This is a genomic window from Reichenbachiella sp., from assembly GCF_965233835.1.
Lineage (GTDB): Bacteria > Bacteroidota > Bacteroidia > Cytophagales > Cyclobacteriaceae > Reichenbachiella.
Window position 1 is genome coordinate 1 of sequence record NZ_OZ247585.1, and the last position, 57,671, is coordinate 57,671.

Consider the following 57,671-nt stretch of genomic DNA (forward strand, 5'->3'; position numbering starts at 1 on the left):
GTTGTTGAAACTGAAGATAACAGGCTATACAAATAAACTGTTTTCAAAAAAATATACAGACGTAGGCTCTTACTCCGTAATGATGAACCCGGAAAGCATCAAGCTGACCAAAGGATCGGAGTACAGCACTAAAGCAGCCCCCAATGCCGGAGAAAATTCACCCAAGTTCAAAAACAGCAAGAAGGGACAATTGAGCTTCGATATTGTGATTGACTGTACTGGTGTGGTCAACCCTCAAAGGGTAGACATGGCTGAAGAAATATCCAAAATCGAAAAATTAACTCATAAGTACAATGGCAAGATACACCGTCCCAATTATGTAATCGTACGCTGGGGCAAAGACCTGACATTCAAAGGAGTTCTCAGCCAAATGGATATCTCTTACACCCTTTTCAAACCAAATGGAGCCCCCCTAAGGGCCAAGGTATCTCTAACCTTCGACGAATACATAGCACCCAAGCGAGCGAGCAAAATGAGAAAAAAATCTTCCCCAGACCTCACCCATCTGGTAGAGGTCAATGAAGGAGATACCTTACCACAGCTGTGTGATAAAGTCTGGGAAGACTACTCCTACTATATACAGGCTGCAAAATTTAACAAGCTCAACAAATTTAGAAACCTATCGGGAGGAACTCAGTTGGTCTTTCCGCCAATCACTCAACCTAGCTGATGGCTGCCTCTGCTGACATAGCGACCGGAGGAGTAGCTACCTATACCATCAAGGTAGCAGGAAACTCCATACCTGATGTTATCGCGATATATGCTATCGAGATCGAAATGGCAGTCAACAAGATATCAACTGCGCGAATTATAGTACTAGATGGGGATGCTGCAACCGGAAATTTTGAAGTGAGTTCCGGAGATACATTCGTTCCAGGCAAAGAAGTGATTATTGAAGCTGGCTATGACAACAAGAGTGATGTGATATTCAAAGGGGTAATAACCAGACAAAGTATTCAGGTAGATGATGAGTCAGGCCCTACCTTAGAAATTGAATGCCGTGACCAGGCCATCAAAATGGCAGTGGGCAGAAAATGCTTGACCTTTTCAAAAAAGAAAGACAGCGATATTATCACCACTATTTTGGGAAACTACTCCGATGTAGAGAACGACGTTGCTGCCACCACGTATGAATGGCCCGAGCAGGTGCAATACTATGTTTCGGATTGGGACTATGTTATTTCCCGGGCGGAAGCCAACGGCCTGATAGTGACTGATATCAATAACAAAGTGTCCGTCGTCAAGCCAGATTCGAGCACCACTTCCGTGTTGAAAATCGAATACGGTGATAACCTGATCGAATGCAAGGCGGACTTAAATTCTGTGAGTCAACTGGGCTCTGCCAAAGCCAGTGCATGGGATTTTAAAACCCAAGCCATCGTCTCTGAGCAATCCTCCAATGACCATCCAGGTGGTGGTAATATCACTTCCAAAAAATTATCCCAAGTAGTAGGGTTATCAGATTATGAAGTCCAATCCACCGCCCCCTTCGAATCAGCTTGCCTGACTGACTGGGCCAAAGCTCAATTGGTCAAAAGCGAGTACGCCAAAATACAGGGAGAACTCACCATAGCGGGAACCAAGCTTCCTCTTCCCGGAACCTACATTACGCTGGCAGGCATGGGGTCCCGACTCAATGGAGACCATATAGTGGCTGGTATCATTCATGACATTTCTGATGGTGACTGGACCTCCGAGGTATCCATTGGATTATCTGATGACTGGTTTACCGAAAACCCTGACGTGATGTCGCCCTCAGCTTCAGGCCTATTGCCGGGGGCTTCCGGTTTGTTCAACGGAACGGTGAAAAAAATGCATGAAGATCCTGACAGCCAGTATCGAATATTGGTGGATATTCCTATGTTCGACAAAAGTGGAGAAGGCATCTGGGCAAGGTTATCCAATTTCTATTCTACTAATGGTGCCGGTGTATTCTTTATGCCTGAGGTAGGAGATGAAGTAGTACTTGGTTTTTTGAACGAAGACCCACGGTTTCCGATTATCCTGGGAAGCCTTTACAGCAGCTCTAAGTTAAAACCGGCAGATGACTACTCGGCTGAAGAAAAAAACCCTAAGAAAGCCATTGTGTCGAAGTCCGGCATAACGGTAGAGTTTGATGATGAAAACAAGGTGTTTACCATCACAACTCCAGCCAAAAATACTGTAGTACTAAGCGACAAAGACAAACAAGTTTCCCTCAAGGATCAAAACGATAATAGCATTGTTATGTCCAATGATGGAATCACCATTAAAAGCTCCAAAGCGATCACCATTCAATCAGAAAAAAATGTAGCTATCAAAGGAGACCAGGGTATCAAAGTGGAATCTTCCAGTGGGGACGTCGAAACCACGGGAACCAATATAAAAGAAACTGCCAATTCACAATACACCGCCAAAGGAAGCGCGAGTGCAGAAGTACAAGGCGGTGGAGAACTGACTCTGAAAGGAGCTATGGTAAAAATTAACTAAACAAAGATATGCCACCAGCAGCCAGAATAACCGATATGCACACTTGTCCAATGGTAACCGTCATTGTTCCCCATGTAGGAGGGCCAATTATAGGCCCAGGGGAACCAACCGTACTCATTTGCAATATGCCCGCAGCCAAAGTCGGAGACTCTTGTGTATGTGTAGGACCACCAGATACGATTGCAAAAGGTTCGTCGACTGTCATGATCGGTGGAGCACCTGCTGCAAGGATGGGGGATTCTACCGCACACGGCGGAAGCATTGTACTAGGGGCACCAACAGTCATGATAGGAGGATAATATGAATGAACACAAAAATGATTACTTAGGTACAGGCTGGGCGTTTCCAATAACATTTTCAGAGCAAACCCTGGAACTGGAAATGACCCATCGTGAGCAAAATGTCAATGATTCGATAGACATTATCCTAAAGACCAATTACGGTGAGAGATGCCTCGAACCACAATTTGGATCGGGGTTGAGGCAATTTTTTTTCGCTCAAATGGACGATACCCTAAAAGGAGAAATCATCGATATGGTGGAAGTATCCTTACTCGAAAACGAACCCAGAATAGATGTCGAAGACATAAGGATAGATTTTTTGGATGATGATATCGGGGCTATCAACATTGAGATAGACTACACCTATACCAAAACAAATACCAGGCACAACCATGTATTCCCATTTTATTTAAACGAAGGCACCAACTTGAATTGAATAATTTATCCCGGTGATTGATCAGTCAACAACATATCGTTCTTTTGAGCAGGCGCTCGACCCTACAACTGCCGTCATTGACAGCCGATCTGAATTGGATCGTTTGAAGTTCTTATCTGATTTCTCTCATTTGATTCATTTCTATGATCAAGAAAACAAAATAAACGGAAGCTGGAACCCCTTGCTCATGAAAGACCCAGTCTTTTTATTGGCCGACATAGCCAAATTTGACCTGGCCAGGATAAAAAAGATCTTTCATAAAGCTTCACAAAACCTCGAAGACCTTTTGGCCTTTTCGCCGGATTCAAACTTGATAGGCACCTATTTCAACCAATTGTTCAAAACGCTGATTTCCCTGTTTCAAAAATTGGAAAGATGGGGACATTTTATGATCAAATACCACCATGAATACAATCTGAAGAAATATCTACTTGAAGGCTTAAAAAGCAGGTTCTCTAGCTACCTGTTTGCACTTATTGCCTTAATCAAAGAGATCGAACTAGACCAAATCATAAAAGGTGTAACATCTTTCGAAACTTCTTTATTTAAGGATTATGATGAAGAAATCTGGTCAAAAGGCAATCAACCTTTTTGGCAAGTATTGAACCTAAACACTCCACAATTTAGTGGTCAGCCATCTGATCAGTCTGAACATTTAGTACAAGAAATCTTTTCAGCGATACGATGGGTAGCCGATCAGCTATTTGTGTTCATTCATAATATAGTAGCCCACGCACGTACCGACTACCAGAGTGTATCAACTGCCAAAGGTCAGTATCCAGATACGGCCTTACTCAGGTCATTTGCAAAACTTCAGGATATATACAAAAACTCGCTAAATCAACTGTCGGAAAAGCATCTGGACTTCTACTACCAGCGAGTTCTGGGACAATCAAAACAATCTGCCTCTCCGGATCATGCCTTTATTGCCGCAAAGCTACCTCCCCATGTCACTACTTTTCAGCTCAATAAAGGAACTCGTTTCAAAGCTGGGGCTGATGCAAACAAAAAACCAATCTTATTTGAAACCATAGATAGCACCAATATTAATTCGGCCATACTCACAGATGGGTATTCAATATCCCAATTTCAAAATACCGAAAATGGTCTCTGGTCATTGTACAAAACCCCTCTTGCTCACCCCGAGGTTCTAAAAAAAGACAAAGCCGGCAACATTCTTTCATGGAAGCTATTTGGAGGTGATCCCATAGATACATCTATCCAGCAATCTATGAGTTTTGTGGCAGCTTGTCCACTTTTACTCCTAAATGAAGGGCAACGGGAAGTAAACATTCATTTCGCTTTCGAGTCCAACATCAATCCAGATCTCTTTTTGGCCTCCAACTATTATCTCAGCACCAATGCTTCCTGGTTGAAATTAGAAAAAGCATCAAACGAAAGTGATCCGATTTCTGCAAACCAGGCTTCTTATCAATGTCAGTTTTCGAAGGAAGATCCAAATCAACTAACCTTGCTTATAAAGCTGGGACAAAAAGCATCAAGTATCCAAAAGTTCGCCAAGGCACAGGATGGCCTGGATACAAACTGGCCAATGCTAAGAATAGAATTCGTTGAGTTCGATCAGTTTACTTCTCCCCCAGTGTTGATCTCGATGACAATTGATGTAAATGTTGCTGAGATAAAAACCTTTGAGTTATACAACGACTTTGGAACCCTCAACCCCAAGAAGCCTTATCCGTTGTTCGGCCCTACACCCATGCCCAATAGTAGTTTTGTCATAGGCAGCACTGAGTTATTTAGCAAGCCACTAACCCGTCTAAGCTTCTACCTGGAATGGGAAGGATTGCCTTCAGATTTTCAAAAATACTATCAGGAATATAACAATAACATGAAGCTGGCTGAGCAAACCGAAACTACCACTCCTACCAAAACAAAATCCAGCGGTATTGGATCATTGCTTAAAAAAGGATCGACTCCTCAAGCTGCGCCAGAAGCTTTAGACAAAAAAGAACCATTCAACAATGTCTGTTTCTCTGGTCAGTTTGAGATCATGCAAAATGGTGAATGGGAACCTTTGGATTCATCATTGGGAGACCAGAAGTTGTTCAATGTTTCTGACCTTAATCAACTTCAACCTCAAACCAGTTTTTCTTTCAACTGGTCTGATTCCTCTGTTCTGCATCCCACTACCAGCATACAGCAGTCAGTACTTCGCTATACAGACCAGAGCAGGGAAGGATTCGTGCGACTCAGACTCACAACACCTGAATATGGGTTTGGAAGCGAACTCTATAGCAAAGTAATATTCAATATTGCCTTAAAAAATGCCAAAGACCTGATGGACAAAAAGGCATCTACCCACGCTGCGGCCAGTGTACCTTTCGTGCCTAAGCTAAAAACACTTACCGCTAGCTATCAGGCATCACAATCTTATAATCTCCACCAGGCACAGACCAACAATCAGTTGGATTGCTTCACCATTTCAAACGGCACGACAAAACCGATATATCGCAGTAGTCCTGACAACCAAATCCCTTCACAAGAAAAAAACTATTCTATTGATGGCATAAAGCTAGCCGCTAATAAAGTAAGAATGCATCCGGCCATCAACCGCCGAGGCATATTGAATTTAAGCATCAAAAACCTATCCAGTCCGGGCGAATTGAATCTGTACTTTGACCTGGCTAGAAAAGTAGGCGAAATACCTCCTAAAGAACCTATTGCTTTTCACCTTTATAGCTCTGCTGGCTGGACTGAATTAGTACTACTTTCTGACGACACCAAAAATTTCACTTGTTCGGGCATCATAAAACTTAGTCTCCCAAAAATTGAAGCCAGTGATACAGTGCTTTGTATTGGAGTAAAAGGTGACCCCGAATTATTTGCTCATGCTACACTCCTACTATTGAATGGTATGAAGTTGTCGCGAACCGGTGATGACTTTCTGAGTGACCCATCAATGCCTAGAATCAAAGCCGGGAGCATCAAGGCTCCGGTAGAACCCATGGCCGAGCTAGCCAAGATTGTACAACCCTTTGCGTCTTTTGGCGGTAAGGGCGCCGAAAATCTGGACAAAATGAATCACCGAGTAGCCACCCGGATAAAAACCAAAAACAGAAGTATTGGCCAAGAGGATTATTATCAACTCATACAGCAACATTTTCCTGAAATATTCTATGCCAAAAGTCGTTACGACCGATCAACACAATCTACACAGGTATATGTGGTCAAAAGATTCAATCAAGCCACCGATTTCGGCGCATTTCTGCCCCTGATAGGAGTAAATTTCGAGGAAGACCTAGCTGATTTCTTGTCCAAAAGGGCTTCTGCATTCGCCAATATTAAAGTAACCAATTTCACTCCAGTGTTTGTAGGCGTTTCCTGCACTGTGACCTTAGAGCAGAATTACGGATTGGGACAATCAGAAGCAGCCATCAACGACCAGTTGAAAATATTCCTTTCACCCTGGATCACCTCAGATCAAAAGCAACTCAAAATAGATCAGGGAATATCAGAAACTGACGTATTAAATTTCATTAAAACCATCGAAGGAGTAATCAGTGTCTCCGATATTCAAATCGAGAAAAAACAGCCTCAATCTGATAGTATCGATCCTAGGGTGGAAGCCGTTGACCCTCCAGCCATTTTGCTGGTATCAGCCACCCAACACACCATAAACTGCCGACATCAGGTATGACCGAACCTACCCACATATTGAACCATCCGCTATCGGTTAGCCAGGACTTCAAGCAGTTGAAACATAAAGGAATTGAATACATCCAGTCCTACTGTGGATCGACCTGGACCAACTATAACCCAAGTGACCCTGGCATCACTATTCTCGAACAAGTGTGTTTTGCTCTGACAGAATTGGGCTACTGCAGCGATTTTCCAATAGAGGACATTCTAACCACTTCAAGTGAGCAAATAGAATACAAAGATCAATTCCATTTGCCAGATGAGATACTGACCACCTCTCCTGTTACCATTCCAGATTATAGAAAGCTGATTATTGATGATGTAGAGGAAGTCACAAACGCTTTTATAGAGCCCGTATGTAGCGCTATTTCTAAAGTAAGTCGTGCGTATCGGGTACACCTTCATCTCAATTCCGCCTTGGAGGAAAGCCATGACCGCAAATCATCTCAGGAACGTCAGGCTCAAGTAGTCAGGCAGACCTTCTATCTGCTAAACAAGCATCGCAACTGGGGCGAGCTGTTCCTGATGCCTCAGATATTTAGAAAAAAGGTTGTTGAAATCTCTGGAACCATTGTCATCGATCAGGAAACTGACTCACCTCAGGTCTTGCGATCTATTCAGGAGGCTTTTGAAGAATTTGCCTTTCCTGGGGCCACTCAGGTGGGCTTTGACTTTCTCGAAGAAAACGGTGTAGCGCCAAATGATGTTTTTCATGGTCCTAGACTAAAAAATGGATGGATAACCGATGACGCCCTGGGTGAAAAATGCCAGTCGATGAGCCAGGAGGAACTGATAGATTTATTATCAACCATAGCAGGTATCACGTATGTGAAAAACCTTAGCTTTTTTCATGAGGCAGGAGTGAAGCAAGTGAAGGTCAATAAAAATGAACTGCTCTTCGTCGATATGGTCCAGTCTATACAGTCCGGCCTTCTAGATATTCAGTGCAATGGAAAAAGTATCTATCAGAGCGGAGCAAGCACACCCATCTCTTTAGCACCAAGAAGTGCAAGTGTTACTGATGTAGGATCGAAAGTAAAGTTAAAGCCTGACTTACCGATAGGCACTTTTAGGGATGTAAACAGCTATTATTCTATTCAAAATACTTTTCCAGAGGCCTTTGGAGTAGGTGAAGCCGGGATAGATTCTAACGCGACAAACTATCAGATTGCACAATCTCGACAGTTGAAAGGATTTCTGACGCTATTTGACCAGCAGCTAGCCAATCAGTTTTCACAGTTAGACCATGTGAAACAGTTGTTCTCCTTTAAAAACACCAATACGAATGCGCCAACGGAAAGGAAAAGCTTCTACGCACGACAAAACAAATTAACTCCCGATCAACAGAAGTACCCCGCTCCCTTCGAGATGTTTTCTCCTACTTATTTCTGTCAGTCACTCTACGACATCCCCCATATACAACCCTTGCTCAAGGGAAACCACACTTTTGATTATAGCATGGATATGGTTGAAAACGATGTGCTCAAACGTGATAGCTGGAGGCAATTTAAAGACGACCCATACAACATCTATATGAGAGGCCTCATGCAAATAATGGGTGAATCCTCAACAGATTTGGATCGAAGAAATAATATCCTGGACCACCTTCTGGCCAGGCACGGGGAGTCTCCCGCTCTTGTCGATGCCATCATTGATAATAAAATCTATACCGGAGACGAGCAAAAGGGTCAGGTGATCTTTAAAAGCCTATTGTTACAAAACCTCTCCATCCTATCCTATCACAGGACTAAATCGATTGACTACATCGGAGCTGACCCTATATCGGATCAACTGGATGAACTACCAAATGAGAACGGTCCAAAGGGTCAAACAGACCGGAACATCAACTTCATATTCGATTCCGAAGCACTTGACCAAACTGAAAAAATCGAGATTAATGATCTGATCAACCACTCAGCATTGGAACTCAAACTCAGCTTATTGTTCGGTCTTCAATATCTGTACAACCAGTACATTTATGAATGTCGTTTGGGCCAATCCTCAACCTCAAACCAAACTGAAAGTGAGCAGGAGCGAACAGCACAAATATCCCAATGGTTGATAGAAGTAAGAAAGGGACAAATATGTATTGAACCCAACCTTTTGGTCAAATGCCTAACCTTCAAAATAGCGTACCTCAATGGTGGTAAACATCCGCAGTGTCATGTAGTAAAAGAGCGTATGAACTATCACCAGGCACTGGGTATCGAGCAGCTGTTCAAAGAAGACTTGCAACAGCCCGATGTAGAACTATCAGAATCCACCACTGTTGAGGTGTCAGGTGAGCCTTTTAGTGTAGTTGAAGTAGACTACTGTGATTGGGCCGACGGCCTATGGGTGAACATACCCGGCACGGCCAACAAAATTGCCATCCAGTCCAATTTTGACTCCGGAGCTCCGATTGACCTCAATCATGAAATTTTCACCTACTCTGCCTTATTACTATTCCCTGACTTCATACCCCAGATAAATAATTATGGATTTAAATCGAGGTTAGACTTGTTTTTGACTCACACGCTGCCTGTGCATATCGAATTTGATACTCACTTTGTGGGATTGGAGCAATTAGAAACACTAATACCTCTGTTTTGCAATTGGCGAAATGATTTAAGAGCAGTCAATGGATCAACGTCTACTCAAAAAACAGCTGAGGACCAACTTGAGAAAAGTGCACTGGCACTAATAACAGTTTTGACCCAAATCTACGAAGCACGACATGGCTAGCTTGCACAACCATATCGTCTCTAAGGTCTCATGGGAGACCTCCTTTTGTGATGCTCACGAAGCGGTGGCCCTTCAGAATCAAATCAGTAACTGGGCACGAACCAAATTGGGAAATGAAATGAAATCAGTTTTGGATGACATCTGCCCGGACGACCAGGTGTGGACGATTGATTCTTTGGAACTAGACCTTGGCACAATCGAGTATGCCCGATTGCCCGAAGAGCTGTCTCAGAAGTTTTCCAAAGCTCTATCCGATCAGCTTCAGGGCCTCATGCTATCTCATACCGGTGGGAAAAACCGCATCCATAGTTCCAGCCCCTCCCAAAGCTATTTTTCCATTATCGAGCATTTTTTGACTAAGGGCTACATGCCCTGGTGGCATAAGCAAGAAAGTGGCCATGCAGGTGACATCATGACTATGTTGCTAAAAGAGCATCAGCTGGCCATCGCAGATAAAATCAGGCAGGTAGGTCAGGCAGCACAGGTTAGGAGAAGACTCACCCAGCAGTTTGGAGATGATATCCTACGAAAAATCCTGAAGAGCTTAGAGCTTTATAATCACCAGCCCATCTTCGATGCTATAGAGTCTATTTGCACACTTCAGAAACGCAAAAAGTGGATGCTTAGCTCAGACATCAACTTTAGAAAAGAGGCTTGGTTCTGGGTATTCAATTATCTGTTGACTGAACGTAAGACACTGTTTAGTAAAACATCTTTAATGCAAAGCATGTTGACCCAAATGGCTTCAAAATTCAATCTGATTTATGCTGACCTCGTTCGTCAGATAAATACCAGTGTTGAAAGTGAAAATATGAATGGGCTCATCGCTCCCGAACTTACCCGTGTGATTTCAGTGCTGACCCAAGAGGTGAACCCAAACAAACAGCAGGTCGATAGAGTTGAAGTTTCCCACGAAAATCCATGGTCTGATTTGTCCTTCTTCTTTGACACAGATTCCTCCAACTCTAAAAATGCTTCTATTCCATATGTCAGGGAAATACTCACAGCCTTCTCTACCAAGGAAAAGGTCAAACTCCGTAAATGGCTTTTGAAGCTGAATAAGTCTACACCACGGTGGAACCTCCTCCTAAACCTTCTCGATGAGCCGACCTATGCCGCTGTTGTATATGCTCTTTGTTCTGTTCAATCTGGTTTGCTGGTTGCTCACTCCAATCTAATAGCCGACCTTTTGCAGAAGCACAAGGTAGTCACTGGCCAAAAACTAATTTGGGGGATCAGTCTGAAGTATGCTATTAAATCTACTGGGGACACCCCACCAAATAATACTACCGAATACATCCTGAAGGAAATTTCAAAAGTAAAAAAAACACCCTTGGATCAACTTCTGGGGCATGCGCAAAGAAGCCCCATATGGAGCCAGCCCAAATCCAAACAAAGTCTACTCCTGTTTCAGGAATTGAAGACCATACAAGGTCAGTTGAGCGAAACCCTGGACACACGGGTATTAGACACCAGGATACGTGGTCTATTGAATCAGGTAAGAAAGGTCAATTATCGATTGTCAGATGCTCCTTCAGCCTATGAGCAGCTGAACAACTGGATTGTTTCAAATACTGGGCAGGTATATTCTATTCTAAAAAATTACTTTGAAAAGGAAGAATTCCCAGAACTATTCCTACATCATTTGGATATCCATTCCACAGAGAGTCTCATCAAAGCTATTGGTGAAGGTTACTTTTCAATAATCCAGGAATTTGATCGGCAAATTAACAAATGGTGCTCCCAAAAAGAGAATCATAGCACTAGCTACTCCCCTACCAAACAGGCACTCAAAATACTACTTGATAGCCCAAAAGCATCAAAAAAAGAGGTTATGGTCACGTTGATTCAGGGCTTTTCGCAATCACTGACAGCCCATGACCTTGCCTCATTTAAAGCTTGTATTGAAGAAACATTGAGTACTTGCAAAGATACAAATTTGACTTTTTCAGCCGATGAGATGAGTCGCCTGGATAATATACTTGCTTCGCAAAAAGAAGAAGGCTTTCTGATCAAAACGCATGTCTTGATCGCCAGCCAGGGCAGTAACCAAATAAGTGTTGGAAACTTCTTACTAGCCAATTTCGACGATGATGAGTTTACAAGCGCCAGGATCAGTGAACCCGAAGATCTGGAGCTGATTCTAAACTTTTTTATCCCGAAGGGAATAAAAATGAAACGAAAAGTGGTCAGAAAGGTCATTGGCCAGCTTGACCTTCAAACCAATACATTGGCAAAAGAAGGAATAACCCAAACACTCAATGATTTGTTTTGGAAATCAGCACTCACCTATAAAGAACATTGGGGCAATCAGGAAGCCCTTCAAAAATCAGTCGAAAAAGCTGCCGCATTTTATTTCCATCAGGATCCAAACCCTATTCGAACAAATAGAGAAGACGCATCGGATTCGATCAAACTAAAAAATGGTAACACTATCAGCACAAGCCAGCTGAAGTCTGTGGTTTCGATGGGTATAAAACAATGCGCACTGAAGGTCGAATACGAAAAAGACGTTTTCTCTTTGGAGGAATGCCTCAATCAATTGATCGCTATTGATTTACAGGCACTAACGTCAATTTTGTCGCAAATCAATCCTAATGACAATAGCATCCAAACCTTAAAAAAGACCATAGACTTCGGGGATTTTGCACTTTACCTCCAGTCAGAGTCAAGATATTGTCAGAGCATGGAAGCTATCAGGTCATTGTTTTTAATCGTAAACCAGCAGGCGCCTGAAGAGGTAAAAGCAACATTTCTTGTACACTTCTGGAAGGAGGCCTGGGAGCTAATCTCAAACGGATCTCTGGACCGAAAACCATATTTTAAACTGGTGAGATCAGCCATATTAGAAATTCATGAGTCTGGCGACCGAGAGCCCTTGGCCATCATGAAAGACATCCAGTCCAGTAGCATACCTGTAAATTCCATTTTACGAGAGGCACTGATAGCAACAAGTGAAGTATTCGAATTACTGCCCGCCGATGAGACTTCAGAATCAAAATCGAAAAACCTTGTTAAATGTGAAGACAAGAACCTTATTGAAGCCCTGTGCGAATCTATCTTTAGACATCAAGAGGTACCGGCCTGGTACAGAAGTGAGAACCACATCACCTTGACTGATACCCTCATCGATCTATTCAGATATCATCCGGTTTCAGTCCTAAAGCAGTTGAAATCAACATCCTCAGTGGAACAAAAAGTAACGTGGTTGGCAAGCCTGCTCTCTATGCGTACCGTCGTCAACGCCCTATCCTCCACCGAGCCCAACCAGCATGGCAGACTTCAAACTGTCTCCAAAATGCATGATGTTTTTGGGTCAATACCATTAACAGGTAGTCCAAGCCAAGTCCAGGAAATACTAATCAAAAAAGTGCTTACTGTTTGGAGAAGCAACAACTGGGAGTTACTCTCATCAGATAACATCTGGAACGAATTGATCTGGGAAGTTTGTGTAAAAAATGGTCACGATCCCGAAAGATTCAAGACCACTATTGAAGACAGCCTTGCACGGTTTCCGTCAGAACTACAGCTTTCTTTTCGTCAGCTCAACAGAAGAAAGGGAGAAATGGACCCCCAAAAATCTGGAGACCAAAAACTAAATCAAACCAAGGATCAAAACCAATTGGAGAACATGCCACTAATCAAAGAGGAAATTATGGTTCAAAATGCAGGTCAGGTAATTCTATCTACTTATATAAAAATGTTGTTTGAGCGACTCGAGTTGACAGTAGGTGATCAGTTCAGAAATGAAACATGCCAACAGGAGGCTGCGCACTATCTACAATATGTGGTGACTGGCTGGAGCAAAACAGAAGAGTCACACCTGACCTTGAACAAGGTACTATGTGGGTTACATCCCCACGTACCCATCATAGATGGTATCCATATTTCTGATGAAAACAAGCAATTGATAGACGGACTGATTCAGGCTGCCATAGGCCACTGGCCGGAAATTGGCACCAGCTCGATCGAAGGGTTTCGTGGAAACTGGCTGGTACGTGATGGAATGCTATCAGAAGATGACGAAAGATGGAACCTGGTTGTCGAAAAAAGGGCTTACGACCTTCTGCTCAATCAATCACCATTTAGTTTTTCGATTATCAAATATCCGTGGATGGACAAACCACTCCACGTTAATTGGCCTTTTTAAAACGACATCAAATGAAGAGAAAACATAACATTATAGAATTACTAAGCCGGCAAGGGACATGGCTTGCCTCCCGACATAAAAAAAATTTAACGACTAAAATCAAATCTTATGAATACGTATAATGATAACCTACATACCAACGTAGTCAATTCTTTGCGTGATTTGGAATTGAAAGTGAAAAGTACTGCCTCTAGGGTAAATGCAGCTACCTTTTCGCTCTACTACGCCGAAGACGCCAAGGTGAATGCTATCGACAAGCATGAAAAAGCAAGAACGAAACTAGAGCACAAAGCTGCAGTGAAAAAACAGGCGGTGGAAAACAGCAACATTTCGGCTAACGTCCTAAAAGCAACAGAGAAAGAAAAAAACTATGTGGCTACGGCTGTGCTCAACGCGGCTACCTGCGCAGCCAATGTACAAGTGGCTTCCAGCGCCATTGTCAAACTGGCCAGTGATATTGGAAGTATGATCACTATCCTGGGAGCAGCCGACCTGAATACTGACATATACAATCAATGCCAGGATGCTTACAACAAAATCAACGATACCGCTAGATGTGCAGAAGTAGTGTCTCAACATGCCATGGAAGCATCGACGCTTGCCGCTGAAGTGACAGCAAATGTGGTTGCCGACAGGGCTACCTCCACTAATAAGTCTGTGCTGGAATTATTGGCCGTAGCCGAAAATGAATACGTAAAGACCTCAGCGGTAGTAGATGCGGACAACGCAGACATGTCCCTGGCCAGTAAGATCGCCAAGGAGCAAGAAGGCCTGCTTGAAAAGGCCAAAATATATAACCTCTCTGCCAAGTCCGTACTCAAAAAGAGCTCCCGATCCCTCAACATCAACCTCTATGTACCCAAGAAAGGTATGAGTAGCAGTGGTTTGACGGTAAGTTTTGACTTCATAGATCTACCCTTCGATCAGGAAGAAAATACCAAAAATCCATTGTATCCGATACAAGATTACTACGTGATTTTGGTAAAGGAGAAGAAGGTATCCATGTTTTCCATTTCAAATGCCGAAAGCGTACTCATGTCCAGTACTTCTTCCAAACCTCTGTACACCAAGTACAAAACACCAAAAGGAGATGACCTGCCTGCTTTTGCCCAGGTAGAACTGTCTGTGGGCAAGACCTTCGACAGCGACGGAGACCCTATTCAACTGGGGAAAAACTATGCCGCTTTTGTGCTGGCAGTCTATGAGATTGAGTACAAGAAAACACTCAACAATTTCGAGGACTTTCTTTCTGCTCCATCAGCTGCATTTATGCTGACACAAGTACTGAATAGTCCAACCTTCGATGTGGAAAAAGTGAGCAAGCACAACAACGTCAACAATATGTGTGTCATAGACAACAAACTGACCTTCGAGGTAGAAAGCCACAATGACAAAAACATTGAGTACCGCTGCATGTTTTTACCTCAAAGCAGGATTCAGGCTGAAACCGCACTGGCCAAAAAAGACGCCCAAGCCGAATTGCTCAAACTAGAACTGAAAGCCAGCGAGTACCAGGTAGAAATCCAGGAAATAGAAGAAAATCTAATGAAGTTCAAGACAGCCAATCAGGACGAATTGAAGGAACTGATGGACAAAGAAGAGGTGCATATCCGAATGGCCAAAAACGTGAGAAAAAGATATACCGATGAACATGTTGAGGAAGCGCAGCAGGCTATTACGCGACTAACCGAACTGAGGGAGGAGCTCGGTTATCTGGAAGACCAGTTAGAAAAAGTACAGGCCCTGCACGACCAGGTCACCACACAAATTTCTGAAAACCCAGCCTCTATGACACCAGAAGAAGCACAAAACAATCCTAAGGTGAGACTGGCAAGATTAAAATCAAACATTAAACCACTAGGGTTTTTCTTCAATAAGACTCTGGCAGAACATGTGCCCGTTGGTAGCTTTTCGCTGGCTACCACTACCCTGAAAAAAGGCAAAGGTAAGGCCTCGGATATAGTAGAAGGGTCTGTGACGATCGAGCCGGAAACAACTGACAATTTTGGCAACCTGCTCGAGGAAGGCAAATACTACGTACCGGTGGTACTACGGGTGATCAATGATCTGGAACCAAACCCTGAACAATACAGCAGTTCCATATCAGATTTTAATTCGACACCCATGTTCCAATACACACCACAGGGTTAAAATGAACACAAAATTTAAAAGCACAAAAGATGAGTACTAAACTAAAAAATACGCCATTCGCTTCGACAGAAGAAAAGTTTGGCATCACAGAGAAAAAGAAAGCTGAGTTGGACGAGTTGCAAATCAACCTGATCGAAACCCAGCATATTGTAGACCAGGAGTCCGCCATTGTGGCCTCGCTCAGTACCAAGCTGACGAAGCTCGAAGGGTTTCTAGCCGTGGCAGAATCCAACAAAGTGCAAGCACTGTCACACCGAAACCTAGTGGATGAGGTCATCACCAATGCGGAAAACCTCAAGAGCAATTCAAAGATCGCTTTTGATGAAATGGTCTCAACCAATGAAAAGATGGAAACGGTTTCTAGTGAAATGAAGGGGTTGATTGACAAGTTGATCTACTCGGCAGAGATTATCAACAAGCTGTCCAATCTGATCATTAGAAAAAAAGCGCAAAACCCGCTGATTTCAGATGAGTTGGTCGCCATGGTCGGCACGGCTGGTACAGATGCCAACAATGCTGTGGCTCTCACCCTTACCGCCCTCAAGTCAGCCTTTGCAGCCCTAAGTTCTAGTGTAGAATCTGAGGCCTCCACAGCCTTGCAGTACAACCAGGCCGTGGATTTGCACAAAGCACTGACAGGTGAAGAAGAGGCCTCTTCGGGCAAGGAGGATAACCAGCAAGACAAATGCATCCGGGACTTGCTATACGAAGCTTACAATCATGCACAAGATGAATATGATACTTTTCATCAGGCCTGTATGGATACCACCAAGCAACTGAACTCAGCCAAATCCAAACTGGACAAGGCACAGGTAAGATTGTCGTCCTATCAATCAGGCATGGCTGCAGCACAAGCCGCTGCTCTATCAGCTTAATTGATGTCAGGCACCGCTTAGTTTGGTTAAGAGTCAACCTTAAATTGTAAGGAAATGGAAACAAGAAACGCATTGCACACACTGCACCAGGAGGTCAACTGGCTTACCCACGTGATCAATCAGGTCATTATATCCTACCTGAAGCAGGAAGGCCATGAAAACAACTGGATGGACATACCCATGCCAGACCTGACGGACGACCCCTCTCCCTACGCCAGCAAGGTAAAAGAGTGGGAACTGGGTTTGTTTGAACGGCTGGCGTTGGCACTGACTATTGCCCCGCACCTTCGACCGGAATCCCTGGATATTTTCTTTGGTAAAAACCAAATGTACGACCGAGGGTTTACCGAATTCGGAGGTGTTGTGAATGACGCCCACAATGGGTTTCTGCCTACCGGCCAGACCTTCAATTTTTTGGCTAGTGCCAATGATGCCAACCTGAGAACAGAAGTAGCCCGAGTGCTTCATAAAGAGCATCCCCTCATGAAGGAGCAAGTGCTGCACCTCGGGTCTACCGAGGGCTTCATTCCCTCATTGAATGGCGTACTCAGCATGGATGAAAAATGGATACATTTCTTCCTGACCGGAGAGCAGTTGTCCCAGGAGCACAGTGCCTCGTTTCCAGCACAAAGAATAACCACCAAACTCGCCTGGGAAGACATCGTGCTGGATGAATCCGTCATGAACCAGGTCATGGAAATCAACGCCTGGTTGAAACACGGGGACACCCTGCTGAACGAATGGAATCTGGACCAAAAGATCAAGCCCGGCTATCGGGCATTGTTCTACGGGCCTCCCGGTACGGGCAAGACACTTACCGCCACCCTGCTGGGAAAAGCCTCCGGACGTGAGGTCTACAAAATTGATTTGTCGATGATCGTGTCCAAATACATCGGAGAAACAGAAAAAAACCTCTCCAAAATCTTCGACATCGCCGAGCATAAAAACTGGATTTTGTTCTTCGACGAAGCAGATGCCCTCTATGGCAAACGAACAGCAGCCAACAATTCCAACGATCGCCATGCCAACCAACAAACGGCTTATCTGCTCCAGCGCATAGAAGACTTTCCGGGAGTGGTCATATTGGCTTCTAACCTTAGAGGCAATATGGATGAGGCCTTTAGCAGACGATTTCAAAGTATGGTGCGCTTCAAGGTACCATCTGTGGAAGAACGTTTCCAATTGTGGCAAAACGCCTTCTCTGGTAAGTGCACTTTAGACCCGGACATCGATGTATGGAAAGTAGCCGAAGAATTTGAAATTACGGGCGGGGCCATTATCAACGTACTCAGATTTTGTGCCCTTGCTGCGATAGACCGTGGAGACACTGTCGTACAACATCACGAGTTGATGAGTGCTATTCGAAAAGAATTTGGCAAGGAAAACAAAACCTTGAGCATGACCCAAGGTGTGAAACAGCCATAATGGATAAGGCCCACGTCATACTGGCGAGAAAGATGGATAAGCGTTCTATCATACCGGAGAACCAAAAAATCCTGCTCACCATAGGTGACTGGAAGGGGATATTGAATGCCAGTGAAATGAAAATTTCGATCGCCATTGCACTCAATCACTGCTGCGGCCACCATCGTATGCAGTTGTTGGGTTATCTGATCACCGATCAGGAGGTGAGTCTGATTATTGAAGGCAAAAAGCTTCATGTAGACCATTTATTGGCTAAATTCTATGATGAATTCGTAAGTGTGGTAGCCGATCACCTGAGCCTGGCCGACAAGCAAGGCCATGTACTAAAAAACTGGGAGAAGCATAGAGAGGGTGCACTCAGCGACTTGTTTGACAGGAGCATAATGCACGACCCTCACCTGATTAGCTTGTTGCTGGGACAGGACATCGACCTACCCTATCACAGTGCGGAAGCCGAACAGCTCAAGCAGCAAATCAAGACCTACGACTTCTGTTCGGCCATAGATTACTCCGGTGCGGAAGGCCCGGTGAAAGTAAAGACGAAATGGAATAAGAAATGAATTTAAAAACAGCCCATACTACCATAGCTCACGGCTTCACTGCTGCCTCTCGTTCAGTAGGCAGACACGGCGCTGCTCTAGTAGACAATCGTCAGATGTTTCAACCTTTGCAGAAAAAGAACAACACTGGCCTGCCTGACAAACTAAAGTCAGGCATGGAAAATCTGTCCGGCATGAGTCTGGATCATGTGAAGGTACACTATAACTCTTCCAAACCAGCAGCTGTACAGGCACATGCCTACGCCCAGGGCAGCAATATTCACCTGGCTTCCGGGCAAGAAAAGCATTTGCCCCATGAGTTAGGACATGTAGTACAGCAAGCACAAGGAAGAGTCAAGCCCACCACAACCGTGAATGGTATGGCTGTGAATGATAACGCAGGACTGGAGAAAGAAGCCGATGTGATGGGGGCGAGGGCGATGAGTAAATAAAATTAGGTAACAATAAATTCAAGATATGTTTGAACTGAAGAAAGAACCAATAGGGCATCATAGTAGCTCAGTAGCTCAGAAAAGGGATAGCGGTAATTACGGTTTTGAACTCGTTGATAATCGATCACCAAGAACGCTACAGCGAGCTGCAGTCACGAAAAAAAAACCTGCCTTTAAAAAAGCAAAAAAAGTGGCTAAACCCGCCAAACCCGGTAAAAAGAAGACTGCAACCCCTAATCTAACTAGAGTCGGTGGCAAACCAGCAGTTGGCGCTATAATCCTGTATAAAGGGCAATCAGGTGCGTTCAAAAAACAAGGTGCTTCGGCATCAGGAAAGCCTTCTCATGCCCAAACAGACATTAACGGTTATACAGCGGCATATGGTGATATATCTTCAACTGGGGTATCAACTCAAGTCAATGCCATTACCATGAACCAGAATCAAACGCTGGTAGCTTATGAGCGAGGGCATATCTTACCAAAACAAGCTGGTGGAAGTGGGGGAGCGAATAATATTTTTTGGCAAAATGCAGGCGAAAATACAGCTTTCAATTGGCGGTATTTTGAAAACACAGCAACAAACCATCTGAAAACTGGAACAGGCGAAAAATACTACCAAGTTAGTTTTTTTTAGTGTTGAGTAGATAGATAACTTAGAACCTACACAACGCTAAAACTTAATACATATGTAATAATACCCGGCTGTTCGGGATGTGCAGGGAACAAATGCTTACTATACAATTATGACATTCACGGATAAGGCTTTAGCAACAGCACCAGAAGGAATTATATGAATTCATCCATTTCGATAGCAGAATCATATGCAGGAAGCCAGGGCTTTGTATACTATTTTGCGGAAGGTATTGAACGACGGTGCAACCCTCACCCGCAAAGCACCGAGGAATACATCTACCCTGGAGAAACAACTGTTTGGGATTGGCTTAAGGCCGGAAAATCCAGTGTGTAAGACAAAGAATAGACAATATGGTAGTTAACGGATCTCTCTAAAGAGAGCAGTTTGAAAGATTCATGAGCAACAAATAGGATAATCAGCTATTCCAAACCAGCCGATACACTATGCATAGGGTTTTAACACAATAAACAAAATGATTAATGGGACATAATACAGAGCATATAAGCAGTGGTAAAACTCGGCTAAATAGATCTGCTGCAAATCTAAAATCAAAAAACAAAACAAATAACGTTGCTGCCTTAATCGATAAGAGAAAAGAACTACCAAAATCTAACTTTCCCGAGGCTAATTATCAATTTAAAAAAGTAGACACAAATGGAATAAACAAGGTGATTCAAGCCGAAACTAAGATCAAACATACTACAGGTCATGTAAAGCTAGATTTGAAGGGGGATGGTAAGAAGACTAATCACAAAGTCGGAAAAAAAATGGAGGCAGAGCTAGATGTGAAAAAACCTGTAATAGGTAGTGCTACTGGTGTAAACTGGACGTGGATGCAACATTTAAGAAAAACATATATAGCTGCTAACGTTATCCGAGGACATTTACTAAATCATGATTTAGGCGGCTTTGGTGTCGAAGAAAATCTTTACCCTATATCAACAAAAGCAAATAGTGAGCACTCAATAGAGGTTGAGCAAAAAGTTAAAAAGCTTTTGAACGAGCAGGATAAAGGTTCAACAGGTAAAAAAGTATTCTACGATGTAGAAGTAGGTGAAACAAACTCAAACAACCCTAAAGAAGCTACTTTTAAGTGCAAATACTATGTTCAGGGTCAGACTCCTACATTTTATAACGTTAAGTCTAATCTAGGTACTGATAATCAGGGTTATTATAAACCAGGGAATGTCGAAAACCCACATCCTAAATGGGCACATGAATCTCGAAGTGGTGAAGAAGACTTTTATAACCTTGCTAACGACACTTCTGACAATCGAATCAAAACCAGTAATGAAGATTCTCAAGGAATAATATATGAGCAAAATATAAATGCTTACAAACCGAAGACAAAAAAGCAGAAAGCTGCTGCCAAGAAAGCCGCTGCTAAGAAGAAGGCTAAAAAAGCTATTAAGAAAAAAACTGGAGCAAAGAAGACAAAAAAACTTACTGTCAAGAAAGCAGGTTCCAAGAATAAGGCAAACAAAACTGCTAAAAAGACAAGTGGAGTAAAGAAGGCTATTTCTAATAAAAAAACAAAAAAAGTTAGTAAGAAGATAGTTGGAGTAAAGAAGACTGTCTCTAAGAAGAAAACAAAAAAAGCTACTAAGAAAACAGCTGGTGTAAAGAAGACTAAAAAATAGCTAAGAAATGAAATTAAGACTGTTACTCACTGCTCCAGACTTGCAATCTCGAACCATTATCAAAGGATTTGTAATCCAAAACACACCATGACACGAAAAACTAAGCCATCATTAAAGTAGTTTCATGACCTTCAAGGCACCAAAACATAGCGACCAAAATAGCAAGCAGCAAGCGGCAGCTATGTCTGAGACTATTGCACAGCAACATAGAGTAGCCTTGCAAGATCACAGGAATGAGGCTGGAAACCACCCTATCCAAAGAAAGCAATCCGACACACCTCTCCCACATGAATTTAACCTAATCGGTGAAACCCACAGTGACTATTACAATGTCGATAATCGCAGGTCTGAAATAGCAGTCACCAGGCATCTAGGTTTTCGTCGTTATTTTATGGAAGAAAGTTTGCAGGTAAATCTTACACCGGGAGCAGATCCGGAATACGATGGTCAATTTGGTGGTGCCAGAAATCCAACCGCCAAGCACGACTCTGCCGATCCTTCAAGCGAGCGCATCATGTGGTTATGGAAAGTAGACTTTGACAAAGACTACAAAAAGTACTACACAGCTGCTACCTTCGGTGAATTTCAGAACCGTACTTTTTCCATAAAACAAGAACTTGACAATTTGATTTCAAGTGGAAATATTCCTAATGGTATTTGGGATGAAAGTGCCTTTAGAACAAATCTTCCAATTGTTTTAGGCTATGTCAATGAATTCAATGGTCTGGCAAACTTTCACACAGCCATCACTGATCCGGACAAAAAGCTGTCGACCATTGAGAGCTTTCTGGAGTCCTGTCTCGAGTTCTGGAATCTATTTTTACTCGGAGGCGGACGAGCCAAGTCATCCATAAGACGTTCCAAAAGCATGAGCGAAAATGCTCAAAAATTTGGCACCACACTTAGAACCGGGATATGGAAAGTAGGAGACGATCATCTAAGAGAAGTTTACGAACATGTAGAAAATCAGCCAGGGGGCGATGGCAAAACAGATGATTACATAATGGTCAGAGAACACGACTTCAAAGTCTATATGAAAGCAAGATTAGAAAACAGCTTTGTTGCTGTTTCAGCCCATACAAACATAGCGATTGCCATGTGTACTATCTATAGGCAATTTACAAAACGGTCACTCTGTGCAAATTGGCTTGCTAGCCACAATGATTTGTTTAGCGACTGGGTTTTAAGAAACTACACTGCTTTGATACAAGCGCTACCTGATGATAGTGCACTGATCGATAGAATTGTTCAAAACAAGTTATGACCCACCAAACCGAATCATTTTAAAAGAAAACAATGATGCAAGAACCCGCCCACAAAAAGCCAAAATCAAACAATACCGCCGCAGCCAATTCTTCGACTCAAGCCAGGCAATTGTTCTCATTGACTGATATGCGGTCAAAACCATCAGAAAGCAAATCAGCTGTAGCTCAACTTGCTTCATTTGCGAACGAAAAGATCGTTTTTGATGAAGCAAGCTGGACACTGGACGGTCATTACCAGCGAAAGGCTAATGACTATGTTTATCTGTTTAGCCACAATAAGCATGGACATTCGCTTCAGCTGCACCTGCATACGAGTAGCCGCCATGGCCAGCTAGAACATATCAACCTTTACGATGCTTCCAACGGCGATGCGGACAAGATACACATAAAGTTCAGCGATGAAGACGAACGGGATATTGCTCATACCATGTATCATGGAGGTGTGCTGCATTCTCAAGGAAAATGGTTTACACCGTAAAGAAGGTTTGGAATATGAACAAAATGAGAACTCCATAATTCTTAAATTAGTTAGACCAAAAAGATGGCCATTTGGAAAACATATCAAAACAACTCCAAGGGACAGTCGATGACCCAAGCGCAGTCCATAGGTCAAAGCCGTTCAGGATCAAATGCTGTTGGCTTGATCGACAACCGACCGGCAGTAGCAAGTCCAATCCACTCGGTCATCCAAAGAGCCGAACCCACTATACCAAACCATCTCAGAAATGGAGCAGAAAAAGCCCTACTACATACTTCCAACGCTTTGAGTTGGATTGGAGATGCAATAGACGGCTACGGCATCGAGGTGTCTGATACAGAGCCCAAAGCTAGATTCTCAGATCACATGCTGTGGAGTGTAAGATTCAAAATGACAGGCAGAAATGCCCATTCCTTTTCGGGTAGCATCGTGCAACAAGTAAAGCTCCAGGTCAACTATGTAGATCCTCAGGGCAAATCACAATCCAAGGAGGGACAGTTTTATGAAGCCTGGCAAGTGCGTGGTGGTCGAGTATTCGATGCGATTGATAGCTGGACATTGAATAAAGATACGTTTCAAGGCCTTGATGGCAACATACAAAACGTGATCATCTGGGGCAACTTGCATCTCTCAAAAAAATCCCCCGCAAATCTGGGCATGGGCCAAGGAAGAATTCCGATCTCTGGCGATCACCAGTACAGTGCCCCAGCTGTCAATCATAAAGATTTGAGCGGTGTTGAGCATCGCAGATATGCCAGATGTTATTTTCATGGAAACGAGCTATCCGGCACAGTCGCCGGTTCGGACAATTATGATGAGAAAAAATTTAGAGCCAATCTTCAGGATTTGAGTCAGGAAATGCTGTAATACAACTAGCTATTCAAGATTTGCAATCTCGAATAGCTATCACAGAATCTGTGATACAAAACCTCGGATAACAACTTCCAGATCGTAAAGCTGACCGAGCCCATAGTCCGTACTTCTTCCAATTAATTTCCAAAATATGCGATTATTATCTAATTTCAACCTGTGAGTAAAATGTGTAAACCCTAACCTTGAACTATGAGCGATAATCAAAACACCTCATCAGTAAAAAAAGCCAGCACAGAAATGTTCACCCTGGTAGGTGTGGCCATCGGGCTATCTGCTTATACCTGGGACCTCAGCTTCAATTTCGGGGCTTTTGGCGTGGTCTTCCTTGGGCATATTATTGCCATTTGGTTGTTTTCGCTAAGTATACTCATGGTCACTGTATTTGCTCATGGCTCCCTTCTTCCTGGCAACAAATGGATCGGCTACTCCATGTTGATTTTACCCACCATCTGGTTAGTGGCACGCATTATAGATGACTCGCTGAATACTGGCCAATTGACAGATCACGTACTTAAGGTCGCCAGTATCCTATCGATAGCCATAGCCTTACCCTATGTCGTGTATTTGTTTTTTTACTTTACAAGTCCGGACATATTGAACCTGAATAGAAAATGGATGACTGCCTTGGCAGGCATCGTCATTGTGATTGGCATTATTGGCTATGGCTTAGGTAGACACAACTATTTGATCATGTCCTGCGAAAATTTCGAAATCAGTGGTCAGGATACACCTGACAACTGTCGCTGTGCAAAGAAGGCAGACGATGATTCCCCTGCCGCGAAAGCGGCTTCTTCAGAATAATCTGATTTGAAAATCATTCCACTTCCATTCTGACATGTTTCATAGGTGAGACGAATAACTTCGTGTCGGCGGCGTTAGTTATTTTGATATCCAGAGATCAACACCATGAATATTCCTTAGCTTTGACGTCTTTAAAAGAAAAACATGCGGCTAAGCACACTCCACAAAAAATACATTTATTGGTTTGCCTCCTTTGTGGCATTGTTTGTCATTTTATTGACCTTCTATTTCAATCTGGGAGGATTTGAAGAAGTCCAAACAGCTGTATCCAAAAACAATAAGTACAGTTTGGCGGGCAAGGAAATTCATGGCAAACTCACTTCGAAGGAGGAGCACTTTCTTTTCGAAGAAATGAAGGCATACATGGCTGATGGCACACTAACTGGTACATTGTCCATCGTCAACTACAAAGACGACACACTCGGAGAATATGAAAGTCGAAGATTCGTGGGTGTTTTATTAGAAAATGACATGTCGATGATTCCATCAGGCCTACAAGTGCTTGAAATAGAAGGACAAACTACCTTTCAAGCCGCACTCACCATGCATCCTTTGGTTATGCCCAATACGGAAAAGGTGGAATCAAAACTAAAAGTACTGGCCGATGAAAGAGGATTGACGCTTCGCAACTATACGCTAGAAAAACTCTATGACGACAACTCTGTTATCGTAGAGATGTTCGCAAAAAATTAATTGACAGACTTATAGACTGCCCCTCCCTTCATTACAAATGGAATACTTTGTAAGAGCTTGACATCTTTTGTTGGGTCACCTTTTACAGCCACTAAATCAGCATAAACGCCTTTTTTTATACTTCCTATGTTTTCCGATTCTTTGAGGATTGAAGCATTTACGGAAGTTGCACATTGGATCGCTTGCATGGGCGACATGCCACCATCAACCATCAGTTCAAATTCCTTTCCATTGTCTCCATGCAGAAAAACACCTGCATCCGTACCGAATCCGATAGGCACACCAAACTGCACAGCCTTTTTATAGGTGTCAAAAATCTGAGGTCCTACTGCTGCGGCTTTCGGCACAATAATCTCAGGATAATAGCCTTCCTCTTTAGCCTTATCCGCTACAAAGTCACCAGCTAATAGTGTGGGAATAAAATACGTGTTTCGTTCTTTCATCATGCGCATGGTTTCTTCACTCATATAAGTGCCGTGCTCGATAGTGGTTACGCCTGCTCTTACTGCACGCTGCATGCCTTCATCTCCGTGAGCATGAGCGGCCACATGAAAGCCATAATCTTTTGCCGTTTCTACAACAGCTTTGATTTCATCTTCTTGAAAATGGGGACCGGTTCCATTCTTCGCCAAGCTCAAAACCCCTCCAGTAGCAGTTATTTTGATCAGATCTGCTCCGTTTTTGTATCGTTGACGCACAGCTTGTCTGGCATCCTCAGCACTATTCACCACACCTTCTTTGGGACCCGGGTTGCCCATGAGTTTTTGACTGTAACCATTGGTAGGATCAGCATGTCCACCAGTTACACCCAGGGCCTTCCCGGCGGTAAAAATTCTAGGCCCATCTACCAGACCTTTGTTTATAGCATTTCGCAAGGAAATATTAACTCCCGACCCACCTAAATCTCGAACAGTGGTAAATCCGGCAAGAAGTGTTCTTTCTGCATAAACCACAGATTCAAATGCCTTGTCCGCTGGATTTTGGGTGAATTTATTCATGTACTTGTTCTTCCCGGTCTCGTGCTCCAGATGCACATGCATGTCTATGAATCCAGGCAATACAGTATATCCCTTTAAGTCAATCAATCGGTCACTTTCGGATGGGGCAACAAAGCCATTCTTAACTTCAACAATTCGATCTCCATCAATCATGATCGTTTGCTCCTTTTTTGGTTTGTTCGAATAGCCGTCTATCAGAAGGCCACAATGAACAATTGTCTTTTGCGCTTGTGAATCAATACACGCCAAGACTGCCAGAATCAACAGATACTTTTTCATTTCTTATAATTGGATGATATGTAAGAATAAGTCATTGAATGCAGAATGAAAACCTCACGCACCCAAAAAGTCACTACCTACACCATTCTGCCAAACTTAAGTTTTCTGACACTTGAGTTTAATTTTCTGACAAAGCCATTTCTCCTGAGGTGTACAAGTGGTGAACAAACCCCTATTACGATAAAATAAGGCCATCCAGACTGATTTGCCTCCGTACATTAGCCGAAACAAACAATTGGTCTCACGGTCGGCAAAGTGTTGATCGGGAATAGAAAAACCAAACAATAAGAAAATGAAAACTGATAACACATCTAAACTATTGATCATCTTGACAGCGATATTTCTTGTTTCGCTTATGATGGGGTGCATTGAGGAACCTTTCGCAGAGGAACCTGAAATTGAAGACGAAATGATGGACAGCATCATTGAAACTGAATCTATAGAAAGCGACGACAACTGCCCTAATGGTGGCTTTTTGTTGAAGGCAGGAAACGACAGCAATGAGAATGGCTTGTTAGACGAACAGGAGGTTACAACAATTAACTTCTTGTGTCATGGGGAAAACGGCCAAGTGGCCGCAGACCTAATTTCAAAAACTGAGGAAATTCCTTCAGGGGAAAATTGTTCTGACGGAGGAGTAATTATATACTTTGGTTCGGACCTAAATGCTGACAGCGAGTTATCAGAAGATGAAGTGCAGTCTTCTTTCAGTTTATGCCATGGTGAAGAAGGAAGTTCAGGTAATGATGGGATGACTACCCTGACCAAAATTACCGATGAAGCCTCAGGCGACAACTGCCAAAACGGTGGAATAAAAATAGAGTCCGGAATGGACAAAGATGAAAATTTGATTCTAGGAAATGATGAAATTGAAACTACCCATTTTATCTGCAACGGGATAGATGGAATGGACGGATTCACTTCACTAACCAAAACTTTGGAAGAGAGTCCAGGTTCGAATTGTGACTACGGCGGCATTCAGGTCTTGACCGGATTGGATAGAAACGCTAATGGTCAACTAGATGACGATGAAGTGGAATCCACATCATATGTATGCGATGGCGCCACAGCTCAATCTCAATTCATTGAGTATTATTTTTCTAATGGACTAGACAATTATCAAGGAACATCAGATGTTTCGATTGCTAAACTAGGTAATGAAGGCTTGGACGAAGAGGAGCTATTTGTTGAAAGTGAAATAAATCCTGCCAATGGATTTATGTACGCAACAAATTCTCTCATTCATTTCGAAGGCGTTGAATCTGCTTTGACCGAATTGAACGAAGAAGAATACGAGGTAGTAGAAGCGATTTTATACGTTAGAGTGGAAACCCCAATTATAGACGGAGGGGAGCCTAATGCACTAGGTGTACAGGTGATTGTACCAAATGCTCCTCTTTTTAAAGAAAGCGAGGCAAACTGGAATATGGCCTACACCGACCAAGAATGGTTTGATCCAGGCGCAGCTGACGTAGAATCGAGTGCCTACGACTACTCGGACATGGTGCTTCTCCCAGACCCCACACAAATGAAATTTAAGGGCACTGTACCGTTTTTACTGAATAGATCTCAAATCAAAGAATGGATTGAAAGCAAAGACAACAACAAAGGTCTGGTCCTTACTCTGATAGACCAATCAAAGGAGTATAACTTATCTATTGCTAGCACAGAAAGCGATGAGATTTCATACCGACCTATGCTATATGTGAAGGTGAAAAAAATAACCAATGAATTGAGATATCACCTACCATCTGATAATGAGTACAAACAAAGCTGGTTGCAAAAATCAAGCAGCGAAAAACTAGAAGCATACCACAATATCTTTTAACCCGCTTGTATGAGGGAGGAATTGGCTATTTCATGGCCATTTCCTCTCCTTGTATTTGCTTTTGATAGAGTGAATGATACGTGCCTTCCATGGCTATCAGGGTATCATGAGAACCTTGCTCCACAATTTTCCCATCATCCAACACGATAATTTTATCAGCCAGTTGAGCAGAAGATACACGGTGTGAAATAATTACTGTAGTCCGGTCAACCATGATCTTTTTCATACTGTTTAGTATGCTATTTTCCGTCTTGGTATCGACCGCAGACAGGCAGTCATCCATGATTAGAATTTTTGGTTCGCGCGCTATGGCTCGTGCAATGGACACGCGTTGTTTCTGGCCACCAGAAAGTGTGATTCCTCGCTCCCCGAGCATCGTCTGAAAACCCTTAGGAAACCGGTCAATATTCTCAGTAAGATCCGCATGATCAGCGGCCTGACGAATTTGAGCCTCACTTAATTTTTGATTACCAAAAGAAATATTATCTGCAATAGTTTCAGAAAACAAGAAGACGTCCTGAGGTACGTATCCGATATTACCTCGAATAGTAGACAAAGAATAATCCTTGATGGATAAATCATCCACCTTCACTTCCCCGGAAGTAACATCATACATTCTACACAACAAATTGGCTATTGTACTTTTACCGGACCCGGTAGTCCCAATAATGGCGATCGACTCTCCTGCCTCTACATCAAAGGAAACTCCTTTCAATGCTTCAATTCCAGAATCTGGATAGGTGAATTTTACATTATCAAATACCAGATCACCTGAAATTTCCTTCTCTATATTCTTCTCAGATACAATATCATTTTTAGTATGAAGAAATTCATTTACCCGTTTTTGAGAAGCCGCAGCGCGCTGGATGATACTCGTAATCCACCCCAAAGCAGTCACCGGCCAGGTCAGCATATTCACGTATATAATAAATTCGGCAATATTCCCAGTACTCAGCTCTCCTTGCAGAATACCAACTGAACCCACATAGACCGTTAAAATCACGCTCAAACCAATCAAGCTCATGATTAGTGGAAAGAAGAGTGCTTGAACAAACGCCAATCGAAGCGATTTCTTCTTGTAGTCATTACTAGCTACGGAGAATTTTTCATTATAATCCTGCTCACGAACAAAAGCTTTAATCACTCTTATTCCGGAAAATGCCTCCTGAACGAAAGTGGAGAGACCAGACAAACTTTCCTGAATCTCTTCAGAACGCTTGTTGATAATATTATTTACATAATAAATACTAAAGGAAAGAAATGGCAGAGGCAGTAATGAATATAAGGTCAGTTCCACGTTGATGGAGAGCATGAATGGAATCACAATCAAAAACATGGTAAATAGATTGATTCCATACATGATAGCTGGGCCGACGTACATTCGTACTCGACTTACATCTTCCGAGATTCTATTCATCAAGTCACCCGTATTATTTTTTCTATAAAAGCTGAGTGACAAGGTTTGATAATGCTCATAGATTTCATTCTTCAGATCATATTCAATCAATCGAGACATGACGATGATCGTCTGACGCATGAAAAACATGAATATGCCTTTGAGGATCGCCGAGGCCAAAATCACCATACCAAAGATTAAGATGCTCGAAGCAAATAAATCATAGGTGTCAGATTGCAAATCAAAGCCTTCAAAACCTCTGTACACTTGAAAACTGCCTTGAATCAAATCAAATGAATGCCTTACTACCACAGCGGGTATCACCCCAAACAAATTGGATATAATAATGAACACCGTACCGAGAATCAAATGGTACTTGTATTTAAAAAAATACTTATTAAGATGTGCGAGGTCTTTCATTCAGAATGGCCAAAAAATGCTTTTGAAAATGCAATAATACAAAGTTCAAACGGTATAGTTTTTTGAAAGTTGGTTTTAAAAGACATAAAAATCAGTGGGGTAGTAAGAATAGAAAATCTTAATTAATCAATGATTAATTTTCTTGATCTGATTAAAAATCAGCTAACTTTGCGCTTATTTTCAGTACCCAACAACGTTAACAATCATAAACCCAAAAATATGATAGAGGTGAACGAACCACTCAAAAAAGAAGAAGTGTCTTTATTCTCTGGAATAGAAGAAATGAATCACGAGCAGGTAGTTTTTTGTCACGACAAAGCTACCGGATTGAAGGCCATCATTGCCATTCATAACACGGTCTTAGGGCCTGCTATGGGAGGTACAAGAATGTGGCACTATGCTTCTGATCAGGAGGCGCTTACTGATGTTTTGAGACTATCAAGAGGCATGACATTGAAAAATGCCATTGCCGGACTGAATATTGGAGGTGGAAAAGCTGTTTTGATCGGTGATGCTCGAAAACTAAAAAACGAGGCATTGATGAGACGCTTTGGCAAGTTCGTCAACAGTCTCGGAGGAAAGTACTGGACTGCCGAAGATGTAAACATGAGCACCAAAGACATGGAGTATGTCAGAATGGAAACTCCATATGTAACTGGGTTACCAGGCTTCATGGGAGGTTCAGGAGATCCTTCTCCAGTCACAGCTTATGGTGTATACATGGGGATGAAAGCTTCGGCTAAAAAAGCCTATGGTTCTGAAAAGCTAGAAGGGAAAAAAGTATTGGTACAGGGTACCGGTAATGTGGGTACCTATCTGATTGAAAATCTGATCAAAGAAAATGCAAAGGTCTTGATTTCAGATATTTTCGAAGATAAAATCAAAAAGATCACTGATCGCTTCCCGGTTGAAGTGGTAGCAGCTGATCAGGTTTTTAATACGGATTTCGACATCTATGCGCCATGTGCTTTAGGTGGTACTTTGAATGATGAAAACATTGATAAGCTCAACTGCGACATTGTAGCAGGAGGAGCTAACAATCAATTGCTGGATGAAAAAATTCATGGCAAAGCATTGGTAAACAAAGGCATTTTATATGCACCAGACTTCTTGATCAATGGAGGTGGAATTACCAACGTTTACTATGAATACGAAGGCAACTATAATAGAGACAGAGTGATGAATCAGACCGAGCGAATTTATGACACTACCCTTGAGGTATTTGATCTATGCGCAAAATCTGGAGCAACACCACAGGCAGCAGCTATCCAAATCGCCGAAAACAGAATCGCCGCGATTGGAAACAACAAGTTGCCACTATAAATTACCCGAGCGCTCTTAGTAGCGCTCAAAAATTTGATTTAATGCTAAACAGACGTTCTTTACGTATTAAAGGTATGCAGGCGATATTCGCCTATCATACTGCCCGAGAGGCTGAATTCAATATCTGCAAAAAAGAAGCAGAAGACAACTTTTTGCCTGACCTCAACTCTATGGAGGTGCAGGACAAGGAAGAATTGACCAAAGATCGCGAGCAAACAGGCAAAGCTTTTAGTGCTTTGATTCATCAGGGAGGCGATGCCATTCCTGAAGACACGAAGCCTGAAATTGTAAAAGTGATCAAAGAACAGCAGCAAGCCTATCTAAATAAGCTCACTGCCAACAAAGAGCATTTCAAAAAAAGACTGCTATCAGGGATCACTTCCATCTATGATGATTACATCAAGTTTTTATATATCGTCGTCGAAATTCAGGAATTGATCGGACTAGAAAAGCGCAAGAAAAACAACACCCATGACAATTTCGCGAAGAATATTGTCATCAATAACCTGAAAGGCTTCGAAGCTTTAGAAGAAGAGCGAATTAGAAAAAATGTAGCCTGGGATACTGATTTGATCAGAGCCTGGTATAAAGAATACATTAAGCCTCAAGAGTTTTTCATTGAATATGACAACCTTGCCAAAGCAACACTAGAGGACGATCAGGAGTTTGTACAAACCCTTTACAAGTCTATCATTTTCAAAAACGACAACATCAACGACTATTTCGAAGCATTAGATTTAGGATGGAGTGAAAACAAACCTATTCTAAGAAGTATGGTGTTGAAAACAATGAAATCCATCGAAACGGAAGAAAGTGAACCAATATTGATGGAACTTTCTAAGAACTGGGAAGAGGATTTATTATTTTTGAAAGAGCTATACGACTTGGCGATTGACAAAGAAGAAGAGTACGAAACTCTGATTGAAGAAAAGTCAAAAAACTGGGAAATAGATCGTGTAGCGCTTACAGACAGGATTATTCTTGAAATGGCCATCGGAGAGATGATTCATTTCAATTCGATTCCTGTTAAAGTAAGCATTAATGAATATATTGAGTTATCGAAACTTTATAGTACGCCAAAGAGTAAACAATTTGTAAATGGCCTTTTGGATGTACTTTCAGTAGAATTGCAGAAAGACGGCCAAATCAAGAAAAGTGGACGAGGACTGCTAGACAACAAATAATATGAGTAAAAATTCGAATTCCTTTTTAGCATTTTTAACCGGAGCAGCAACAGGAGCTATCCTGGGCATTTTGTATGCACCGGACAAAGGAGAAAATACAAGAGACCGACTATCTTACCAACTAGATAAGTATAGCAAAAAGCTAGACGAATTAGTAAAAGAATTTATTGAAGGCAAAGAACTCAGCGACAACGAAGCGAGAACTGAGGGAGACAAAATAGTAAGCGACGCTAAGGAAAAAGCAGAGCGATTACTAGATGATGTAAATGGCCTAATTACTAAAATCAAAGGAGAGGAAGTTTAATTCACTATTTCATTTGTTAAATAGTTGTTAAGGATAGTTGTGTGATCTCTCGATTGATACACCTTAACTAAATTTACTTCCATTTATTTCTAACAATAATTTCAATTAAACATACTAGTTATGAAAAATATAAAAATGATTCCTGCATTTGTAGCAGTGATGGCAATGATCATTACAGGGTGTTCTAATGCTGACGTAGAAAATAGAATTGCAAGACTCGAAGGTCGCGTGGCAGAATTAGAAGGTTCTGGAACTGCAGCAGCAAGATCTGTAACTTCAGCTAAGCCAGCTGCCAACAAACAGCCTGAAGTAAAGCCTGAAGGACCGCTTCCTGAATTTGCATTCAACGAAGAGTCTCATGACTTCGGAACCATCAATGAAGGAGATGTAGTAGAGCACGTATTTGCTTTTACTAACACTGGAGACTCTCCATTGATTATTTCTAGCGCTACTGGATCATGTGGATGTACAGTTCCCGAATGGCCAAAAGAACCAATCGGCGTAGGCGAAAAGGGTGAGATCAAAGTGAAATTCAACAGTAGAAAAAAGCCAGGTATCCAAAACAAAACGGTTACTATCACTTCAAACACTTATCCAAAGCAGAAAAGAATCAAAATCAAGGCAAACGTGACCCCAGCGCCAAAAGATGCTGACACACCGTCTTAAGTCAATCATTTATAACAATTAACGAAGCATGTTAAACTTCATATTATTACAAGCAGCGGCAGGTGGCGCAGGATATTCAAATCTGATCATGATTGGTGTCATGGTGGTCATCTTCTATTTCTTCTTCATCAGACCACAGCAAAAAAAGCAAAAGGATCAAAAGACTTTTTCTGAAGGTGTGGCCAAAGGAGATCAAGTGATTACCATAGGAGGAATCCATGGTAAAGTTTTGTCGGTAGACGACTCTACTGTAACTTTAGAAATAGACAAGGGCGCTAAAATGAAGATTGAAAAATCATCCATCTCTATGGAGAATACTAAACGTTTAGCAAGCTAATTGTTTTGATGAACAAATAACTGAATGGGAATATTTAGGTTTTTATTACCTGGATTAAAAGATAACTGGAAGGTAGTTGTGCTCTCGATTTTAGGGGCAACTACCTTTTGGTTTTTTAATGCCATGAACAAATCGTACGACACTAGGGTCGACTACCCTTTGTCCTACACCTTTGCCGAAGATAGTGTAGTGGTGATGGAACCACTAGCCAAACAGATCAAAATTGATGTAACAAGTGGTGGCTGGAACCTAATTCGCAAAACCCTCCGCATCAATGCCACCCCTATCAATATTCCGCTGGACAACCCAACCGAAATTAAGTTTTTAACAAGAGCAAGTTTAATTCCCATGATCTCTGATCAGTTGGATGGACTTCGCTTAATTTATGTGGTGACCGACACTTTGTTTTTCAACATTGAAGACAAGGTTACTCGAAAGCTACCCGTACTCGTAGATAGCATTTCTATTCCGCTTTCTCAGTCCTATCGCATGGTTAGCCCCATCAGTTGTAATGTGGACAGCGCCGTAGTTTCGGGCCCTAAATCTACTATGCTCGAAATGCCAGACTATGTTCAGCTAGATTTCAGCAATATGAATATCGATGGAAACTTCGATGATGAGTTGGGATATTTCGTAGGAGATCATGTCGTTGTGGATCCACCTGAAGCCACAGTAAAATTTCAGGTAGCCAAATTTTTGGCAAGAGAGATAAATATACCCATAGAACACTTAGACTTCCCAGAAGACTCATCCTCGTATCTGGCAGACAGCAGTATATTGCTATATTATACCATAATGGAAGAAGATGAGGATGATGTAAACGAGTCAGATTTTAGCGTTACTGTAGATTACTCCATGAGAAATATGAATGATTCTACTGTAGCTCCTATACTCATGTACGCTCATGAGAAGGCATTGGACATCGTATTGGCCTCAGACCGAATCAAACTCATGTTTGCAGAAGAACAATGAAAATTGTAGGCATTACCGGAGGCATAGGATCTGGAAAATCAACAGTTTGTCGAATCTTTGAAACGCTGGAAATTCCGATCTACCAAGCGGATGACCGTGCGAAACACCTCATGCAAAACGAACCTGATTTAATTAAAAATATTAAAGCAGCTTTTGGTTCTGAGGCTTATCAAAATGGAGAACTAAACCGTCCCTTCCTGGCAAAGGCCATATTTAGTGATCCGAACAAGACTGCACAAATTAATGCTTTGGTACATCCAGCCGTTGGCAAGGACTTTAAACAATGGCAAAGCCAACAGCAGGCTCCATACCTATTAAAGGAAGCCGCTCTTATGATAGAATCTGGCTCTTACAAACAGTTAGATTTCCTAATCAATGTGTTTGCCTCCATTGAAACCCGTATACAAAGAGTGCAAAAAAGAGACCCTCAGCGTTCTGAAGAAGAAATCAACGGCATCATTGATAAACAAGTCAGCGAAGAAAGAAGAGTGGAGTTGGCTGATGCTGTGATAGATAATGATGGGAAGCACTTAATCATTCCTCAGGTACTAGAAATTCATCAGCAATTGCTCGATTAGATTCCAGACAAATACTAACCCTTCCTTCCGAAGGTATATTCAAGACAAATAGGATAATACTGCATTCTAAGTAGCACTATCTACAGATTGCTCATCATTGTGTTGCTATTTTTTTGCAATAATCACATTTTATTCTAACTTAAATTAATATTTAAACCTAACTTAAATTTCCATGAAACTTTCAAAAATTGGTCGATTATGGCCTATTGGGTTGTTTTTGACCCTTTCCGCTCATTTTATTTTCTTAAGCTGCAACAAACCAACTGCCATTGACAAGAATGAAACGGAGTTATTGCAAGCTAGCCAACAAATAGTGCCAGTACCACTACCAACAAGTGAAGTGCCAGGGTTTAATTTCCCTGAAGATTCTATTCTTATTTATGATTGGTTATCTAAACGAGACACATCTTCGATATACGAGCATGCTTGGGGAATCTGGGCTGGACTCACCACGCCAACTGATCAATCCTTCAACGGAAACCCTTTGCTGGTATTCGAAACTTGGCTTGGACTTGGAGAACTACAAACTCAAGTCAAAGAGAATAAGACAAACTCAACCAAGACCAATCGGACATTGCTACAAAAACCAAAACAATTTGAGCATTCAGCCACTTTAGCAAAACAGGCTGGTGTAGACACAACAGCAGGTCTTGATTTTGGTTCGAACTTCTGGGTAACCGTTGCTTATAACCCAAGCGCGGCCAATTACGCTATCAAGAATCAAATTTTTAAAAAATCTGTCTTGGATTCTTATAAAAAGCCCGGGGCTATTGGCAAAATTCCAGCATTTCCAAATGACGCCATTACTCTCAAACCAACCTACTATGTAGGTAGCGTACAGGATGACTATATCAGAATTCCAGCTTGGCCAGGACCACCAGACACTCCCAAACCATTCGGTCCTGAGGTATGGGACAGTTATATTTTTGTGGATGTAAACAATGGACAAGCTTCAGGCAAAAAACTTGTACCGGTCAGTGGTGGCGATGACCCGACACCAGAGTCCACATGCAACCTAAACGACTTCATTAATTTTGAGGTAGATGCTGAAATGGCCGCTTATCTCAACGAACAACAAAGTGCGGTACAGGGAGACACAGCCAAAGCAGGTGACGTGGCCTTGTTAGTTGCTATGCATGTGACAAGTAAAGAAATAAGCAACTGGACCTGGCAAACATTCTACTGGGCACCAAACCCTGACACCCCATTGAATCCAAGTTCAAATGCTGCAGCCACACTAAGGCCAGCACAACTGTCGGCAGCCGCGGCACACTATGGAGTATCCACTGGATATGCCATGGTTTGGCCTAATCAGCCTATCACAGGAGGCACCAACGAAGGGGCTGAACCTGTATTTGGCTATAACCCATTCTTAGAAGCCGGCTTTGGCAAAGGCACATTCTCCAAACGGAAAAACGAGCTAAATCCAAACTATGATTATGGGGTACAAACCAATTGCATGAGTTGTCATGCGTTGGCAACAAGTAGCTCTACCGTGGCTTACAGCGCCGACCAGTACATTAGTATGGATGACCCTTATTTTGTTGATAAGGTTCAGGTTGATTTTGCCTGGTCAATTCAATCAGCAATTATTACTGATCAGTAGAGTAGTTTGAATATTAAAATGGCTATCTCAAGCAGCTCAAGGGTTTGCACCCTTCATTCTTGAAATAGCCATTTTTTTACTCAGGCTTGTTAAAAATGCTATTGGAAGCTCCCTGACCAAAAACAATATCATCTATTACAATTGATGTCACGCTCCTGTCAATTCTTTTTTCAAAACCAAAGGGAATGGAGACACCACCCAGGTTCTTATAATTTTTATAAATGACTTCGTAGGCCACTTTGTCGATCTGGTCTTCTTCATAAATTCTTACCAGGTGGATCATATAACTTTTCTTATCTATAAGGTAGTCTACATAAAAACCCGAATTCGTAGTAGAACGAATCACATAATGATTAGCATCATCGGCTCGTTCAGACCCAATCAAGTTCAAAACATTACCCAACCCATAGTCATACAAGGGGGATCCTATCCCGACATCGACTAAGAATAGATTTCTCTCCCGGTCTGTCATCAGCTGAGCAGTGTGCACCCCAGTCCATGGGGCGATAGTCCAGGCCCGCGTCCCATCAAAAGCTTTGACATAAACACGCTCTTGCCACTTTCCCTCTATTCGCATTTTATTCGGGTACTTCTTTGTGATACTATATTTTTTACCACTTGAAAACCCCTCCATTTCACGCGCTTCCATCACTATCGAACGCATGGCCACTAAGTTCTCTTGACCTATGGCCTCAAAATGCCGCTCCAATATCGACTCAAGGTTTTGCCCATGAGACCACATCGGGCTGAGCAATAAAAAAATGAAAAGGTACTTACTCCACTGATTGATAATCTTCATATCATACTTGGCTATTTGAGGCAAGTTAATTGGTAATCCGTATTTTTTCATGGAAATTACATAGGCTAGAGAAACAAAATAAAGGTTTATGAAAAAGGTGTTAACACTTTTAATGATTATCTGTACGTTTTCGCAAACAAACGCTCAGACCAGTTCTATAGAAGAAGCTCACGGTCTTTTGTCAGAAGGTTATCTGGAAGAGGCACTCGATATGTTTAATGATCTGCAGGCAGACAATACAAGTAATCCCGAATTCTTTTTCCTTAGAGGCACATGTCTGTCAGAATTAGGAGAAAACGACAAAGCCATCACCGACTTTAATATTTCCATCTCTCTGGACAATCAAAATGCGGACGCTTATTATCAAAGAGGATTTGCTCAATTTACTCTGGGCAACAGTGAGAACGCTTTAAACGACTTTAATCAAGCCATAACATTAAGCCCGACTTATGGTGAAGCCTATTTAAACAGAGGCACTGTGCAATATGACCTAGGCAATTCTGAAGCGGCTTGTCAGGATTGGCAAAAGGCACTTGACGTAGGGCTTACCTTAGCGCAAGCCCTCATCGACCAGCTTTGCAAAGGTTAGTCCATCGCTTCATCCAGAAGCTCAGCAATATCCTTCACCTGTACTTCTGCTTCTTTCTCTTTGTTCTTCACGCCATCTGACAACATGGTCATACAAAAAGGACACCCAGAGGCTATTACCTTAGCACCTGTATCTAGCGCTTCTTCGGTGCGCTCTATATTGATTTCTTTATCACCTGCTTCAGCATCCTTAAACATTTGACCTCCGCCGGCTCCGCAACAAAGGCCTTTAGTTTTGCAACGCTTCATTTCCACTAAATCAGCATCTAGAGACTTCAGTACGTTTCGTGGTGCCTCATAGATGTCGTTGGCTCTGCCTAAGTAACAAGAATCATGGTAAGTGATTTTTTGTCCCTTAAATGATCCACCACTAACCTTCAATTTCCCATCGTCCAACAATCCCTGCAAAAAGGTAGTATGATGAATCACTTCATAATTACCACCTAGGTCGGGATATTCATTTTTTAATGTATTAAAACAATGTGGACAAGCGGTTACGATTTTTTTCACTTGATACATATCCAACAATTGGATATTGGCCATAGCCTGCATCTGAAACAAAAACTCGTTACCCGCCCGTCTGGCTGGATCGCCTGTACATGACTCTTCAGGCCCTAAAACTGCAAAGTTGACGTTGAGCTTATTCAAAATTTTTGTAAAGGCTACGGTCACTCTTTTGTACCTATCGTCAAATGAGCCCGCACAGCCCACCCAAAACAATATTTCTGGCGTCTCGCCTTTCGCTTGTAATTCTGCTACGGTTGGTGCTTTTATAGTATCGCTCATCTGCTTAGTTTTTGTCGTTTAAATCTTGTGCCCAATTAAATCTATCCGTTGGAGAGAATTTCCAAGGAGCAAAATTCGTTTCAATGTTAGAAAACATGGAATTCCAGGAAGCTGGCGAACCAGACTCTTCCATGGCCACGTATCGTTTCATTTCTAAAATGATAGATAATGGATCAATATTAATAGGACAGGCTTCAGTACAGGCATTACAACTCGTACAGGCATTGATTTCTTCCTTTGTAATAAAGTCACCTAATAGGGTCTTACCCTCACCCTTACCAGCACCGATGTCTTCTATTCGATCTCTAGTATCCATCATCACTTTTCTTGGAGATAGCGTTTTACCAGTTTGGTTGGCCGGACATTCCGAGGTACACCGTCCACACTCCGTACATGAGTATGCTTCCATCAAGCTCTTCCAGCTTAAATCAGTAGCATCCTTAGCTCCAAATGTACCTACTTCCGCTGGTGGCTCACCTGCTCCCTCTACAGGCATGCCCAACATGGACTTAACCTCAGTGGTCACAGCATCCATATTCTGGATTTTCCCTTTCGGTTCTAAGTTGGAATAATACGTATTTGGGAATGCTAGAAAGATATGTAGATGCTTAGAATAGGTTACATACACAGCAAAAGCAAAAATACCAATGATATGAAACCACCAGGCACCCCTTTCTATAACGATCAAAAAGCTATCCGAATAATTCTTAAACAATGGAATAAACATACTCGAAATCATCAAGTCTCCTGTATCTACATAACCTGCAACTCCTCTACTCTGTAATACTTGGTCCGCCGCATTCATTTTCAAAATGGCAAACATCAGTACAATTTCAATAATCAAAATCAGATTACCATCCATAGTCGGCCAACCTTTCATTTCTGGCTTAGTAAACCTGGGTACTTTAATCACATTTCTTCTAATCAGAAATGCCACACACGAAATGAGCACACCTAGCGCTAGAAACTCGAAGAAATTCATGGCCACATTATAGAATGATCCTAAATATGGTGCAAAAATTCTATGTGTACCCAGCAACCCATCAATCATAAACTCTAGTACTTCCAGATTGATAACTAAAAATCCTACATAGATCAATAAGTGTAGAAATGCAGGTATAGGCTTTTTAAACATCTTCTTTTGGCCAAAAGCAACAAGCAGCATGGCCTTCCATCTATCTCCAGATCTATCACTGCGATCCAAATCTTTACCCAGCAAAATATTGCCTCTGATCTGCTTTATTCTTTGTATCAAAAAGTAGATCGGAATGGCCACAACGACCACAAAAACTGCTTGTAAAATCCAAGTCATATTCTCCTCATTTTTTTATTTCAAATATCTACCAAAATGTTTGTTGCATTAACAATTATTTTTACTTTTGTGCCTCGTTAACGCGGTGATGTAGCTCAGTTGGTAGAGCATCGGACTGAAAATCCGTGAGTCGGTGGTTCGAGCCCACTCATCACCACAACATAACGAAAGGGTTTCTGATTCAGAGACCCTTTTTTTATGGCCAAAAACAAAAGTACCAGCTGTCCGATTTGAATGATCATACTGATCGAATATCAAAAAATTTGGGCTAGCTTCCATTCCTCTAAAATACAGAAGATTTTCTAAAATTTAGTATGCATGCATAATATTTTGCGCGCCAAGCATTCGGCATTATTTAATAACCTGCCTTCTTAACTCTTCAAAATCTATTCCTTCCGAAAAGTCAGCTTCGCCGAGTATTCTTTGGCTGAAGTTTTTAATTATAACAATCGATATGCATAAGGTATAAAAAAACCCTGACAGTATACTGTCAGGGTTTTTAAAGTCAAATGTTGGATATTTTTATTGCTGGAATGGGGAAGCTCTTTGTTGCCCCACCTCAACCATAGGAATATTTGTTCCAAATTCATCGTTCATCAATTCAATAATCGCATTGGCTATCACCCCATGTCCTCTGGGGTTAGGATGAATTGCATCATTGGAAAACAAGCCATTGGGTGAGAAATCTGGCTGGTAATCATATCCTTGATAAACCAATCCAAGCTCGCCATCAGCAGCTGCAATAGCATCCGCACTCAAAGCCAAGCCAGTCGCAGTTGCCGCATCTAAGCCCATCAAATCAGCGAATAAAGGCTGGATATCTAATCTTTTGATAGTGGCTGGCATTCCAGCCATGATACCATCAATTGTCCCATTAATTGTTGCTCTTTGGGTCACTATTTTTGTTACTTCATCACCAGTCAAAGTGTACTTATCAGGCAATGGCAAAGAAAGTCCATACAATGCTGTTTCTGGAAATCCTGCCGGCGTAGTATTTATCACAGTTGAAGCTGTTAGTATTACTAACTCACCATCCACTATTGGTCTACACATTCTATAGGGTTCCAATGCAGCTCTATCCGCATCACTCATTTGATCAGCAGCTACAAGAATATCCCATAAGGGTCCTAAGTCAGGAAAATCAGCTGTATTGTCATCTTCAATCAAAAACGGGTTATTCCCAGCAGCATAAGACACCTTTCTTACATCCGCTTGTGCCTGGGTGAGCAATGTGGCTGTAACCAAACCCTGAACTGCAGCATTGTAAGACGCCAATCCTGTATTTAATGCTGTTGCATTTGCCTCATCCAGTTCCAGATCATTGTACTTCACAGCCTGGAATAAGGGTTGAATGACAATTGGAGGAACGTTAATTACTACTCCATGACTCCCTGTTGCTGCCAAGGTTCCCAAAGAAGTGGCATAATCATAAGTAAATGTTCCAGGCGTAGTAGCATCGCCTATTGGTGTCAGACCAACACTATTATCTGCATTGTCACCGCCACCAGCAGCATACCCAAGCACATCATTCGCTCCAATCCAAAAAGTAAAAAATGTTGGTGTAGCTGCAATAGCATCCCCTAATATGGTGGCCGTTCCATCTACCTCGGAAGCAAACCTCATATAATATGGATTGAAGTATGGGTGAGCCGTATTGGTGGCATCTCCAGTCGCCGTTGATTGAAGCTGTCCAACCACAATACCAGGCACACCAAAATTGGTAAGCAATTCTTTTTCTCCAGTATAAAGCTCGGCTCTTTTGTCTTCACCTGATGCGGCAATAATTCCAGCATCGCCTAGTTCTCCATCATTATTCAAGTCTAAATCCAAAATCAACTTACCCAAAACAACACCATCAGACTCACTTGAATAGCCATTGACTGAATTGATATCAGGAAAGCCGTAGGCTCCACCTCCTACACCACTAACTGAGAAACGCTCTGTCAACATTGCTGCAAAACCTGTTTGTTGTGCATTGGTGTACAAAGACCCATCCTGATATCCCGCTGTTAATGAATTACCAATAGCGATGTATTTTGATAAATCCAGATCACCAGCGTCGCCAGTATCTCCAGTATCCACAGGTATGGGGTTTTCAACTAAAATATCATTGATCAACTTATCCTCTTCATCACATGAGAATGTGATGCATGCAGAGACAAGTAGTAAAGTATATATTTTCAAATTTTTCATCTTGTTCTCTTTATTAGTTTAAGAATTCATCGAAAGTGATAGACACGTAGTAAATAGCACCCATTCTCGGGTTACCGAATGAAGTGGTATATCTCTCATTAAAAATATTACTACCACCAATTTTTACTACAGACTTAATGCTAGGCATTTTATAGCTAATCTGAGCATCTACTGTACCAAACGCAGGAACTACGCCTTGTCCAAAAGAAGAATCCCAGAAGAAGGCCTGCTGCCATCTGTATGCCAAACTAAAACCTAAGTTCTCTACCACATTTCTGTTAGCTAGAGACAAGTTGAATCTATACTTCGGTGTATTGTATGAAGACCTGAATCCTTGAGCAACTAAATCATCATCATCAAGCAATTCGTTGTAAGCGATATTACCACTAGCTGTGTATCCACCACCGAGCCTGTAATCAGCCTGAAGACCCCAGCCATGAGACTTGATATCTCCATCTGCATTCGTGTCAAATCCATAGTTTTGAATTCTTCCACCAGGAACTGCATTTCCAATGATAGCATCTTTACCAGCATCTGAGTCCGGATCAAAACCTGGTGCAGGATCGAAACCATCTCCGTTGGTGCCATCCGTAGCATCTACAGCCTGACCGAATGTGATTTCCGCAATGAAGTCCTGGTAAGTACTGTGGTAATAATAAGCATCGAGCATTAATCGATCCTCTAGGAATAACCCTCTATAACCTATTTCAAAAGTCTTAATTTTTTCAGTTTTGAAATCATCATTTACTTTATCTGGGGTTACCAACAAGTCTCTTGCATTCGCATCTCCACCAGCAGCAGCAGTTCTTGCGGCAGCTATACTTGCCTCGGTATAAACCGTGTTGGTTCTGAAATTGTATCGATCAACCAATAGTTGGTTACTACCAATCAACCTTCTTGTTTGCACATCCAAATCAATAAATTGATCCTGAGTAGTTGGGATTCTAAATCCCTTCTGGAAAGACCCTCTGAAATTATGACTTCCTGCTACTGTACCAACTACAGACACTCTTGGAGAGAATTGACCATCAAAGTTCTCATTCTTATCATATCTACCTGAGGCCTGTACTTTTAACCTATCCTCCATAAATGCTTTCGAAATTTGAGCATATCCACCGTACTCTGAGAATGACTGCTCACTTCCGTCATCATTAAGTGCAAAAAGAGTTCCTTCTGATTCTAAGTTGTACTGTCTAAAATTACCTCCCACTACAATTTCTGCGAAGTCAACCATGTCTGAAAAGTTATAACTTCCTTCGAAGTGATTCATGCTTGAAGCATCTTTAAACTTGGCACCGCCTTCAAAAATTGAAGTCTCGCGAAGTACTGCAGTTTCTGAATCCCATGTAGCTGTACCTGGAGCGTAATTCGCTTGCAAACCATCAGCATACCCTCTCGCTGCTGCATGAGCTTGTTCTATAGAAGCCCCTTGTCCTCTTGCCCCCAAAAAGCCTAAAGCATAATCAGGAATATAATGTTGCTGATTCATCAAAGAAGCCAAAGTATTGGCAGCATAGGTATCTCCTGAATCCTCATGTGTGGTATAACCTCTTAAATAGAAATTAGACCCTCTTAATTCTAACTTAGCTGTCCAGATTGAGAAGTTGTCCAAAACAAACCGGTCATTCGCAGTATAAACTGTACTACCTGACCCCCAATTGAATTGACCAAATACTTCCATATTATCAGTAACTCTATAGTGCAAGGCACCACCTAGCTTGATACTTTCAGTAGTATTATCAACATACGAAGACTCAGTAAAACCAGTTGGTGTAAAAGCACCATCAGAGCCTCCTGGTAGTTGGCCAGAAACCGCAGCAAAAGCAGGATCCAGAAGTGGAATCAACCCTAAATTGAAGCCAAAATCTCCGTATGTATTTACACCATCGTAGGTTCTGTTGTTTTGTCGATTTCTACCAGTTGTCTCTACTGATCCACCGTGTTCTACACCATTAGTTGTAGAACTTTGGTCTCTATAATCCACCCCTCTGAAGTCTTGAGCACCTAGGTATGATGCTGTTACTTTAAATGCAAATTTGTTGTTAAAGGCTTTTGCATAACGAATTCCATAATCATTATACATGGCAGGATCATCATCCTCACCATCTACGTGATTGACACCTACTTTAGCGTAAGCACTTAAGCCCTGATAGTCAAATGGGCTTTTACTATTCAGTAGCAAAATACCATTCAATGCATTAGGCCCATATAATGCTGAAGCAGCACCAGGAATCATCTCCGCACTTTCAAGATCCAGATCATTGATCCCCACGATATTACCTACCGCAAAGTTCAATCCTGGCGCCTGATTGTCAATTCCGTCGATGAGCTGAACAAACCTAGTGTTACCATTTGCACCAAATCCTCTGGCATTAACAGACTTAAAAGTCAAACTCTGTGCACTCATATCCACACCTTTAAAGCCTTGTAGGGCATCATAAAAGTTGACAGACGGAGTGTTTTTGATGGCAAGTACATCCATTTTTTCAATGGAGACAGGAGACTGCATCACAGACTCTTCTACTCGAGAAGCAGAAACCACTACTTCTTGTCCCATAATGGATGACTCTTCCAGACTTACTTCTAGCCCTTGAACATTTGCATCACTTATCTCTATCTCGGTTGAACTGTATCCAACCATAGAGAATATCAGAGTAAGTGGTGGTGCCGAAGACACATTTAGTGAGAAATTTCCGTCGGTATCCGAAATGGTACCAACTACCTTGCCCTTGACTAGAATACTCACGCCTAGTAGGGGGTCCTTTGTGTTGCTATCTACAACACTTCCTGATATGCTGGTCTGCGCCTGAGCACCGAATGAAATCAGTGCTCCGAGTACCAAACTCAGATAAAATCGCTTAGTAAAAAGTTTACTCATATTAATCATTATTAAGTGTTTTGCTGATCATTAAGCCACGAAAAAATAATTTCGTGTCTCTAATATTAAAGAAAAAATTATAAAATCAGCCTTGATTGAGCACCTAATAGCGATTTTCAATAAAAATTATGCATGCATACTACTTTTCACTCAGGTATTGCACCAATTTTTCACATAAATTGGAAATTTCTGATGACATAAACTCATCACCTGTCGCTGACAAAAGTGTACTCGCAGAACTTCCCAAAAGGTTGATATGAAACTGTTTCATTTCATCCACATTCATGTCCTTGGTCCAGAGATCCAACATAAGTGTATCTCTCTTTTTTTCATCCCAAATTCCTATTGAAATAGACTTGGTTTTTTGCTGCTCCGCGCCAGCATCTTCGGCGGACCATTGGATATCTTCTGGGATGTTTTGTTCATCGAGTGTTACCTCGATATTGATCTTTGATTTCTTCATCTAATTTATCTTTGATTTTATCTGTGCAATGGAGGCGCAAAGAAACAAAAAAGCAGGAGGACTAGAAAGTCTTCCTGCTCTAAGCATTATTCTTTTCCAAAGATTAGTCCTTGAAAAAATTATATTTTCATTTCTGGAATTTCTCCCTCAACAATTAAAGTCCCTTCTGTGGCCTTTTGAATATCTTCAACAGAAACGCCCGGAGCCCTTTCAATCAATTTGAAACCACCAGGAGTGACATCAAGCACAGCCATATTGGTAACTACTTTCTTGACACAACCAACACCGGTTAATGGCAGCGTGCATTTCTTTAATATTTTCGATTCACCAGCTTTATTTGTGTGCATCATGGCTACGATGATATTTTCGGCAGAAGCTACTAAATCCATTGCCCCTCCCATGCCCTTCACCATTCGTCCTGGTATTTTCCAATTGGCTATATCACCATTTTCCGCCACTTCCATTGCGCCCAGTACGGTCAGCTGTACATGTTGGCCACGTATCATGGCAAAGCTGGTAGAAGAATCAAAAATAGATGCTCCTTTCAATAGTGTAACCGTTTGCTTACCAGCATTGATCATATCAGCGTCTTCCTCACCTTCATAAGGAAATGGCCCCATACCCAAGATGCCATTTTCGGATTGAAATTCTACTTCGATCCCTTCAGGGATATAGTTGGCCACCAAGGTAGGGATACCGATACCCAAATTGACATACCAGCCATTTTGTAATTCTTGCGCAATTCGTTTTGCGATTCCTGTCTTATCAAGCATATCTTTTTCGAAATTTGGGTTAACCTCTTGTTCTTACTGTTCGTTGCTCAATTCTCTTTTCGTAATCCTTTCCTTGAAAGATACGCTGGACAAATATTCCAGGTGTCTGAATAAAGTTTGGATCTAATTCTCCCGGCTCCACTAATTCATCCACCTCCGCAATAGTGATCTTTCCAGCCATGGCCATAGGCGGATTAAAATTTCTTGCGGTCCCTTTATAAACCAGATTTCCGAATTTATCTCCTTTCCAGGCTTTCACAATGGCAAAGTCTGCGGTTAGCGCTGATTCCAAAATATGTGGTTTGCCATTAAACTCTCTTACTTCTTTGCCTTCGGCCACTTCTGTACCATATCCAGCAGGAGTGAAAAATGCAGGTATGCCTGCGCCACCGGCTCGACACCTTTCTGCCAATGAGCCCTGAGGAATCAAATCAACCTCAAGTTCACCACTTAACATTTGCCGTTCAAACTCATCATTTTCTCCAACATAAGAGGAGATCATTTTCTTGATTTGCTTTTTCTGAAGTAGTAGACCCAAACCAAAATCGTCTACCCCTGCATTGTTCGAAATACAGGTGAGATCAGAAATTCCTTTTTCATTCAAAGCAGAAATACAATTTTCAGGGATGCCACAAAGGCCAAACCCTCCTAACATGAGTGTCATACCATGGTCTATTCCTTCAATGGCTGCCTGAGCATCAGCTACAATTTTGTTCATAGCAGTAAATGTTGTTTAATGTTCTATACGAAAGTTACAAACTTAAGGCTTATCCAGATGAATCGGATAGCAATAATCTAAAGACAAGATTAATATTCTTCAAGAAGTTGTAAGGAGGTGGTTTTGTCCTTTTGTAGTTGAGTTTTTAGTTCTTCGAGAGAATCAAATTTTTTCTCATCTCGAAGATGCTTTATAAATTCAACTTGAATGGGTTGATTATAGATCTGTTGATCAAAGTCAAAAAGGTGAGTTTCTATCACTCGATGTAGCCCACCTACGGTTGGTCTAATTCCAACATTCAGCATCCCTTTGAACCATTCGTTTCCAACCTTGGCTCTTACAGCATAAGAACCGTCCTTCGGAATTAACTTAAACTCTTCAGCCACCTTAATATTTGCGGTAGGAAAGCCCAATTGAGAGCCAATTTGTTTCCCTTCTACTACAGTACCATTAATACTATACTGTCTACCTAAAAATTCGGCAGCCAAATCTACTTCCCCATGAAACAGCGCCTGACGGATCTTAGTACTACTCACCCCCACATCATCAATATCCTGACGAGGAATCTCTTCTACTTCAAATCCAAAGCGATCACTGTTTTCTTTCAGATATTCAAAGCTTCCTGATCGGTTCTTCCCAAAACGATGATCGTATCCTATGATGAGCTTCTTGGTTTTTAGTTTCTCCACCAACATATTTTGGATGAATGTTTCCGAAGACAACTGAGAAAATGCTTTGGTGAATTCTACTTTGACCAAATAGTCTATACCGACTTCTTCCAGCAACTGTGCTTTCTCCTCGAAAGTCGAAAGTAGTTTAAGTGTCTTTTCTTCTGGGAACAAAACAAAGCGGGGATGTGGCCAAAAAGTAAGAACCACACTTTTGCCATTCAATTCTCTGGCCGTTTTTACTATTTTCTTAAGGATTTTCTGATGACCAAAATGCACTCCGTCAAACGTACCACTGGTTACAATAGCATTTTGAATATTGGGAATGGCTTGATGTCCTTCTACGATTACCATGGGTGAAATTGTGAGCGCAAATCTAATCTCTTTGTAATCGAGAAATAAAATCTTCTAATACAAAAGCATCTTCTACTTTGAAATCGCCAATAGCCGTTCGCCGCAACTCTGACATATAGGCCCCACATTTCAGCTCTTCCCCGACATCTCGAACCAAACTCCTAATGTAAGTTCCTTTTGAGCATTTAATCTTAAAACTGACTTCGGGCAAATTACTCGTGTCTACTTCGAATACTGGGACTTGCACGGCCCTTGGTTTTAACTTGATGTCTTCTTTTCTTCGAGCGGCTTTATAAGCTCTTTCACCATCTACTTTGACTGCACTATAAATAGGCGGTATCTGAATGACATCTCCTGTCCACTTAGCTACTGCTCTTTTTACTTGCTCTTGAGTAATATGCTCCCAGGGTTTCTCACTATCAAACTCGGTTTCCAAATCGACAGATGGTGTCGTTTTCCCCAACACCATCCTACCTGTGTAGGTTTTCCCTAAATCCTGATAATCGTTGATTTTTTTGGTGGCCTTACCAGCACATATGATAAGTAAGCCCGTGGCTAATGGATCTAAAGTTCCTGCGTGCCCAACTTTTTTAATTTTCAGTCTACCACGAATTTTCTTCACTACATCAAATGATGTCCACTCCAATGGTTTGTCAACCAAGAAAACTTCGCCCTTTTCGAAGTCCATTTCTGATATCAGAATGGGCTCTACCATAGCAGTCCTCCAACCACCGCCATCAAGCCAACCACGCCACAATAAATGGCGAAATAGATCAGTTTACCTCTCTTGACAATTGAAATCATCCACTGACATGCCAACAGTCCCGAGAGAAACGCAGCCAAAAAGCCAACGGCCAGATTCATTCCTGAAATATTTGCCGCTATCTCAGGGGATTCTAAAAAGTCTTTAGTCTTGAGCAACATGGCTCCAAGAATAGGAGGTAAAACCATAAGAAATGAGAAACGTGCGGCTTTCTCTTTATTTACGCCAAGTAGTAGCGCTATAGATATCGTCGAGCCAGAGCGCGAGATACCCGGCATGATGGCAATGGCCTGAGCCAAGCCAATTAAAAATGAATTCTTAAAGGTGATTTCCCCTTCGTTCTTTTTGCTGAAATATGTAAATGCGAGTAATGCAGCTGTCACCAACAGCATGGTGCCAACTAGCAAGATATTACCGCCAAACAAAGATTCTACCTGATCTTCGAAGAATACCCCCACAATGCCCACCGGAATCATGGACAATACAATCATTGCCGCAAATTGGGTAGATTCATTCCATTCGAACTTGAGAATTCCTTTGATGATTTCTAGGATGTCTTTCCTAAAGATGACAACTGTACTACAAGCTGTAGCGCCATGAAGGATGATAGAAAAAAGCAGATTGTCTTCTGACTGTACTCCTAGAAAATAGGTGCCTAGCTCCAAGTGTCCACTACTACTTACAGGGAGGAATTCTGTCAACCCCTGAATCACTCCAAGGATTAATGCTTCAATAAAGGTCATTTATTTTTCTTTTGGCTTGTACAGAATAGCTACAAACTCAATAGCAAAACCTAATAGCACCACAATAGGGCCTAAAGTCAGGCCTAAAAAACCAAACCCATAAGGCTCAGTATCAAGACTCATGATAATAAATCCCAGAATCAAAACTGCCACACCGGCTAGCATGATCATATAATTGATTTTCTGAAAAGCTAATTTATTCTTGTCGCTCATAATCTAATAAAGTTCGTCCAGTGACATTTTCATGTACTTCCTGATGGCCGCAAATGTACTCATAAAACCTACAAATATTCCGACCAATACGATTCCTGTACCTAGCATTATCAATTGTTCAAGTTGAAGTAAATCTAAGAGACCATCAACTTCAGTATTGAGATACCTCATTAGAGAAGCGAGTAATGCTATCGCCAAAACTGCTGAAACCAATCCGAATAATGAAGCACGCATTAGAAACGGCTTACGAATAAAATTAGTTGTGGCTCCTACCAATTGCATGCTACGTATCAAAAAGCGCTGAGAGAATAGAGCCAGCTTTATGGTATTGTTGATCAGTATTACTACTACAGTCAGCAAAATCACTGAAAAACCTATTAAGACAAAGCTTACTTTTTTTACGTTTTCGCGAATGCTGCTGACCAAACTCTCAATGTATGTGACCTCGTGTACTCCTCTTATAAATCCAATTTCTTTTTTGATCTCAACTAGATTTTGTGATTCATGGAAATCAGGACTTATCTTAATAACCACCACATCTCTCAACGGGTTATCGCCAAGAAACTCCACAAAGTCTTCCCCTGTTTCTTCATAAAACTCCTTCGCTGCTTCTTCTTTGGTAATGTGCGCAACCTGTGAAATGCCCTCCTTTTTGATCACATAGTCTTTGGAAGAAAGAGTTTTAATGATTTTCGTGATTTCGTTTTGACTTAGGTTTTTGTTGAGAAATACCTGCATCTCTACATTCTCCTGAATGATAGTGGTGAGGTTTTTAGTCATCATCAGCAACAGACCAAACAAACCCATAACGAATAGAGCAAGCGTAACACTAAAAACTACGCTGACAAAGGGATAGCTCCCTAGCTTTTTCTTTTTTCTAAACTTTTTATCTTTTGCCATATGTCTATGGCCAAAAATAGCGCAATTGCTGAAAATAGTGGGATAGAGGAATTAAAATAATCAAGTGTTGATTATCCTCTGCTCTTCAATTCATCCAATTCATGGATTAACTCTCTATTCTCAATTTTTGAGAGAGGAGTAATCGAGGAAGCGTTCTTTCTCAATTGATAGAAATCTCCATGATAGTAGAAAAATAATTTCTTGCTACCTGGTGTACTAATTTCAATAATCTCATAAGGAGACTCATTAAATTTTCCATACAAGAATAGTCGATTATCTTCCAATCGGTAATGGAAATTGTACTTTCTTGAATTGATCGTTTGAATATTTACCTTATCAACCTCAGAGATACCTGATACCTGGTCAATACGATCCATGGCTTCGAAATCAACCGCCATGCCATCAAAAGCATCTTCATGCGTTGGGGTTACTTCTGGCACCTCGAAAGCAATGTTTTGTTTTGGAGTCTCCTCAGCAATACTTCTTTTCTTCATTACTGGAGTCGTCTCCACGTAATCAAGCATTTGAAGATTCCCTTCAAACCTATAATCCAATTGATTATGAAAATTCGGACTAAGTGCTGAGCTTATCGCATATTCAGTTTTAGCGTCCAGAGATTCTATGTGATATTGGATGGAGGCTTCTCTATTATAAAAGAAATAACCTCCAGTAGCCACCATTACGGCCGTTAGACCATAGGTTAATGACTTCATCATAGAACCCTGCATTAAGGTGCCTATCAAGGTTGGTTCTACTGAGATATTGTTGAGTCTAGTCTTTAGCTCAGCTCTTCTATGTGCCTTCAATCCCTCTACGATATCGTTTTGCCTATCGAACTCGAATTTAAGCTCGGGATTACTTTCTACTCTTCCTTCAAATAGGATACGGTCAGTTTCCGACATGGTGCCGCTGAAGTAAGCTTCTAATTGACTGCTGTATTTATTAATTCCCATTTTTCTTAGTCTAGTACATCTTGTGAAGAATAAGTCCGCTTAACCATCAGATCGAGCTTCTTTTTACATTTATACTTCTTAGTTTTTGCCGTGTCAGTATTTGCAAAATTTAGTTTGTCTGCAATATCTGACATAGACAATCCATCGAAGTAGTGGTAGGTTAGTATTCTTCTACAGGTGTCCCCCAATTGATTAATGCAATCGGTTATAATTTTAATTCTTTCATTCTTGTCATGTTCCTGATAAGTAGTCCTTTCAACTTCTTCGGAAGAGTGTCTTCCCTTTCGATCCAACTCCTTTCTCCAAAGATTCAAGCAAATACTATAAATGTATGTGCTAATCTTAGAGGTCAATACCAACTTACCAGATACGGCCTTCTGCCAAAATACCAAGAGTGCGTCCTGAAAGATGTCTTTCGCCTCATCCTCAGTCCCATTATTGTTTAGCACAATACGGGTCATCATTTTGTAATGTTTCTTGTACAGGTAGTCCAAGGCTGCCTCATCCCCTCTACTCACCCGTTCTAACACTTCATGATCTTTCATGACTCCTTCAAGCTCTCGCTCTAGTTTAAATACGACAATGTAACTAATTGTAACCCTTGCAGGTAGAATTTTATCAACAGTCTATCAATATAGCTGATTTACGACAAATAGTCCAATTAGCTAACGTGAATAATCTCGTTTTCTGCTACCACAAAGATATTATCTTTTTTAGAAGGCTTAATTTTTGCTATTCCAGTGAAATGGCCAAAGGCAGGAAGGAAGGCATGATCCTCTCTAAATAGAAAACAAGGAAGTTTCAAAGATTGCTTCCCTGAGCCTACCATTGACACCCCAGGATGTAAATGACCTGAGATGTTGTAACCCTCAGGGTTTTCATTTCGCTCATGAGTGAATTCAATGTTATCTATAAGAAGTTGATCCATCACCTGCAATCTAGAATTTTGATAAAGGCTTTCAGGCAATATATCATGATTACCTTTGATCAAGATTAATTCTATATGCTCATAATTGTGAGCCCAGTTGTAAAACAAATCCCACTCCTGATTATGTTCACTGTGAAAAAGATCTCCCACAAAAAGGATTTTTTCGGGTTTAAGTTCTTCAATAATAGCATCAAGCACAAAAAACTCATTTACATGAATATGTGAGGAAATGGGTACGCCTGCTTTCCTAAAGTGACTGGCCTTGCCAATATGCAAATCAGACAAAATCAAAGCCTTTTGTTCTTTCCAAAAAATCACTTTTTCTGGCAATAAATAGAAAGTCTGATTTTGAATTTTCGCCTCGAAATGCTTCATGAACAGTTCTGAATTAACCGAGCTCAAAAGTAGCTAGTTTCTTCACTACATCTGTGCGCTGGTACCAATCATTGAATACCAAATCCAATTGGTCAACCTTCATTCTACCAAAAGAGAAATTCCGAAACTCATCTAGTAGTCGAACGAACTCGCCAAAATCTGCTATCCGCTTTCTAAATCGCATAACCGTTAGATGTGCGGTATTAATTTTATAGCGGCTGTCAATCGAATGCTGAAACTGGGAAGATTTGAACCTTTTTCTCAGCTCATTTCTTAACTTCTTAAGTCCATCCCCTTCGGGAAATCCTTGCACTAATATTCCCGATGGGCTAGCAGTTATTCCTTCGAACTTTATTTCCATTGGTTTGCTGAGGCACTCACTTACTACCCTCTCATAGTCCTCTGAGTTAATCTGGGTAAGTTGAAATCCTGCGTAACAAGAAATAATTGAGAGCACGGTCAGGTGCAAGTCGTCACTCGGCTGATAATATTGATTCGGCTCAATTTTTTTGAGCTCCTGTTGAAAAGAAGAGATGCTATTTTTGATCTCCTGATTTGGCCTGGCCAATAGCGTTATTCCACGCCTGAGGTCTTCATTACTATCAATTGAGTCGTCTATTGAACACGCACCATTTATGAATCGAGATCGGGCGTTTTCCCACATTTCTTTGTAACGCCCTTCTAACTCATTATTCATTTTTTATCCAGGTTTGGGTTCGGTAAAAGAAGGCGACATATCCGCGAAGTTTTAAATTTCCATCCTCTAACCACAATTTGCACTTATACACGGTCCCGTTCTCAGGGTCCAGTATTTTACCACCTACATATTCGTCTCCATCTTTTTTTGCGCCTTTTAAGATCTCCATGCCCAGCGTCTTTTGCATATATCTAGGATCATCTTCATCACACTCGTCACAAACTGGGTCTGGATCTTCGTGTGGTTCAAGGAACATATCAACTACCTTACCATAGTACTGGTCCCCTTTTTTGTAAATCTCTACAACTGAACGAGGCTTATTACTTTCATCGTCAATCGTTTTCCATTCGCCTATAATGGGGTCTTGAGCAAATGCTATGTATGAGGATTGGCAAATTATTGCAAAGAGTATGATTAACTGTTTCATGCGCTTAAAATAATCAAGAATCGATAACAAAGTACGTTAAGATCTCTCGCCCGATAACTATCGGGATCGAGATGACATAAAAAATGAAAGCGCTACTCCATATTCACCTGCATCTTGGCTATTCGCTCGCCTAGACTCTCGGAGCTTATTCGCTCTCGCATGCCATCTACTAATATAGGAAATGAAAACGGAGTGGGTTGGGTTGTTCGTATCAATTTAATTTTTTGTTGGTTGATACGCCCCATAGACTCCAAGAAGCGCTCTTGCTCTAATTGTAGAGAAAGCACTTCCTCTTCCGCCTGCTTCAACAGTAAATTATCAGGATCATAATCAGCCAGTGCTTTGTAAATAATCCCTGAATTCATTTGAAGATGCTTGCCTCGAACGGGCTGTCCCGGATGTCCTTGAAAAACTAAGCCAGAAATAGTGGCAATATCACGAAACCTTCTTCTTGCCATTTCGGATTGATTAATAGACGAGGATATGTCGAAGAAAATATCCTTGGAAGTAAAAAGATCCTGCTCCAAGGCGTCTTCAATAGGAATTTCCTGGTCTGAAAGTAATTCAAAGCCATAGTCATTCATAGAAATAGAAAAAGTAATTGGCTGGGATTGGGCCATACGAAAAGCCACTACACCCGCCAATACTTCATGTACTGCGCGGCCTTCAAATGGAAACACAAACACGTGATATCCTTCTTTGGTTTGAGTCTTCTCTATAAGTAAAGTCTTGCTATCGGGTATAATGGAAAGTTTTGATTGCAAATCCAGCAAGGGCTTTAGTCGTTTCATTTCTACCGATTCGTAGACACCTTGCGCTGCCAATTCGAATTTCTGTCGGAGCAGTCTGGAAAGCTGAGACGAAAGCGGTATTCGCCCGCCACCCCATCGTGGCACGATGCCCTTTTTCTTCCGGCCTTTTTTCACCACAACGGTGAGATCCTTGAGTCGGACAAACTCCAAAGCCTGACCTGCAAACCAAAATACATCGCCGGCATTAAGACGAGAGACAAAACTTTCTTCGACTGTGCCAATATAGCCCCCCGTCTGAAAGCGTACTTTGAGCGATGGGTCTCCCACGATGGTGCCCATGCCCAACCGATGTCGCATAGCTGTCCGCTGACGATTGACTTTATAAACTCCATTCAAGATTTCTACTTTGGAAAACTCTTCGTATTGTGACAGGCTCTCACCTCCTGTGGTAATAAAAGTCAAACACCATTGCCATTGCTCTTTGGTCAAGTCTTGATAGCAATGCGTAGCCTTGATCTCTTGATAAACCTGATCCGGAAAGAATCCATCCCCAACAGCTAAGGTCACTAGATACTGCACAAGTACATCTATACAATTCGTCAGAGGTTTTCGTGGTTCGTACAAATCATCATCAATGGCGGAGCGAAGCGCAGTAGCTTCCATCAGTTCCAATGCATGCGTAGGGACGAATCGCATCTGACTTGTTTCTCCTGGACCGTGTCCGCTTCTGCCAGCGCGCTGAAAAAATCTGGAAACACCTTTCGGGCTACCTACCTGTATGACCATGTCCACTGGACGAAAATCCACGCCTAAATCCAAGCTAGAAGTACATATCACTAACTTCAGCTTTCCTGCGTTGAGAGCATCTTCCACCCATCGCCTGATTTCGTTATCAATGGAACCGTGGTGCATCGCCATGAGTCCAATCATTTCCGGGTATTTGTCTACTATTCCTTGATACCAAATTTCAGTCTGAGAGCGGGTGTTTGTGAAGAGCAATGTGGTATTGTTTTTCTTCACAATATCCATCACCTCCTTCATCAGACGAATGCCCAAATGACCTGCCCAAGGATAGTTTTCAATCTTTTTCGGAATAACCGATTTGATGTTAATCTTCTTATGAATGTTGGCTCGAATGATTTGACCGGTCTGATTTGGCCCGATGAGTGTTGATAAAGCCTCATCCATATTGCCGACAGTCGCAGATATCCCCCAGGTTTTCAATCCCATATCTGACCAGGTCCGTAATTTGGATAATGCCAATTCAACCTGCACGCCCCGTTTGGATCCGAGTAGTTCGTGCCATTCATCTACTATGACACATTGCAAATCGCTGAAATAGTTAGGAGCATTTTTCTGGCTCATCATCAAGTGTAAACTTTCAGGAGTGATGATCAAAGCATCAGGTGCAGAGTCCGTTATTTTCTTTCGATCGGAGGTAGACGTATCGCCGGTTCTAATAGCTATATTCAAGCCCAGGTCATTGGCGTCACTAAACTCTTCTAGTGCTAGCTTGATATCGTTGGCCAATGCCTTTAGAGGTGTAAGCCAAATGACTTTTAGTTTCTTCTTTCGTGCTTTCGAAGCTGTGGCTTTTACGGCAGCAGGAATCCATAAAGCGAAGGTTTTACCACTGCCGGTGGGCGCATTAAGTAGGCCATTGGGCAAATCGAAATAGGCTTGCCACATTTCTTTTTGAAATTTATAAACCTTCCAATTTTTCGAATGGAACCAGTTTACGCCGGTTTCTATGGCTTTTTTTGCGATCAATTCAACGAAAGTCTATAAATATTATGATATCTTGATATTATCTGTTGAAAAATTAACAAACATCCAAATAACAGTTGGTTTCTTTACGAACCAAATATTTGAATTAGTCGTTCAACCTATTAGTTTTGCCAAAATTTTTAACACACACTAAATTATTAATCAATGATTAAAGTTGCTATCA

General features: G+C 41.7%; 52 protein-coding genes and 1 tRNA gene (1 of these 53 running past the window's edge). 32 read left to right on the top strand and 21 right to left on the bottom strand.

All coding sequences use genetic code 11. The features are described 5' to 3' along the window. Positions 1-4 precede the first annotated feature (4 nt). The 20 genes from ACO6S2_RS00005 to ACO6S2_RS00100 all read left to right on the top strand — a co-directional run bounded on the left by ACO6S2_RS00005 (position 5) and on the right by ACO6S2_RS00100 (position 25,546). The gene (locus ACO6S2_RS00005; RefSeq protein WP_422360463.1) at positions 5-670 is read left to right on the top strand and encodes a hypothetical protein; all 666 of its coding nucleotides are present in this window, start codon (positions 5-7) and stop codon (positions 668-670) included. Next, positions 670-2,469 carry a type VI secretion system tip protein VgrG gene (gene vgrG / locus ACO6S2_RS00010; RefSeq protein ID WP_422360464.1) on the top strand — a complete coding sequence of 600 codons (1,800 nt, stop codon included), beginning with the start codon at positions 670-672 and terminating at the stop codon, positions 2,467-2,469. The genes ACO6S2_RS00005 and vgrG overlap by 1 nt, the downstream gene beginning before the upstream one ends. A gap of 8 nt (positions 2,470-2,477) precedes the next feature. Beyond that, positions 2,478-2,768, top strand: a complete 291-nt coding sequence (locus tag ACO6S2_RS00015) for a PAAR domain-containing protein (protein WP_422360465.1) — start codon at positions 2,478-2,480, stop codon at positions 2,766-2,768. Position 2,769: 1 nt separating this feature from the next. Further along, positions 2,770-3,186 (top strand): GPW/gp25 family protein, encoded by a 417-nt coding sequence (locus tag ACO6S2_RS00020; RefSeq protein ID WP_422360466.1) that lies wholly within the window; start codon positions 2,770-2,772, stop codon positions 3,184-3,186. 13 nt (positions 3,187-3,199) lie between these two features. After that, a complete protein-coding gene (locus ACO6S2_RS00025) occupies positions 3,200-6,844 on the top strand; it encodes a hypothetical protein (RefSeq protein ID WP_422360467.1) in 3,645 nt (1,214 codons plus the stop codon). Further along, a complete protein-coding gene (locus ACO6S2_RS00030; protein WP_422360468.1) occupies positions 6,841-9,570 on the top strand; it encodes a hypothetical protein in 2,730 nt (909 codons plus the stop codon). The genes ACO6S2_RS00025 and ACO6S2_RS00030 overlap by 4 nt, the downstream gene beginning before the upstream one ends. After that, positions 9,563-13,720, top strand: coding sequence for a contractile injection system tape measure protein (locus ACO6S2_RS00035; RefSeq protein ID WP_422360469.1), 4,158 nt, complete (start codon positions 9,563-9,565; stop codon positions 13,718-13,720). The genes ACO6S2_RS00030 and ACO6S2_RS00035 overlap by 8 nt, the downstream gene beginning before the upstream one ends. A gap of 108 nt (positions 13,721-13,828) precedes the next feature. Further along, positions 13,829-15,871, top strand: coding sequence for a hypothetical protein (locus ACO6S2_RS00040; RefSeq protein ID WP_422360470.1), 2,043 nt, complete (start codon positions 13,829-13,831; stop codon positions 15,869-15,871). A 29-nt stretch (positions 15,872-15,900) separates the two neighbouring features. Continuing rightward, positions 15,901-16,746 carry a hypothetical protein gene (locus ACO6S2_RS00045; protein WP_422360471.1) on the top strand — a complete coding sequence of 282 codons (846 nt, stop codon included), beginning with the start codon at positions 15,901-15,903 and terminating at the stop codon, positions 16,744-16,746. A gap of 54 nt (positions 16,747-16,800) precedes the next feature. After that, complete coding sequence (locus ACO6S2_RS00050; RefSeq protein WP_422360472.1) at positions 16,801-18,171, top strand: ATP-binding protein; 1,371 nt, start codon at positions 16,801-16,803, stop codon at positions 18,169-18,171. Then, positions 18,171-18,731 carry a hypothetical protein gene (locus ACO6S2_RS00055; protein ID WP_422360473.1) on the top strand — a complete coding sequence of 187 codons (561 nt, stop codon included), beginning with the start codon at positions 18,171-18,173 and terminating at the stop codon, positions 18,729-18,731. The genes ACO6S2_RS00050 and ACO6S2_RS00055 overlap by 1 nt, the downstream gene beginning before the upstream one ends. After that, entirely contained in the window at positions 18,728-19,162 is a 435-nt protein-coding gene (locus tag ACO6S2_RS00060) for a DUF4157 domain-containing protein (RefSeq protein WP_422360474.1), read from the top strand. Before ACO6S2_RS00055 ends, ACO6S2_RS00060 begins: the two co-directional genes overlap by 4 nt. Positions 19,163-19,187: 25 nt before the next feature. Further along, positions 19,188-19,796: a hypothetical protein gene (locus tag ACO6S2_RS00065; protein ID WP_422360475.1), complete on the top strand. Its 609-nt coding sequence runs from the start codon at positions 19,188-19,190 to the stop codon at positions 19,794-19,796. A gap of 156 nt (positions 19,797-19,952) precedes the next feature. Further along, complete coding sequence (locus ACO6S2_RS00070) at positions 19,953-20,129, top strand: hypothetical protein (RefSeq protein ID WP_422360476.1); 177 nt, start codon at positions 19,953-19,955, stop codon at positions 20,127-20,129. A gap of 146 nt (positions 20,130-20,275) precedes the next feature. After that, positions 20,276-21,436, top strand: coding sequence for a hypothetical protein (locus ACO6S2_RS00075; RefSeq protein WP_422360477.1), 1,161 nt, complete (start codon positions 20,276-20,278; stop codon positions 21,434-21,436). Between the two features lie 124 nt (positions 21,437-21,560). Next, positions 21,561-22,700 (top strand): hypothetical protein, encoded by a 1,140-nt coding sequence (locus tag ACO6S2_RS00080; RefSeq protein ID WP_422360478.1) that lies wholly within the window; start codon positions 21,561-21,563, stop codon positions 22,698-22,700. Positions 22,701-22,732: 32 nt separating this feature from the next. Continuing rightward, positions 22,733-23,179 carry a hypothetical protein gene (locus tag ACO6S2_RS00085; protein ID WP_422360479.1) on the top strand — a complete coding sequence of 149 codons (447 nt, stop codon included), beginning with the start codon at positions 22,733-22,735 and terminating at the stop codon, positions 23,177-23,179. A 63-nt stretch (positions 23,180-23,242) separates the two neighbouring features. Beyond that, on the top strand, positions 23,243-24,046 hold the full coding sequence (locus ACO6S2_RS00090) for a hypothetical protein (RefSeq protein WP_422360480.1): 804 nt from the start codon (positions 23,243-23,245) through the stop codon (positions 24,044-24,046). 195 nt (positions 24,047-24,241) lie between these two features. After that, positions 24,242-24,853: a hypothetical protein gene (locus tag ACO6S2_RS00095; RefSeq protein WP_422360481.1), complete on the top strand. Its 612-nt coding sequence runs from the start codon at positions 24,242-24,244 to the stop codon at positions 24,851-24,853. A 144-nt stretch (positions 24,854-24,997) separates the two neighbouring features. Continuing rightward, the gene (locus ACO6S2_RS00100) at positions 24,998-25,546 is read left to right on the top strand and encodes a hypothetical protein (RefSeq protein WP_422360482.1); all 549 of its coding nucleotides are present in this window, start codon (positions 24,998-25,000) and stop codon (positions 25,544-25,546) included. Here ACO6S2_RS00100 and ACO6S2_RS00105 read toward each other — a convergent pair. Then, a complete protein-coding gene (locus tag ACO6S2_RS00105) occupies positions 25,543-26,823 on the bottom strand; it encodes an amidohydrolase family protein (protein WP_422360483.1) in 1,281 nt (426 codons plus the stop codon). The genes ACO6S2_RS00100 and ACO6S2_RS00105 overlap by 4 nt on opposite strands. 292 nt (positions 26,824-27,115) lie before the next feature. Between ACO6S2_RS00105 and ACO6S2_RS00110 the strand changes: the two genes are divergently transcribed. After that, positions 27,116-28,651, top strand: coding sequence for a DUF7151 family protein (locus ACO6S2_RS00110; RefSeq protein WP_422360484.1), 1,536 nt, complete (start codon positions 27,116-27,118; stop codon positions 28,649-28,651). A 25-nt stretch (positions 28,652-28,676) separates the two neighbouring features. Here the strand turns inward: ACO6S2_RS00110 and ACO6S2_RS00115 are convergent, their stop codons facing one another. Next, positions 28,677-30,467, bottom strand: coding sequence for an ABC transporter ATP-binding protein (locus ACO6S2_RS00115; RefSeq protein ID WP_422360485.1), 1,791 nt, complete (start codon positions 30,465-30,467; stop codon positions 28,677-28,679). Positions 30,468-30,686: 219 nt separating this feature from the next. On the opposite strand from ACO6S2_RS00115, the gene ACO6S2_RS00120 reads away from it, so the two are divergent. The 8 genes from ACO6S2_RS00120 (at position 30,687) to ACO6S2_RS00155 (ending at position 37,437) form a co-directional block, all read left to right on the top strand. Beyond that, entirely contained in the window at positions 30,687-31,790 is a 1,104-nt protein-coding gene (locus tag ACO6S2_RS00120; protein ID WP_422360486.1) for a Glu/Leu/Phe/Val dehydrogenase dimerization domain-containing protein, read from the top strand. Between the two features lie 41 nt (positions 31,791-31,831). After that, the gene (gene nusB, locus ACO6S2_RS00125) at positions 31,832-32,974 is read left to right on the top strand and encodes a transcription antitermination factor NusB (RefSeq protein ID WP_422360487.1); all 1,143 of its coding nucleotides are present in this window, start codon (positions 31,832-31,834) and stop codon (positions 32,972-32,974) included. A gap of 1 nt (position 32,975) precedes the next feature. After that, positions 32,976-33,278, top strand: coding sequence for a YtxH domain-containing protein (locus tag ACO6S2_RS00130; RefSeq protein WP_422360488.1), 303 nt, complete (start codon positions 32,976-32,978; stop codon positions 33,276-33,278). A gap of 120 nt (positions 33,279-33,398) precedes the next feature. Beyond that, entirely contained in the window at positions 33,399-33,944 is a 546-nt protein-coding gene (locus tag ACO6S2_RS00135) for a DUF1573 domain-containing protein (RefSeq protein WP_422360489.1), read from the top strand. Between the two features lie 28 nt (positions 33,945-33,972). Continuing rightward, a complete protein-coding gene (gene yajC, locus ACO6S2_RS00140; protein ID WP_422360490.1) occupies positions 33,973-34,281 on the top strand; it encodes a preprotein translocase subunit YajC in 309 nt (102 codons plus the stop codon). A 24-nt stretch (positions 34,282-34,305) separates the two neighbouring features. After that, positions 34,306-35,253 (top strand): hypothetical protein, encoded by a 948-nt coding sequence (locus tag ACO6S2_RS00145; protein WP_422360491.1) that lies wholly within the window; start codon positions 34,306-34,308, stop codon positions 35,251-35,253. Then, positions 35,250-35,831 carry a dephospho-CoA kinase gene (coaE, locus tag ACO6S2_RS00150; protein WP_422360492.1) on the top strand — a complete coding sequence of 194 codons (582 nt, stop codon included), beginning with the start codon at positions 35,250-35,252 and terminating at the stop codon, positions 35,829-35,831. The genes ACO6S2_RS00145 and coaE overlap by 4 nt, the downstream gene beginning before the upstream one ends. A gap of 172 nt (positions 35,832-36,003) precedes the next feature. Further along, the gene (locus tag ACO6S2_RS00155; RefSeq protein ID WP_422360493.1) at positions 36,004-37,437 is read left to right on the top strand and encodes a hypothetical protein; all 1,434 of its coding nucleotides are present in this window, start codon (positions 36,004-36,006) and stop codon (positions 37,435-37,437) included. 76 nt (positions 37,438-37,513) lie between these two features. Here the strand turns inward: ACO6S2_RS00155 and ACO6S2_RS00160 are convergent, their stop codons facing one another. Then, positions 37,514-38,287: a hypothetical protein gene (locus ACO6S2_RS00160; protein WP_422360494.1), complete on the bottom strand. Its 774-nt coding sequence runs from the start codon at positions 38,285-38,287 to the stop codon at positions 37,514-37,516. Positions 38,288-38,324: 37 nt separating this feature from the next. Between ACO6S2_RS00160 and ACO6S2_RS00165 the strand changes: the two genes are divergently transcribed. Continuing rightward, complete coding sequence (locus ACO6S2_RS00165) at positions 38,325-38,825, top strand: tetratricopeptide repeat protein (RefSeq protein ID WP_422360495.1); 501 nt, start codon at positions 38,325-38,327, stop codon at positions 38,823-38,825. Here the strand turns inward: ACO6S2_RS00165 and ACO6S2_RS00170 are convergent. Together ACO6S2_RS00170 and ACO6S2_RS00175 are read right to left on the bottom strand one after the other, a co-directional pair. Then, positions 38,822-39,610, bottom strand: coding sequence for a (Fe-S)-binding protein (locus tag ACO6S2_RS00170; protein ID WP_422360496.1), 789 nt, complete (start codon positions 39,608-39,610; stop codon positions 38,822-38,824). The two genes, ACO6S2_RS00165 and ACO6S2_RS00170, sit on opposite strands and share 4 nt — an antisense overlap. Before the next feature lie 4 nt (positions 39,611-39,614). Beyond that, entirely contained in the window at positions 39,615-40,922 is a 1,308-nt protein-coding gene (locus tag ACO6S2_RS00175) for a 4Fe-4S dicluster domain-containing protein (protein WP_422360497.1), read from the bottom strand. 84 nt (positions 40,923-41,006) lie between these two features. Between ACO6S2_RS00175 and ACO6S2_RS00180 the strand changes: the two genes are divergently transcribed. Continuing rightward, positions 41,007-41,079: transfer RNA gene (locus ACO6S2_RS00180), tRNA-Phe, on the top strand. A gap of 365 nt (positions 41,080-41,444) precedes the next feature. Here ACO6S2_RS00180 and ACO6S2_RS00185 read toward each other — a convergent pair. The 16 genes from ACO6S2_RS00185 to ACO6S2_RS00260 all read right to left on the bottom strand — a co-directional run bounded on the left by ACO6S2_RS00185 (position 41,445) and on the right by ACO6S2_RS00260 (position 57,490). Then, positions 41,445-43,115 carry a hypothetical protein gene (locus ACO6S2_RS00185; protein WP_422360498.1) on the bottom strand — a complete coding sequence of 557 codons (1,671 nt, stop codon included), beginning with the start codon at positions 43,113-43,115 and terminating at the stop codon, positions 41,445-41,447. A gap of 13 nt (positions 43,116-43,128) precedes the next feature. Next, positions 43,129-45,993, bottom strand: a complete 2,865-nt coding sequence (locus ACO6S2_RS00190; protein ID WP_422360499.1) for a TonB-dependent receptor — start codon at positions 45,991-45,993, stop codon at positions 43,129-43,131. A gap of 139 nt (positions 45,994-46,132) precedes the next feature. After that, the gene (gldC, locus tag ACO6S2_RS00195; protein WP_348433945.1) at positions 46,133-46,456 is read right to left on the bottom strand and encodes a gliding motility protein GldC; all 324 of its coding nucleotides are present in this window, start codon (positions 46,454-46,456) and stop codon (positions 46,133-46,135) included. 119 nt (positions 46,457-46,575) lie between these two features. Further along, positions 46,576-47,229 (bottom strand): CoA transferase subunit B, encoded by a 654-nt coding sequence (locus ACO6S2_RS00200; protein WP_422360500.1) that lies wholly within the window; start codon positions 47,227-47,229, stop codon positions 46,576-46,578. Positions 47,230-47,248: 19 nt separating this feature from the next. Further along, positions 47,249-47,947 (bottom strand): CoA transferase subunit A, encoded by a 699-nt coding sequence (locus tag ACO6S2_RS00205; RefSeq protein ID WP_422360501.1) that lies wholly within the window; start codon positions 47,945-47,947, stop codon positions 47,249-47,251. Between the two features lie 89 nt (positions 47,948-48,036). After that, the gene (locus ACO6S2_RS00210) at positions 48,037-48,969 is read right to left on the bottom strand and encodes a bifunctional riboflavin kinase/FAD synthetase (protein WP_422360502.1); all 933 of its coding nucleotides are present in this window, start codon (positions 48,967-48,969) and stop codon (positions 48,037-48,039) included. Positions 48,970-48,991: 22 nt separating this feature from the next. Further along, positions 48,992-49,684, bottom strand: a complete 693-nt coding sequence (truB, locus tag ACO6S2_RS00215) for a tRNA pseudouridine(55) synthase TruB (RefSeq protein ID WP_422360503.1) — start codon at positions 49,682-49,684, stop codon at positions 48,992-48,994. After that, a complete protein-coding gene (locus tag ACO6S2_RS00220) occupies positions 49,678-50,475 on the bottom strand; it encodes an undecaprenyl-diphosphate phosphatase (RefSeq protein WP_422360504.1) in 798 nt (265 codons plus the stop codon). Before ACO6S2_RS00220 ends, truB begins: the two co-directional genes overlap by 7 nt. Beyond that, the gene (locus tag ACO6S2_RS00225) at positions 50,476-50,688 is read right to left on the bottom strand and encodes a DUF3098 domain-containing protein (RefSeq protein ID WP_422360505.1); all 213 of its coding nucleotides are present in this window, start codon (positions 50,686-50,688) and stop codon (positions 50,476-50,478) included. Between the two features lie 3 nt (positions 50,689-50,691). After that, positions 50,692-51,588 (bottom strand): cell division protein FtsX, encoded by an 897-nt coding sequence (locus ACO6S2_RS00230; RefSeq protein WP_422360506.1) that lies wholly within the window; start codon positions 51,586-51,588, stop codon positions 50,692-50,694. Between the two features lie 71 nt (positions 51,589-51,659). Beyond that, positions 51,660-52,541: a hypothetical protein gene (locus ACO6S2_RS00235; protein WP_422360507.1), complete on the bottom strand. Its 882-nt coding sequence runs from the start codon at positions 52,539-52,541 to the stop codon at positions 51,660-51,662. Positions 52,542-52,546: 5 nt separating this feature from the next. Beyond that, positions 52,547-53,086: an RNA polymerase sigma factor gene (locus tag ACO6S2_RS00240; protein WP_422360508.1), complete on the bottom strand. Its 540-nt coding sequence runs from the start codon at positions 53,084-53,086 to the stop codon at positions 52,547-52,549. Between the two features lie 116 nt (positions 53,087-53,202). Next, a complete protein-coding gene (gene pdeM / locus ACO6S2_RS00245) occupies positions 53,203-53,844 on the bottom strand; it encodes a ligase-associated DNA damage response endonuclease PdeM (RefSeq protein ID WP_422360509.1) in 642 nt (213 codons plus the stop codon). A gap of 13 nt (positions 53,845-53,857) precedes the next feature. After that, positions 53,858-54,541 carry a 2'-5' RNA ligase family protein gene (locus ACO6S2_RS00250; RefSeq protein WP_422360510.1) on the bottom strand — a complete coding sequence of 228 codons (684 nt, stop codon included), beginning with the start codon at positions 54,539-54,541 and terminating at the stop codon, positions 53,858-53,860. After that, positions 54,534-54,968 (bottom strand): DUF2147 domain-containing protein, encoded by a 435-nt coding sequence (locus ACO6S2_RS00255; RefSeq protein WP_422360511.1) that lies wholly within the window; start codon positions 54,966-54,968, stop codon positions 54,534-54,536. Before ACO6S2_RS00255 ends, ACO6S2_RS00250 begins: the two co-directional genes overlap by 8 nt. A gap of 92 nt (positions 54,969-55,060) precedes the next feature. Next, positions 55,061-57,490, bottom strand: coding sequence for a ligase-associated DNA damage response DEXH box helicase (locus ACO6S2_RS00260; protein ID WP_422360512.1), 2,430 nt, complete (start codon positions 57,488-57,490; stop codon positions 55,061-55,063). 162 nt (positions 57,491-57,652) lie between these two features. Here ACO6S2_RS00260 and gap point away from each other — a divergent pair, with 162 nt between their 5' ends. Beyond that, on the top strand, positions 57,653-57,671 hold the beginning of the coding sequence (gene gap, locus ACO6S2_RS00265) for a type I glyceraldehyde-3-phosphate dehydrogenase (RefSeq protein ID WP_422360513.1). 968 nt of this gene lie beyond the right edge of the window; only the first 19 of its 987 coding nucleotides appear in the window; it begins with the start codon at positions 57,653-57,655; the stop codon falls past the right edge of the window.

What these genes read in the sequence shown, in the direction of transcription:
- vgrG (WP_422360464.1), top strand. Translation starts at nt 670, where the DNA reads ATGGCTGCCTCTGCTGACATAGCGACCGGAGGAGTAGCTACCTATACC.
- ACO6S2_RS00015 (WP_422360465.1), top strand. Translation starts at nt 2,478, where the DNA reads ATGCCACCAGCAGCCAGAATAACCGATATGCACACTTGTCCAATGGTA.
- ACO6S2_RS00020 (WP_422360466.1), top strand. Translation starts at nt 2,770, where the DNA reads ATGAATGAACACAAAAATGATTACTTAGGTACAGGCTGGGCGTTTCCA.
- ACO6S2_RS00030 (WP_422360468.1), top strand. Translation starts at nt 6,841, where the DNA reads ATGACCGAACCTACCCACATATTGAACCATCCGCTATCGGTTAGCCAG.
- ACO6S2_RS00035 (WP_422360469.1), top strand. Translation starts at nt 9,563, where the DNA reads ATGGCTAGCTTGCACAACCATATCGTCTCTAAGGTCTCATGGGAGACC.
- ACO6S2_RS00040 (WP_422360470.1), top strand. Translation starts at nt 13,829, where the DNA reads ATGAATACGTATAATGATAACCTACATACCAACGTAGTCAATTCTTTG.
- ACO6S2_RS00045 (WP_422360471.1), top strand. Translation starts at nt 15,901, where the DNA reads ATGAGTACTAAACTAAAAAATACGCCATTCGCTTCGACAGAAGAAAAG.
- ACO6S2_RS00050 (WP_422360472.1), top strand. Translation starts at nt 16,801, where the DNA reads ATGGAAACAAGAAACGCATTGCACACACTGCACCAGGAGGTCAACTGG.
- ACO6S2_RS00055 (WP_422360473.1), top strand. Translation starts at nt 18,171, where the DNA reads ATGGATAAGGCCCACGTCATACTGGCGAGAAAGATGGATAAGCGTTCT.
- ACO6S2_RS00060 (WP_422360474.1), top strand. Translation starts at nt 18,728, where the DNA reads ATGAATTTAAAAACAGCCCATACTACCATAGCTCACGGCTTCACTGCT.
- ACO6S2_RS00065 (WP_422360475.1), top strand. Translation starts at nt 19,188, where the DNA reads ATGTTTGAACTGAAGAAAGAACCAATAGGGCATCATAGTAGCTCAGTA.
- ACO6S2_RS00070 (WP_422360476.1), top strand. Translation starts at nt 19,953, where the DNA reads ATGAATTCATCCATTTCGATAGCAGAATCATATGCAGGAAGCCAGGGC.
- ACO6S2_RS00075 (WP_422360477.1), top strand. Translation starts at nt 20,276, where the DNA reads ATGGGACATAATACAGAGCATATAAGCAGTGGTAAAACTCGGCTAAAT.
- ACO6S2_RS00080 (WP_422360478.1), top strand. Translation starts at nt 21,561, where the DNA reads ATGACCTTCAAGGCACCAAAACATAGCGACCAAAATAGCAAGCAGCAA.
- ACO6S2_RS00085 (WP_422360479.1), top strand. Translation starts at nt 22,733, where the DNA reads ATGATGCAAGAACCCGCCCACAAAAAGCCAAAATCAAACAATACCGCC.
- ACO6S2_RS00090 (WP_422360480.1), top strand. Translation starts at nt 23,243, where the DNA reads ATGGCCATTTGGAAAACATATCAAAACAACTCCAAGGGACAGTCGATG.
- ACO6S2_RS00095 (WP_422360481.1), top strand. Translation starts at nt 24,242, where the DNA reads ATGAGCGATAATCAAAACACCTCATCAGTAAAAAAAGCCAGCACAGAA.
- ACO6S2_RS00100 (WP_422360482.1), top strand. Translation starts at nt 24,998, where the DNA reads ATGCGGCTAAGCACACTCCACAAAAAATACATTTATTGGTTTGCCTCC.
- ACO6S2_RS00105 (WP_422360483.1), bottom strand. Translation starts at nt 26,823, where the DNA reads ATGAAAAAGTATCTGTTGATTCTGGCAGTCTTGGCGTGTATTGATTCA.
- ACO6S2_RS00110 (WP_422360484.1), top strand. Translation starts at nt 27,116, where the DNA reads ATGAAAACTGATAACACATCTAAACTATTGATCATCTTGACAGCGATA.
- ACO6S2_RS00115 (WP_422360485.1), bottom strand. Translation starts at nt 30,467, where the DNA reads ATGAAAGACCTCGCACATCTTAATAAGTATTTTTTTAAATACAAGTAC.
- ACO6S2_RS00120 (WP_422360486.1), top strand. Translation starts at nt 30,687, where the DNA reads ATGATAGAGGTGAACGAACCACTCAAAAAAGAAGAAGTGTCTTTATTC.
- nusB (WP_422360487.1), top strand. Translation starts at nt 31,832, where the DNA reads ATGCTAAACAGACGTTCTTTACGTATTAAAGGTATGCAGGCGATATTC.
- ACO6S2_RS00130 (WP_422360488.1), top strand. Translation starts at nt 32,976, where the DNA reads ATGAGTAAAAATTCGAATTCCTTTTTAGCATTTTTAACCGGAGCAGCA.
- ACO6S2_RS00135 (WP_422360489.1), top strand. Translation starts at nt 33,399, where the DNA reads ATGAAAAATATAAAAATGATTCCTGCATTTGTAGCAGTGATGGCAATG.
- yajC (WP_422360490.1), top strand. Translation starts at nt 33,973, where the DNA reads ATGTTAAACTTCATATTATTACAAGCAGCGGCAGGTGGCGCAGGATAT.
- ACO6S2_RS00145 (WP_422360491.1), top strand. Translation starts at nt 34,306, where the DNA reads ATGGGAATATTTAGGTTTTTATTACCTGGATTAAAAGATAACTGGAAG.
- coaE (WP_422360492.1), top strand. Translation starts at nt 35,250, where the DNA reads ATGAAAATTGTAGGCATTACCGGAGGCATAGGATCTGGAAAATCAACA.
- ACO6S2_RS00155 (WP_422360493.1), top strand. Translation starts at nt 36,004, where the DNA reads ATGAAACTTTCAAAAATTGGTCGATTATGGCCTATTGGGTTGTTTTTG.
- ACO6S2_RS00160 (WP_422360494.1), bottom strand. Translation starts at nt 38,287, where the DNA reads ATGAAAAAATACGGATTACCAATTAACTTGCCTCAAATAGCCAAGTAT.
- ACO6S2_RS00165 (WP_422360495.1), top strand. Translation starts at nt 38,325, where the DNA reads ATGAAAAAGGTGTTAACACTTTTAATGATTATCTGTACGTTTTCGCAA.
- ACO6S2_RS00170 (WP_422360496.1), bottom strand. Translation starts at nt 39,610, where the DNA reads ATGAGCGATACTATAAAAGCACCAACCGTAGCAGAATTACAAGCGAAA.
- ACO6S2_RS00175 (WP_422360497.1), bottom strand. Translation starts at nt 40,922, where the DNA reads ATGACTTGGATTTTACAAGCAGTTTTTGTGGTCGTTGTGGCCATTCCG.
- ACO6S2_RS00185 (WP_422360498.1), bottom strand. Translation starts at nt 43,115, where the DNA reads ATGAAAAATTTGAAAATATATACTTTACTACTTGTCTCTGCATGCATC.
- ACO6S2_RS00190 (WP_422360499.1), bottom strand. Translation starts at nt 45,993, where the DNA reads ATGAGTAAACTTTTTACTAAGCGATTTTATCTGAGTTTGGTACTCGGA.
- gldC (WP_348433945.1), bottom strand. Translation starts at nt 46,456, where the DNA reads ATGAAGAAATCAAAGATCAATATCGAGGTAACACTCGATGAACAAAAC.
- ACO6S2_RS00200 (WP_422360500.1), bottom strand. Translation starts at nt 47,229, where the DNA reads ATGCTTGATAAGACAGGAATCGCAAAACGAATTGCGCAAGAATTACAA.
- ACO6S2_RS00205 (WP_422360501.1), bottom strand. Translation starts at nt 47,947, where the DNA reads ATGAACAAAATTGTAGCTGATGCTCAGGCAGCCATTGAAGGAATAGAC.
- ACO6S2_RS00210 (WP_422360502.1), bottom strand. Translation starts at nt 48,969, where the DNA reads ATGGTAATCGTAGAAGGACATCAAGCCATTCCCAATATTCAAAATGCT.
- truB (WP_422360503.1), bottom strand. Translation starts at nt 49,684, where the DNA reads ATGGTAGAGCCCATTCTGATATCAGAAATGGACTTCGAAAAGGGCGAA.
- ACO6S2_RS00220 (WP_422360504.1), bottom strand. Translation starts at nt 50,475, where the DNA reads ATGACCTTTATTGAAGCATTAATCCTTGGAGTGATTCAGGGGTTGACA.
- ACO6S2_RS00225 (WP_422360505.1), bottom strand. Translation starts at nt 50,688, where the DNA reads ATGAGCGACAAGAATAAATTAGCTTTTCAGAAAATCAATTATATGATC.
- ACO6S2_RS00230 (WP_422360506.1), bottom strand. Translation starts at nt 51,588, where the DNA reads ATGGCAAAAGATAAAAAGTTTAGAAAAAAGAAAAAGCTAGGGAGCTAT.
- ACO6S2_RS00235 (WP_422360507.1), bottom strand. Translation starts at nt 52,541, where the DNA reads ATGGGAATTAATAAATACAGCAGTCAATTAGAAGCTTACTTCAGCGGC.
- ACO6S2_RS00240 (WP_422360508.1), bottom strand. Translation starts at nt 53,086, where the DNA reads ATGAAAGATCATGAAGTGTTAGAACGGGTGAGTAGAGGGGATGAGGCA.
- pdeM (WP_422360509.1), bottom strand. Translation starts at nt 53,844, where the DNA reads ATGAAGCATTTCGAGGCGAAAATTCAAAATCAGACTTTCTATTTATTG.
- ACO6S2_RS00250 (WP_422360510.1), bottom strand. Translation starts at nt 54,541, where the DNA reads ATGAATAATGAGTTAGAAGGGCGTTACAAAGAAATGTGGGAAAACGCC.
- ACO6S2_RS00255 (WP_422360511.1), bottom strand. Translation starts at nt 54,968, where the DNA reads ATGAAACAGTTAATCATACTCTTTGCAATAATTTGCCAATCCTCATAC.